The organism is Dickeya sp. ws52 (genome assembly GCF_007210685.1).
GTDB classification, from domain to species: domain Bacteria; phylum Pseudomonadota; class Gammaproteobacteria; order Enterobacterales; family Enterobacteriaceae; genus Dickeya; species Dickeya chrysanthemi.
In genome coordinates, this window is the sequence record NZ_SZVX01000015.1 from 1 (window position 1) to 57671 (window position 57671).

The following is a 57671-nucleotide window of genomic DNA, read 5'->3' on the forward strand; positions in this document are numbered from 1 at the left end:
CGTGCGTGCGATGAAATAGCAGAGGAACCACACCGTTTATCCCGCACGAAACCATTCACTGAATAGGCAGACTTCACTGTTCACAAGACAACCCGGCTGTTTGTCAACAGCCTCAGGGAGACATTATCGTCTCCCTTGTCATATCAGGCGGTGATGCGGAATGTCCCAGCCCTGTGCGTCACATCCTGTGATTCACGCGCGTCCTGCCATCCTTTGCGCCATTCCCCATCACCCTTTTCGGCTAACTTACTCGGCGGTTTCACCACGCAGGCGCTTCGCCGCCTGCACCATGTTCGCCAGTGACTGACGCGTTTCCGGCCAGCCGCGGGTTTTCAGGCCGCAGTCCGGGTTCACCCACAGGCGTTCCGCCGGAATACGCTGGGCCGCTTTGCGCAGCAGCGCTTCAATCCATTCGACGCTCGGTACGTTCGGCGAGTGAATGTCGTACACGCCTGGGCCGATTTCATTCGGGTACTCGAACTCTTCGAACGATTCCAGCAGTTCCATGTCGGAACGCGAGGTTTCGATGGTGATTACGTCCGCATCCAGCGCTGCGATGGAATCCATGATGTCGTTGAATTCGCAGTAGCACATGTGAGTGTGGATCTGGGTGTCGTCTTTCGCGACCGCTGCATTCAGGCGGAACGCATCGACCGCCCACTCCAGATACGCCGCCCAGTCGGAGCGATGCAACGGCAACCCTTCACGCAGCGCCGGTTCGTCAATCTGGATGATACCGATGCCGGCCTGCTCCAGGTCCGCCACTTCGTCGCGCAGCGCCAGCGCAATCTGCCTGGCGATGGTTTCGCGGCTGACGTCTTCACGCGGGAAGGACCAGCACAGAATAGTGACCGGACCGGTCAGCATACCTTTCACCGGCTTGCTGGTCAGCGACTGGGCATACTTCGCCCACTCGACGGTGATCGGTTCCGGACGGCTGATGTCGCCAATCACTACCGGCGGTTTCACGCAGCGGGAACCGTAACTCTGCACCCAGCCGTTCTGGGTGAACACGAAGCCATCCAGATGCTCGCCGAAGTACTCCACCATGTCGTTACGTTCGGCTTCACCGTGCACCAGTACGTCCAGTTCCAGGCGTTCCTGTTCCACAATCGCTTGTTTGATGTGCTCGCCGATGCCGATACGGTAGTTCTGGCCGTCCAGACGCCCTTGTTTGAAATCCAGACGCAGACCGCGGATTTCGGTGGTCTGCGGGAACGAACCGATGGTGGTGGTCGGCCAGTCCGGCAGGTTGAAACGTGCACGTTGTGCTTGCGCACGTACCGGGTATGGATTCTGACGCAGACTATCCTGTGCGGTGATCGCCGCCAGACGCGTCGCCACCTCGGGGTTGTTCACCCGGGTAGACGTCCGACGGGCGCGGATCGGCGCGCTGTATGCCACCAGTTCATCGCCGTTGCCGCTATTGAGCGCTCGGGTCAGCAACGCCAGTTCCTGACACTTCTGAATGGCGAAGGCGAACCAGCTCTTCACTTCTTCATCCAGACGGGTTTCGACGCTGAGATCAATCGGGCTATGCAGCAAAGAACAGGAGCTACCCAACCACAGCGTACGTTTACCCAGCAACGGTTGCAGACGCTCGAACCAGCTCGCCAGATCGGCGCGCCATACGTTACGACCGTTGACAACACCCAGCGACAGCACCCAGTCGGCCGGCAACTGTGCATTCAGCGTGGCGGCGTCGTCTTTGCCGTGCACCAAATCGACATGCAGACCCTGTACCGGCAGCGCTTTGATAACGTCCAGATTCTGGCCGATACTGTCGAAATAGGTGGTCAACAGCAGTTTCACCTGCCCTTGCAGCGCGTCGTAAGCCGGTTTAAACGCCGCTTGCCATTCGGCGTCCAGCTCCAGGGCCAGCAGCGGCTCGTCAATCTGCACCCATTCGATGCCGCGTTTAGCCAGCTCAGCCAGCACCTGCCGGTACACCGGCAGTACCGCGTTCAGCAGATCCAGACGGTTGAAGGCTTCCCCTTTGACTTTACCCAGCCACAGGTAGGTTACCGGCCCCAGCAATACCGGTTTCACCTTGTGACCCAGCGCCAATGCTTCATCGACTTCATCCAGCAGTTGGGTCCAGGTCAGTGTGAACTGTTGGCCTTGGGTAAATTCCGGCACCATGTAGTGATAGTTGGTGTTAAACCATTTGGTCATTTCAGCGGCGGCGGCCGGCTCACCGGTCGGTGCGCGGCCACGGCCGATACGGAACAGGGTATCCAGATCGACGGAGCCATCCGCGTTCTGGTGACGGGCAGGTACATTCCCCAGCAGCAGGCTGGTGGTCAGCACATGGTCGTACCAGGCAAAATCGCCCACCGGCAGCAGTTCCACGCCAGCGTCTTTCTGCTGTTGCCAGTGACGGGCGCGCAACTCACGGCCCACGGTCAGCAGCTCTTCCTGAGTGCTGTTCCCTGCCCAATAGCTTTCCTGTGCTTTTTTCAGTTCACGACGCAGACCGACGCGCGGAAAACCAAGAGTGTGATTTAAAATTGCCATGCTTAAATTCCCATTTAGCCGTCCAGATGTTTACACATCCATAATCCGCAGGTAGTGTAGTAAGTACAAGCGCAATTTATTCACTGTCACTGTGAAGGACTCTCATGATCGAACTTAAACACTTACGGACGCTGCAGGCGCTGCGCAACACGGGATCGTTAGCCGCCGCCGCCGCACAGCTCCATCAGACGCAATCCGCCCTGTCGCATCAATTCAGCGATCTGGAACAACGGCTGGGATTCCGCTTGTTCGTCCGTAAGAGCCAGCCGCTTCGCTTTACGCCGCAGGGGGAAATTCTGCTGCAACTGGCCGAACAGATCCTGCCGCAGATTCAGCAAGCGCTGCAGGCGTGCAACGAGCCGCATCAAACGACGCTACGGCTGGCGATCGAATGTCACAGCTGCATTCAGTGGCTGACGCCGGCGTTGGAGAACTTCCACCAGAGCTGGCCGCAGGTGGTGATGGATTTCAAATCCGGCGTCACTTTCGACCCACAACCCGCTCTACAGCAGGGCGAGCTCGATCTGGTGATGACGTCCGACATTCTGCCGCGCAGCGGCCTGCACTATTCGCCGATGTTTGACTTTGAGGTACGACTGGTACTGTCGCCGGATCATCCGCTAGCCGCCAAGGCCGTAATTACGCCTGACGATCTGGCGCAGGAAACGCTGATGATCTACCCGGTTCAGCGCCAGCGGCTGGATGTATGGCGCCACTTTTTACAGCCGGCCGGGGTCAGCCCGTCGCTAAAAAGCGTAGACAATACTCTGTTGCTGATTCAAATGGTGGCGGCGCGCATGGGCATCGCCGCGCTGCCGCACTGGGTGGTAGAGAGTTTTGAACGCCAGGGTCTGGTGGTCACCAAAACCCTGGGCGAGGGTTTGTGGAGCCGGCTGTACGCTGCCGTGCGCGATGGCGAACAGCGTCAACCGGTTATCGAAGCGTTTATTCGTTCCGCGCGCCAACATGCCTGCGAGCATCTGCCGTTTGTGCGGGATGCTTCACGACCCAACGCTGGTGTACCCATAAAGCCACAGCAATAATCGCAGAACCGATGAAAAAGCTGGTCCAGTTCGGCGTTTTCTGCCAGAAAGCGAAATTGACCAGCAGCCCGGCCGGGACGTGAAAGTTGTTCATAATACTCAACGTACCGGCATCCACCTGAGTGGCGCCGTAATTCCACATGAAATAGCCCAGGCCCGACACCACGATGCCAAGAAACGCCAGCACGCCCCATTGCACCGGCGCAGTAGGCAGCTTCGCGACATTGCCAAACAGCGCCCAGGCCAGCAGCGTCACCAGCGCCGCACCCAGGTAGAACCAGGAAAACGCGCTGTGCTGCGGCATCGGATAGACTTCCATCAGCCGTTTATAACCCACCTGGCCCACGGCAAAACAGATATTCGCCGCCTGCACCAGCAGCAGCCCCCACCAGAAATGCTCGCTCACGCCGTGATAGTGGATCACCGCCGCCCCCAAAACAGCAAGCAGAGCGCTGAGCGCATAGCCCCAACGCAGGCGGTGCCCGCTCAGCAGGTCGTAAATCAGCGTCACGTACAGCGGCGTCATCACCGAAAACAGCAGGATCGTCGGTACATTCAGGTAAAGATAACTGCGGAACAGGAACAGGTACATAACGCCAAGCTGGAAAACCCCCACCAGCAAATACAACCCCAACACTTTGGGAGAATAGCCGCGCCAGCGCAGGAAAGGCAGGAACACCAATGCCGCCAACACCAGCCGAAACATGGCGGAGAACCAGCTATCAACCTGGCCCGCCAGGTATTCACCAATCAGGCTGAAGGAAAACGACCAGAGAATAGTAGTGATGATCAATAACGGCACGGCGTGGCTCACTCCATAGTGCGAAGCAGGTGATATAGTGCGAAACAGGTGATGCATTGTAATCGAGTTATGCGGCTGAATTTTCCTCAATATGGTTTACATCAGAGCAAAACATGTCCGTTCGGTTAATCAGAATTGCCAGCGCAACCAGGCAAAAAACACGTTGCCGTTGTTATAGGTGCCGGGAATATAGGTGGCTTGAAAAGACAGACGCTGATAGCTGAGCGATGCCATCGGCAGCAGCACCGGGAGCGGGATATAGTTCCAGTTATCCCGCAGGGTTACGCCGGCGGTAAACCCCAGACCTAACTGGAAATCCTGGTCTTCCAGCGGTCGCCAGCGTTTCTCATACCCATAACCGCCGATCGGCTCCCACTTATTGAAGGAGTCTTTAAATGCCATCACGTACAGACTGTGCCAGTCACCGTCGCAGTCCAGCCGGGATACGCCATAACCCGCGCCCCAGGGGCGCTCATTGTAGCGGTCCGTTTTCTCCTTATCGTAAGTCCAGCGGTTATGCCAGGTCATGACCGGCACATACAGATCCTGAGACTGCCAGTGATGCCAGGTATCCGACAGATTATCACCGGCGCGCTGCCAGAAGCTCGGGGCCGTATTGGCTGGCGCAGCCTGCGCGGATAACACGTCAAACGTCGAAATGAACAACAGGGAAGACAACACAAAAAGGCGGCTGCGTGATGTCAGTGTTAATCGCATAAATCGTATTCCCAAAAATAAAATCGCCAACAACCGGCAAGTCGGGTTACCTGATACTTATTTCCATGATGTTTTATGGTCCGACCACTGATATACAACGATTCTTACAGGATTAAATACAGCTAATGCTGAATTGCCGGGCTAACCGGTATTTTTGAGAGACTTCCTAGCTAAAGCATAGGGTAAACAGCCGGATCTACCGAAATGGAGAGGTCAAAATACAAGCAAAGGGATACGCTGGCACTCCCTGGAATAATAGCGCCGGCTTCGAGTCAGGCAGGAAAACAAAAAACCGCAGAGTGCGGATGAAAGAACCGTGTTATCCGGCTTGCCGCGCAGGCAGGCCGGAAAAATATCAAATACCGTCGCCGTCTTCAAAACCGCGCAGTGAGCCGTTGAAATACTGGTCCATATCCAGCGAGGGCTTATCGGTTTCCGGGCGGCCAACAATGCGTGCCGGCACACCGGCGGCGGTGGTATGCGGCGGCACCGGTTGCAACACCACCGACCCCGCACCAATCTTGGCGCCGCACCCCACCTCGATATTGCCCAGAATCTTGGCGCCCGCGCCTATCATCACGCCTTCACGAATTTTGGGGTGGCGATCGCCGTTGGTCTTGCCGGTCCCGCCCAGCGTGACCGATTGCAGAATAGACACATCGTTTTCTACCACGGCGGTTTCACCGATCACGATACCGGTGGCGTGGTCCAGCATGATGCCGCAACCAATACGCGCCGCCGGGTGGATATCCACCCCAAACGACACTGAAATCTGGTTCTGCAGATAAATGGCCAGCGCCTGACGTTTCTCCCGCCACAACCAGTGACCGATGCGATAAGCCTGCAACGCATGAAATCCTTTCAGGTAGAGCAACGGCGTCGAATATTTATCTACCGCCGGATCACGCAGACGCACCGCCAGAATATCGCGGGCAGCAGACGCAATCATCTGCGGGTCGGCACGATAGGCTTCTTCCACCACTTCGCGAATAGCAATGGCCGGCATAATGGCATTAGCCAGCTTATTCGCCAGCATATAGCTCAACGCACTGCCCAAATTCTCATGCTTTAGCAGCGTCGCGTGAAAAAAGCTGGCCAACATCGGTTCACACTCCGCCAGACTGCGCGCTTCTTCCTTAATGTGTTGCCAAACCAGTTCCAGCTCATCATTCGACATCGCGACACCTCTTTGAAAAACGGCTTACCCACCACTTCAACGCTAATGACTTATTACTGCCTGCTGATTTACCGACGACGGCACGACTCACCATCAGAATAAAACAATAACGGGCCTCCCGTGGGAAGGCCCGGTCAATGAATTGCCGTCACAGGCTGGCGCTTTCGTCTTTGCGCGCCCGGCCTAACAGGCTCAACGCGGCTTCGCGCGCGTCTTTACCGCAATACAGCACTTGCCAGAGTTGCTCGGTAATCGGCATCTCTACGCCGTAGCGCTGCGCCAGCGCCATCACTTCCTTGGTATTGCGATACCCTTCCACCACCTGACCGATCTGGTTCTGGGCGCTGACCACATCCATTCCTTGCCCCAGCATCATGCCGAAACGGCGGTTGCGTGACTGGTTATCGGTACACGTCAGCACCAGATCGCCCAAGCCCGCCATGCCCATGAAGGTGGTCGGGTCGGCACCCAGCGCCACGCCCAGCCGCGTCATCTCAGCCAGACCGCGGGTGATCAGCGCAGTACGCGCATTGGCGCCGAATCCCATACCGTCAGACATGCCGGCACCAATGGCAATCACATTCTTCACGGCGCCTCCCAGCTGTACGCCGATAAAATCGGGGTTGCTGTAGACGCGAAAACTTTTGCCGCAGTGCAGCAGATGTTGCAAATCGTCGGAAAACGGCTGATCGGTCGATGCCAACGCAATCGCCGTAGGCAACCCGGCCGCCAGCTCTTTGGCAAACGTCGGCCCGGAGAGTACCGCCAGCGGGATGGTATTGCCCAGCGCTTCGCGGGCGACATCCTGCAACAGACGACCGGTTTCCGCTTCCAGCCCCTTGGTCGCCCACACCAGACGCGCATCCGCCCGTAAGTGAGGCTTTAACTGGCGCAGTACATCGCCAAACACATGGCTCGGCACCACCACCAAAATATTGCGGCTGGCCGCCAGCGCCTGCGACAGGTCCGCTTCCGGTTGCAATGTATCCGGAAACGGCACATCAGGCAGAAATGCCTGATTGCAACGCGCATCCTGTAACGCCTGAACATGTGCGGGGTCATGACCCCACAGCACCACACGATGGCCGTTTCGGGCCACCGTGATCGCCAGTGCAGTGCCGTAGGAACCGGCACCGATCACCGTCATTGCAGCGTCAGACGGGCTCATCAGGCATTCAGCGTCTGAGCGGCGCCGTCCTGGCCGGCCTGCTGTTCCAGGTAGTTCATGAACAGGGCGTCAAAGTTAACCGGCGCCAGGTTCAATTGCGGGAAGGTGCCGCGGGAAACCAGGCTGGTGATGCACTCACGCGCATACGGGAACAGCACGTTCGGGCAGTAAGCGCCGAGGCAGTGAGCCAGTTGCGTCCCTTCGATGCCGGCAACGGTGAAGATGCCCGCCTGCTGTACTTCGCACAGGAATGCGGTTTCTTCGCCGAGCGTGGATGTTACCGTCACGCGCAGCACCACTTCGTACACATCGTCAGCCAACTGAGTGGATGCGGTATCCAGGTCCAGTTTGACTTCCGGGTTCCATTCCTGCTGAAACACCTGAGGCGCGTTCGGCGCTTCAAAAGAAATATCCTTGGTGTAGATACGCTGGATTTGGAAAGTCATTTCGACGTTGTTTTGTTCAGACATGTTGAATAATACCCTTTCGTTAGATTTCCTTGCGCGCTTCCCTTCGCCAGGAAGGACACGCCATAACATAAACAGACTCCCCTTCGCAGGGGCGTCGCATTACTTACCGCGCACCAGCGGGAGGTTTTCACCACTCCAGCCGGCCAGTCCGTCTTTCAGGATCATGACGCGCTCAAACCCTGCTTTGAACAGGTTTTCCGCCGATTCACGAGATGCCATGCCGTTAGCGCACACCACAATCACCGGTTGCGCTTTGTGTTTTTCCAGCTCGCTCAGGCTGCCGTTCTTGATATCGTTCGGCAACACGTTGATGGCGCCGGCGATGTGACCACGGCGGTAATCATCACGATTACGGGTGTCTACCACCACCGCATCTTCTTTATTAATCAGTTGGATCGCTTCACCACGAGCCACTTCTTTTACCTTGGACAGTTTACTCTTCACCGTAAGCACAATGACAGCGACCAGCAGGGCAATCCAGGCCACGCTCAGAATCGGGTGTCGGCTGATGAATGGCATAATCTCTTGCATGGGGTGTAACGACTCCGAAATCAGTTAAGCAATTCAAATACAGGGTGTCTGAGTATACCTGTGCGATACCGCAATTACAGCCTGTAAGCCAACATCGCATCATGATTCTGCGCGGCGGCTTGCATTTATCCGTGTGATTCCTGGATGTCGGCGTGCGGGCCGCTGTCATGGATGGAAATAGAAATCCCTGCCCAGACAACTGGTAAGGCGCTGTTCATCGTGGAATAATCTTTCGCCATGAACAAAAAAGCGTTCTCTGTACCGTTCCCAACGGGTCGTGACAAACTGCTAATCCGGTGCGCCAGTGTGCTTTGTGTCGGCGTGCTGCTGTTGCCATGCCCCGGCTGGAGCGACGACAGTCAGCAGCAGTTGAAATCACTGCAACAAGATATCGCAGAGAAGGAAAAAAGCGTTCAGGAACAGCAGCATCGTCGCAGCGCTCTGCTTGAGCAACTGAAAAAGCAGGAACAGTCGATTGCCTTGTCCACCCGCCAGTTGCGCGACACCCGTACCACCCTTGGCCGCCTTAATCAGGATATCAGCGGCCTGAACACTTCTATCGCCAAATTGCAAACCCAGCAGAGAACGCAGGAAACCCTGCTGGCGAAACAACTGGATGCCGCGTTCCGTCAGGGCCAGCACGGCGCCTTGCAACTGATCCTCAGCGGTGAAGAGAGCCAGCGCCGCGAACGCATCCTGGCCTATTTCAACTACCTGAACAAAGCGCGCGAAAAATCCATCACCGAGTTACAGCAAACCCGTACGCAGCTTGCCGGCCAAAAGCAGCAACTGGAACAAAAACAGACGCAGCAAAAACGCCTGCTCGGCGATCAACAGCAACAGCAAAACGCGTTGGAACAAGCGCAGAACGAACGCCAGAAAACGCTGGGTGCACTGGAGAACGCGCTGGAAAAAGACCAGCAACAGTTGACGGAACTACGGCAGAACGAAACCCGTTTGCGCGACCAGATTGCGCGGGCGGAACGAGAAGCCAAAGCGCGAGCCGAGCGTGAAGCCCGTGAAGCCGCCCGGTTGCGCGAAAAAGAAGAGCAGGCCAAACGCAGCGGTTCCAGTTATAAACCCAACGAGCAGGAGCGCTCGTTAATGGCGCGTACCGGCGGTCTGGGCCAGCCGGCCGGCCAATACGTGTGGCCGGTACGCGGCCGCACGCTACACCGCTTCGGCGAGCCGTTGCAGGGCGAACTGCGCTGGAAAGGGCTGGTGATCGGCGCATCCGAAGGCACCGAAGTCCACGCCATTGCCGACGGTACGGTGCTGATGGCCGACTGGCTACAAGGCTACGGCCAAGTCGTCGTGCTCGAGCACGGCAAAGGCGACATGAGCCTGTATGGCTATAATCAGAGCGCACTGGTGTCGGTAGGTGCGCAGGTGAAAGCCGGTCAGCCGATCGCCTTAGTCGGCAACAGCGGCGGGCAGAATCAGCCCGCTCTCTATTTTGAAATTCGGCGTCAGGGACAGGCGGTCAACCCCTTACCCTGGCTAGGAAGGTAGGTGTGCATCCATTACTCTCCCGCTCGCTGGCTCTCACCGGCGCACTGCTGGCCCTTCCCGTCTGGGCAGGCAAACTGGCGTTGGTGATCGATGATTTCGGCTACCGCCCGCATAACGAAAATCAAGTGCTGGCGATGCCTGCCGCCATTTCCGTGGCCGTGTTGCCCAATGCGCCGTACGCCCGCGACATGGCGACGAAAGCCCATGCCCAGGGCCGGGAAGTGCTGATTCACCTGCCGATGGCGCCCATGAGCAAACAACCGCTGGAGCGCGATACGCTGCGCCCCGACATGAGCAGCGAAGAGATTGCGCGCATCCTGCGTGATGCCGTCAACAAGGTGCCTTACGCCGTAGGGCTAAACAACCACATGGGCAGCGCGATGACCGCCAGCTTGCCGGGGATGCAAAAGGTGATGCAGGCGATGACCACCTACCGGCTCTATTTTCTCGACAGTATGACCATCGGCAGCAGCCAGGCCAGCCGGGCGGCGGCGGGCACCGGTATCAAGGTGCTCAAACGCAAAGTCTTTCTGGATGACACCCAGAATGTCGCCGATATCCGGCGACAGTTCAGCCGGGCCGTGGACATCGCGCAGCGCAGCGGGTACGCCATCGCCATCGGCCATCCGCACCCGGCCACGATTCAGGTATTGCAACAGATGTTGCCGACGCTACCGGCCGATATCGTGTTGGTTCGCCCCAGCCAGTTGCTGAACGAACCGGAGCCACACTACCAACCGGTGCCGACATACCTGGCCTCGCAACCGGTCGCCCCGGCACCGAAGCGCCTGCGCCCTATTCAGGTCTGCGCCGTCAAACAGCCTCTGCCGGCAATCTCTCAGCCTGATCTGTGGCGACAACTTGGACATAATCTGGCGACCAGCCCCGCCGTCAGCTACCTGAAACAGCACTGGCAGACCTGGCTGGGATAACAAAACGCGCCGCTGTCTCACTTGGCGGACGGCGCTTTACTCCCAGCTCAATATCACTTTGCCGGACTGGCCGGAGCGCATCACATCAAAGCCTTGTTGAAAATCGGCAATCGCATAGCGGTGGGTGATGATGGGCGACAGGTCCAAACCTGATTGGATCAACGCCGCCATTTTGTACCAGGTTTCGAACATTTCACGGCCATAGATGCCTTTAATCACCAACCCTTTGAAAATGATATCGCTCCAGTCTACCGCCACCGCTTCCGGTTGAATCCCCAGCATGGCGATACGGCCGCCGTGGTTCATCACCGATAGCAACGAGCGGAAGGCGACCGGCGAACCGGACATCTCCAGCCCGACGTCAAACCCTTCGGTCATCCCCAGCTCTCGCATCACATCGGTTAATGATTCCCGCGATACATTCACCGCACGGGTTACCCCCATCCGTTTCGCCAGCGCCAGCCGGTAATCGTTAACATCGGTAATGACTACGTGTCGGGCGCCGACATGACGGCACACCGCCGCCGCCATCACGCCGATGGGCCCGGCGCCGCTCACCAACACATCCTCCCCGACCAGATCAAATGCCAGCGCGGTATGCACCGCATTGCCGAATGGATCGAAGATGGCGGCAATCTCATCCGGTATCGCCGCCGGAAGGCGGAAAGCGTTATACGCCGGGATCACCAGATATTCGGCGAACGCCCCCGGCCGGTTCACGCCGACGCCGGAGGTATTGCGGCACAGGTGGCGACGCCCGGCACGACAGTTACGGCAATAACCGCAGGTAATATGCCCTTCCCCCGACACCCGGTCACCGATCCTGAACCCTTCCACTTCCTGCCCAATCGCGACGATTTCACCGACATACTCATGCCCGACCACCATCGGCACCGGAATGGTTTTCTGCGACCACGCATCCCAGTTGTAAATATGCACATCGGTGCCGCAAATCGCAGTCTTGTGAATCTTGATCATCACATCATTGTGACCCGGCTCCGGTACTGGTACGTCGGTCAGCCAGATGCCCGGCTCCGGGCGCAGTTTCGCCAATGCTTTCATCATCCGGTCCTCACTTCACCACGTTCAGGCGGCGGCCCACACGCACAAACGCCGCCACGGCCTGTTCAATCTGCGCCGTCGTATGCGCCGCCGACATCTGGGTACGAATGCGTGCCTGCCCATGCGGCACCACCGGGTAAAAGAAACCGGTGACATAAATCCCCTCTTGCCGTAACTCAGCCGCAAATGCCTGCGCCAGTCGGGCATCACCCAGCATCACCGGAATAATGGCGTGATCCGCACCGGCGAGCGTAAAGCCCGCTTCGGTCATCCGCCGGCGAAACAGGGCGGCGTTCTGCCACAAGCGCCGACGTAAATCCTGGCCGTCGCTCAGCAGGTCCAATACCTTGAGGGATGCGCTGACAATCGACGGCGCCAACGAATTGGAAAACAGATACGGCCGCGAACGCTGGCGCAGCCACGCCACGACGTCACGCCGTGCGGCGATATAACCGCCGGAAGCACCGCCCAGCGCCTTACCCAGCGTGCCGGTAATAATGTCGACGCGTCCCATCACCTGGCAGTATTCGTGAGTACCGCGACCATTCTCACCGACAACCCCCACGGCATGGGAATCGTCCACCATGACCAGCGCGTCGTAGCGCTCGGCTAAATCGCAAATACCTTGCAGATCGGCAATCACGCCATCCATCGAAAACACGCCGTCGGTGGCGATCATCAGATTGCGCGCACCCTCCGCCCGGGCTTGCTTCAGCCTGGCTTCCAACTGACGTATATCATTATTGCCGTAACGATAACGACGCGCCTTCGACAGGCGAATACCGTCGATGATCGACGCATGATTGAGCGCATCCGATATAATCGCGTCCTCTTCTCCCATCAGCGTTTCAAACAGCCCGCCGTTGGCATCGAAACAGGAGGAGTAAAGAATGGCGTCCTCTGTGCCGAGAAACGTCGCCAACTGACGTTCCAGCGCCTGGTGAATATCCTGCGTACCGCAGATAAAGCGCACCGACGCCATGCCAAAACCGTGGCTATCCAACCCGGCTTTGGCCGCCTCAATCAATGCCGGATGATTGGCCAGCCCCAGATAATTGTTGGCGCAGAAATTGAGCAGTTCACCGTCGCCTTCAACGCGAATTTGCGCTTGCTGCGCCGTGGTGATCGGCCGCTCGTTTTTAAACAGCCCGTCGTCATGTAGTGAAGCAAGCTGAGCAGTCAGTTGTTGATAGAACACCTCAGGCATGGTGCGGATCTCCTTTTTGTCCGTCACAGGCATTGCCACCGGGTGGCGGCAGGTCTTATTGGGGTAACGCTCATGCAGCTAAAGGTAGTGGAGAAATGCGGGCAGGACTGGCGGATTAACCACAAAATACACAACAGTCACGCCGGAAATGCGAAGCGGTTGGCAAGAAAACGGTGGGAAAAGCAGCGCGGGATGTCGGTGATGCGCCGAAATGCTATTATAGCGCTCATCAGGTGTGGGGCACGGTGCCCCACCAGCACGTTTAGCAAGGTAACTCCCATGATTATCGTAACTGGCGGCGCCGGCTTCATCGGCAGCAACATCGTAAAGGCGCTGAATGATGACGGATACCGGGATATTCTGGTGGTCGACAACCTGAAGGATGGCACCAAGTTCGTCAATCTGGTCGATCTGGACATCGCCGACTACATGGATAAGGAAGATTTCATCGCCAGTATCGTAGCCGGTGACGACCTGGGCGATATCGATGCTATTTTCCATGAAGGCGCTTGCTCATCCACCACCGAGTGGGATGGCAAGTACATGATGGATAACAACTATCAGTACTCCAAAGAGGTACTGCACTACTGTCTGGAACGCGGCATCCCGTTCCTGTATGCCTCTTCCGCCGCCACCTACGGCGGGCGCACCGATAACTTTGTGGAAGACCGCCGCTACGAGCAGCCGCTGAACGTCTATGGTTACTCCAAATTCCTGTTTGACCAGTATGTACGCGAGATCCTGCCGCAAGCCGACTCCCAGATTTGCGGCTTCCGCTACTTTAACGTCTACGGGCCGCGCGAAAGCCACAAAGGCAGCATGGCAAGCGTCGCGTTCCACCTGAACAATCAGATCAATCAGGGTGAAAACCCGAAATTGTTCGCCGGCAGCGAAAATTTCAAACGCGACTTCATTTATGTCGGTGATGTGGCCGCCGTCAATCTGTGGTTCTGGCAGCATAATGTTTCCGGCATCTTCAACTGCGGCACCGGCCGTGCCGAATCCTTCCAGGCGGTGGCCGATGCGGTGCTGGCCTGGCACCACAAAGACAGCGTGGAATACATCCCTTTCCCGGAAAAACTGAAAGGTCGTTATCAGGCCTACACGCAGGCAGACCTGACCAATCTGCGCGCCGCCGGTTACGACAAACCGTTCAAAACCGTAGCTGAAGGGGTGGCCGACTATCTGGCCTGGCTGAACCGCAAAGCCTGATTTGCTTTACCCTAAGGAAACTCGAACGGTATGAAAATTCTGGCTATCGGTCCTTCCTGGGTGGGCGATATGATGATGTCGCACAGCCTTTACCGCACCCTGAAGGCCGAACACCCGGACGCCATCATTGACGTGATGGCGCCGGCCTGGTGTCGTCCGTTGCTGGCACGTATGCCCGAAGTGCGTCAGGCATTGCCCATGCCGCTCGGCCACGGCATGTTGGCGCTCGGCGAACGGCGGCGACTGGGCGTATCACTGCGTGAGCAGCAATACGATCGCGCTTATGTGCTGCCCAACTCCTTCAAATCGGCATTGGTCCCCTTCTTTGCCAACATACCGCACCGCACCGGCTGGCGCGGTGAAATGCGTTACGGTTTGCTGAATGACCTCCGCGTGCTGGACAAACCGGCGTTCCCGTTGATGGTGCAGCGTTATGTGGCGCTGGCGTATGACCAACAACGTATCCGGACTTCGGCTGATTTACCCCAGCCGTTACTGTGGCCGCAGCTTACGGTACAGGACGCGGAAATCGCCGATATCGCCGCCGCGTTTAATCTCACCGATACCCGGTCGATTATCGGTTTCTGCCCCGGCGCCGAGTTTGGCCCGGCTAAACGCTGGCCGCATTACCACTACGGCGCACTGGCGCAATCGCTGGTTGAACAAGGCTATCAGGTGGTGTTGTTCGGCTCGAAAAACGACCATCAGGCAGGGGAAGATATACGACAGACCTTGAGCGATGAAGCGAAAGAGCATTGTCTCAACCTGGCCGGGCAAACCACGCTGGATCAGGCCGTCGTGTTGATAGCCGCGTGTCAGGCGGTTGTCAGTAACGACTCCGGGTTGATGCATGTGGCGGCGGCGCTCAATCGCCCGTTGGTCGCGCTCTACGGCCCCAGCAGCCCGGACTTTACCCCGCCGCTGACTCAGCAGGCCGAAGTCATCCGGCTTATCACCGGCTATCACCGGGTACGCAAGGGCGATGCCGAGCAAGGGTATCACCAGAGCCTTATCGATATTCAGCCGCAACAGGTGCTGGACGCCCTATCACGCTATTTGCCCGCCAAAGGGGAACCCGCATGAGGGTGTTGATTGTCAAAACGTCGTCGATGGGCGATGTGCTGCACACCTTGCCCGCCTTGACCGACGCCATGCAGGTGATTCACGGCATCCAGTTTGATTGGGTAGTGGAAGAAGGGTTTGCCCAGATCCCCAGTTGGCATCCGGCGGTTGACCGCGTCATACCGGTGGCTATTCGTCGCTGGCGCAAAAGCTGGTTCAGCCGTGAAACCCGTGCAGAGCGGGCGGCGTTTAAAAAGCAGCTGCGGGAAAAACGCTATGACGCGGTTATCGACGCGCAAGGGCTGCTGAAAAGCGCGGTGCTGGTGACACGTCTGGCATTAGGCAACAAGCACGGCCTGGACTGGAAAAGCGCCCGCGAACCCTTGGCCAGTTGGTTTTACCAGTATCGCCACCCGGTCGCCAGACAACAACACGCGGTAGAGCGTATACGGGAGCTGTTCTCCGTCAGCCTGAACTACCGTAAACCGGCGGAACAAGGCGATTATGCGATAGCAGCCCGTTTTTCGTCGGCACAACCTGCCGACAGTCAGCCGTATCTGGTCTTTCTCCATGCCACCACGCGAGATGAAAAACACTGGCCGGAGGCGCACTGGCGCGAGTTGATCGCACTGGCTGAACCTCGTGGCCTGCGCATCAAACTCCCCTGGGGTGCAGAACACGAGCACCAACGAGCGCAGCGGCTGGCAGCCGGTTTTTCTCATGTGGATGTACTGCCCAGGCTTACCCTGGAACAGGTCGCGGGCGTGCTGGCCGGCGCTCACGCCGTGGTCTCGGTGGATACCGGGCTCAGCCACCTTGCCGCCGCACTGGACCGTCCCAACATTACGCTCTATGGCCCAACCGATCCGGGGTTGATTGGCGGCTATGGCCAAAATCAGCAGGTCTGCCGTCCGGCAGGCAGCCGCAATTTGGCCGACCTCCATGCCGCCGATGTGTGGCAGCACTGTGCTTCTCTATTGACTGAATAAGGCGGTTTACTGTGACCTCACCGCGCAAGGTTGAACTCCGGCGAATTCTGATAACCAAGTTCCGCCATCATGGCGACGTATTGTTGACGTCGCCGCTGTTTTCCATTCTGCGCCAGCGTTACCCGGACGCCCAAATCGACGCACTGGTGTTTGCCGATACGGCGGAAATGCTGTCGTTGCACCCCGCGATTGACCATCTTTATACCGTCGACAAGAAATGGAAAAAACTCGGGGTGTTCGGCCATCTGGCAAAAGAGTGGGCATTGCTGAAGACGCTGCGGGCACAACGCTATGACGCCATCATTCATCTCACCGAGAGTATGCGCGGTTTATGGATCGCGCGTCTTGCGGGTATCCCGCTCGGCGTGACCTTTCGCAACAGCGCACGCGATAAACTGTCATTCTGGAAAAAAACCTTTCAGTATCGCGTACCGCGTATCCCACGCCGCCATACCGTAGAATCCCATCTGGATACCCTGCGGGCGTTAGGGATCCAGCCGGAGTTGGAAGAACGCCGGTTGCAACTGGTCGCCGGTGATGACGCCGATCAGGCGGTAGACCAGAAACTGCGGGCCCAGCAATGGCAAGGGCAACCCTTTATCGTGGTACATCCAACATCACGCTGGCTGTTCAAATGTTGGAAAAGCAGCGCCATGGCTCAAGCCATCAATACCCTGAGCGAACGCGGTTACACCATCGTACTGAGCGCCTCACCGGCGGAAAGCGAGATGGCGATGATTGCCGACATCAAATCGCAACTGACCCACCCCGTGCTGGATCTGGCCGGCCAGTTGACGCTGAAACAACTGTCGAGCCTGATCGGTAAAGCACAACTGTTGCTGGGGGTAGATTCGGTGCCGATGCATATCGCCTCTGCGATGCAAACGCCCGTGGTGGCGTTATTCGGCCCTAGCGGAGAGACCGAATGGTCGCCGTGGATGACCGTCAACCGGGTTATCGTCTCTGACCGTCACCCCTGCCGGCCCTGCGGTAAAGACGGTTGCGGCGGCAGTAAAATCAGCGACTGCCTGCAGCAAATCAGCGTCCAGCAGGTCTTACTGGCCGTCGACTCCGCACTGCTGGAGGCGCAGGGATGAAACTGGCGATCGTGCGGCAAAAATACCGTCCTGACGGTGGCGCGGAGCGCTTTGTGTCCAGGGCGCTGGATGCGCTCAGCAATCACCGTTCGCTGGATGTCAGCGTCATCACCCGTAGCTGGGAAGGCGCTGAGCAGGCCGACCGTAATGTTATTATCTGTAATCCTCGCATTACCGGCCGTATCCAGCGTGAAAGCGCTTTTGCTCAGGCCGCTCAACGACACTTCGGTGGTTTCGACCTGGTACAAAGCCACGAACGAATCCCGGGCTGCCATATTTATCGCGCCGGCGATGGGGTTCATCAGGCGTGGCTGACCCAACGCTCACGGGTTCTCAACCCGTTGCAACGGCGGCTGTTATGGTGGTCCGGTTTTCATCGTTACGTCATGGCACAGGAACAGGCGATGTACCGGCATCCCTCGCTGAAAGCCGTTATCTGCAACTCGCAAATGGTCGCTGATGAAATTCGCCACTACTTTGGCGTGCCCGCCGATAAAATTCATCTGATTTACAACGGGGTCAATACCAGTACATTTACCCCCGACCTGCGTACGGCTCATCGTTACGCCCTGCGTCAACAGTTGGGGCTGGCAAATGATACGCCAGTCATGCTGTTCGTCGGCTCCGGCTTCGAGCGCAAAGGGTTAGCAGGCGCTATCCACGCCATCAGCGGCGTTCCCCAACATCCGCACCTGATCGTGGTGGGGAAAGATAAACACAGCCGTCGTTACCAGCGATTGGCCCGGCGGCTTGGCATCGCCGATCGGGTGCATTTCGTCGGTATGCAGCCGGACACCCGTCCTTATTATGGCGCAGCGGACATGCTGTTGCTGCCGACGCTGTATGATCCGTTCCCCAACGTGGTGCTGGAAGCCATGGCCAGCGGGCTGGGTGTGATTACCTCGCAGCAGTGCGGCGGCAAAGAGTTTATCCAGTCAGGCGTGAACGGGTTTGTCTGCGATTCGCTGGATTACGAGGGGTTGCGTCAGTCGGTCAGGCAGGCCTGCGAAACGGGATTCGCCGGATTTGGCGAGCAAGCCAGGGCAAAAGTAGAACGCTACGACCTGCGCTTTTTGAGTGACAACATGCTCAGTCTCTATGAGCAGTTGATTTAACGCGATGATTTGATTGCTCCGCTGTGCATTGTTAAAACCGGGTTATGGGCGGATGCGGCTCATAACCCGGTTGCCGGAGCTAGATAAAGCGCTGACGATCGTAACGATATTGGCTGAGCCACAACGCAAAACAGAGCATACTCAGGTTGGCATGTTCGTGATGGAATGTGGTATTAACCAACCCGACCACCAGCGTCACCACCAGTGCGGAACACGCCGCCCCCCACGATAACCAGGAAACCGGCAACGCATGTTTCTTAGGTAAATAGCGTATCAGCGTCACACCCATCGCGCCAAACAGGCCAAACACCCAGAATGCTCCCCAAATGCCATTTTCCGTCAGCACGTTGATAAATATATTATGGGCGTGAGAAACGTGTGTGAATAACGGCTTGTCTTGCCATTTGTTGATATCGATTTTCTCGAAATTCTCTTTACCGACACCGAATAGCGGATGTTGTTTCACAACATCAAAAGCTGAAAGCCAAATAGTGTCGCGGTAGCTCAGCACATTATTATCTGAAGCATTTTGCTCCTGCTTTACCACCACTCGCGCATTACTGAGAACAGCGACCGCAATTAACCCGGCGATAAAAAATGCCGGCAGCAGCAGGAATTTTTTGCTTTTTCTGGCAAAGCCGACGCCCAGAACCAGCATCACCACCAGAATCGCGCCGAAGGTCGCGCGGCTCTCGCCAAACGCGACATAAACCAGAGACAACGCCAGCATGGCAATCCACATCAACCGGCTAGCGACACTCAAAAGCGACCAGTAGCTGAAGAGAACCGCGAGCGCCATCCCGCAAATAATCGCATTGTAGATGGCGGCGTGATTCACATGCCCCACCGAGTTGAGCGTCCAGTACGTCTCTCTACCGAGATAAAAGTGCTCCCACGCGCCATAAACCAGGCCGACAAACGTCCCAAACGTAGCCCAAAACACCAAGCCGATTTTCTGCTTTTCACTGAAACCGGCGCGATAGACAACCCAGCCGAACAAGGTATAACGAGCCACATCCGTCAGTGCACTTAAATCGGTGTGATAGGCGGAAAACGGCAACCCGACTAAAAACGAAAGCATGTAAAGGGCGAAAAACAGATCCCATCCTGACCACTGACGCGCTTTTTTATTCATGACCGCCTGAACGATCACACACAGCAACAACAGCGCCATAGCGATATTCTTGGGTGCTTCAGCCAGAGGATTAACGAAAATAGCCAGCGCACTAAAAAAATACAGGCCATGATTATCGGTATGTCTGGTACTAAACGATAATTGCGTTGTCATTAAATCTTTCTCAACAAATGGATAAAAGCCGACTGAATTTCAGGAAGGGTAATGTGCCGCATACACGCTGACTGTCCATCACAAAACTGCAGACAGCGGGTCTCAGTCCGATTGCACCGTTCAAGCCAGGCAAGCTCGCGCCCAAACAACGTGTGCTGATCACGACAGGAGATCGGGTGAAAACCGATATTGATAATCGGATTATTTTGCCAGAAACGGCCGGGACCAAACGCAACGGGGTTACCGGGACCATACAGCGTCATCGTCGGGGTATTTACCCATTTCGCCAAATGCGCCACGCCGGTATCAGCGCAGATGAGCGCTTTCGCCCCCGCCAACAGCGCCAGCAATTGGGATAACGACAACTCACCGGCAAAGCTGCGATAGCGCCGTTGCGGATCGATAGCATCAACGATATGGCGCTCGTTGCCGCCGCCGCTCCAGACTGGAGTATAGCCCTGCGTCGTCAACCAGTCTGCCAGCGCCAGCCACTGCTCCGGCGGCCAGAAACGCACCGGGTTGCTGGCGCCGACATGCAGCACGACAAAAGGCGATGCCAGCGGCGTGAAATCGCAGGCCGGCACAGACCAACGCAAAGGCTCAGGCAACTCGCCGTGCGTTAACGTCGCCATGGCATCGCCCCACGCCATCGGTTCAGCGGGATAGTCATGATATTCATTGACCGGCCAGCTTTTGGCGTTATGCAACGCGGGGCGATGCGCAATAATCCAACGGCTGCCTGCAGCCAGCGCCAGCCAGCTGTAGCGATTGTCGCCTGGAATCAGCGCCAGATCATAAGGCCCGCTGCTCACGATAGCCGAGACCGACGCCGCCGACGACGGCTGATAAGGCATCGGCACCACGCCATACGGATTGAGGCGATAGACCTCGACAAACGCCGGCTTGCACAGCAGCACAATCTCTGCACGTGGATAATTGCGACGCAGTTTAGCCAACAACGGCGTCAACATTACGGTATCGCCCAACAACAGATTGTGGGCGACCAGAATACGGTCGACCTCCGCCGGCGCACGGCGCCAGGGCTTTTTCAGCAACTGCAACAAGCCGCGGGGGAAAATCTGCAACCGGGCAGCAAATTTGCTCATGAACGGGTAGACCGCAGGCTGTTGCGGAAAATCGTCGTCATTTTATCGAGCATGATATCCGCGCCGAACTGTTCGGAGGCCCGCTTCAGCGCCGCCTCGCTAAACCGGGCGCGCAATACATCATCACCCATCAATTGCCGCAGTTTTTGTTCCAGCAACGCGGTGTTTTTCGGCTCGATCAAGTACCCGGTCAGCTCGTTCACCACCGCTTCGTCAATCGCGCCAACGTTGGTCGATACCACCGGCAAGCCGCAAGCCATCGCCTGCATGATGCTTTGCGGTACGCCTTCGTTGCCATAGGACGGCAGAACAAACAGATCCATACTGTTCAGGCAGTCCGGAACGTCGTCACGGTTGCCCAGAAAAATCACGCCATCCGCCAGCCCCATCGCCGCGACCTGTTGTTCCAGTGCCTGACGCTGCGGCCCATCGCCGACCATCAGCAACTGCCAGTCGGGAAAATCCTTCGTCAATGTCTGCCAGGCTTCCAGCAGGTAGGTATGCCCTTTCCAGGAACGCATGGTCGCCAGAATCCCCAGCGTCGGTCGGCTCGGAATACCGATGGTTTGTCGGGCCGTCTGCCGCGCAGACTGACGATAAAAACTCAAGTCGATACCGGTCGGCACCGAGGTCATGTGCGACAACGGGTAACGGTTATCCCGGTGCAGTTGCTGACGCAGCCGTTCACCGGTGGTGGCGATGTGACGGGTAGCCGTCATATATAGCCAGCGAGTGGTCAACGATCGGTTAATATCGGTGGAAACATGGCGAGTACGCACCATCGGCGGTACGCGTTTTCCCAACATCACGCCGGCGACCGCCACCAGCCAGGCATCGGTGGAACTGTGCGTATTGACGACATCGAACGCGCAACCGTGCTGACGCAACCACCCCATCAGCGCCATCAGCGACGACAACCGTTTTTTCTCAATCGGCAGCCCCACAACGGCAATGCCGCGCGCCTGTGCTTCACGATAAATAGTCGAGTGAGGACAACACAGAATAGTGACCTTGTGGCCACGCTTCATCATTCCCTGAGATTCCGTAAGAATACGAATTTCCTGCCCGCCCCAACCACAAGAGGACTCGGTATGTAATATATTTAAAGATGTGTCTAACATCTTTTATACCTATATCAGATAAGCCTTAAATCATAAACCGCCTATAATACATGAAGGATGACGAAGAATCCTGTACAAAATGCGTTCTTCATACGTTAAAGAGAAGATTGATTTAAGGTGGGGATCGTAAAACGGAATGTCGCCAGGCTGTTCAACTTTCTGCCATTTTTCACGAACTGTGTATCCCGCCATCCGCGAGGAAAAACATATTCTGAAATAAATTATCATACCGATAGTTATTATTTTATATTTCACACTAGAGACTAAAAAATATATTTACCCCTGAATATTAAAACCGAAAAAAATATTTATTTTTATTGTTTTAATATTTTAATTTTCACCCTATTTACTCTCTACACAGCGTCTCGACTGGTAAATAATCCTTTTTACCATCAAGCATTAATCCAACTCGTAGCGATACAAATTTCAGCGCTAATTCCCTGTTTCTCCGGCAGAAATAAGCGTACCGGCCATACCCGGTTAAAATGATAGATTTAGCGGCTATAAATATATAGAATTCGCTATCGCCGACTCTAATACCGATGATTATGTTACAAACGCTGTATACCTTTCTGTTTTACATGATCCAGCCGCTTATCTGGCTGCGTCTATGGCTCCGGGGTCGAAAAATCCCCGCTTACCGCAAACGCTGGGGAGAGCGCTACGGCTTCTACCGGAATCAGGTAAAACCCGAAGGCATACTGCTGCATTCCGTCTCCGTTGGAGAGACGCTGGCCGCAGTGCCGCTGGTTCGTGCATTGCGTCATCGTTATCCGTCTTTACCCATTACCGTCACCACTATGACGCCGACGGGTTCCGAGCGAGCGTTATCCGCATTCGGCAAAGACGTTTACCACGTCTATCTGCCCTACGATCTGCCCGGCGCCATGACGCGCTTTCTCGATCATGTGCAACCGCGTTTGGTGATCATCATGGAAACCGAGTTATGGCCGAACCTGATCACCGCTTTGCATCAACGCAACATCCCGCTCATCATCGCCAATGCGCGTTTGTCCGAGCGCTCGGCTAACGGCTACCGCAAACTCGGCCGCTTTATGCGCACGTTGCTGCGCCGCATCACCCTCATCGCGGTACAAAATGAGGAAGACGGCGAGCGCTTTATCAATCTGGGGCTGAAACGTTCGCAGTTGAATGTGACCGGCAGCCTGAAATTCGATATCTCCGTCACGCCGGAGCTGGCTGCCCGCGCCGTTACGCTACGTCGTCAGTGGGCACCGCAGCGACCGGTGTGGATCGCCGCCAGTACCCACGACGGCGAAGAAAAGATCATCGTCGACGCCCATACCGAATTACTGAAAACCTTTCCGACCCTGCTGCTGATTCTGGTGCCGCGCCACCCTGACCGCTTTGACGACGCCAAAGCCATCGTGCGCAAAGCCGGACTGGAATACACACTGCGCAGCGCAGGTACGGTTCCTCCCGCCTCATCGCATGTGGTGATTGGCGATACCATGGGTGAACTGATGCTGCTGTACGGCATCGCCGATCTGGCGTTTGTCGGCGGCAGCCTGATTGAACGGGGCGGGCATAATCCGCTGGAGCCGGCCGCGCACGCCATACCGGTGCTGATGGGGCCGCATACCTTCAACTTCAAGGATATCTGCGCCCGATTACAGGAATCCGACGGGTTGATCACCGTGCGGGATACCGCCTCACTGGTGGGACAGATCACCACACTCTTGTCGGACGATGATTATCGCCGTTATCACGGCCATCACGCCGTGGACGTACTGCATAAAAACCAGGGTGCGCTGCAAAGCCTGCTGACCTTGCTGGAGCCCTATCTGCCGCCACGGAGCCAGTAATGAGCCGAAAACGCTTGTCCGTCGTTCTCATCAGTCATAACGCGGCCGAGCTGCTGCCCGACTGTCTGGCGTCGGTCAGTTGGGCCGATGAAATCATCGTGCTGGACTCCGGCAGCAGCGACGGCACGCTCGATATCGCCCGTCGCTACGGCGCGCAAGTCTACCAGAACACCGACTGGCCCGGTTTTGGCAAACAGCGTCAACTGGCGCAACAGTACGCCAGCGGCGATTACATCTTTATGATCGACACCGACGAACGTGTCACACCGACGCTGCGACAATCGATTGAAGCGGCGCTCGAATCCCCACAGAGCGATGTCGTCTACCGCTGCGCTCGCCGCAATCTGTTTCTGGGGCGGTTCATGCGCCACAGCGGCTGGTATCCCGACCAGGTGATTCGCCTTTATCCCGGCCGCTACCGTTACAACGATAACGCCGTACACGAATCGCTCGATTATGGCGCGGCCAAAGTGGTGTCACTGAATGGGGACCTGAAACATCTTACTTGTCGGGACTTGTTCAGCTTCCAGAAAAAACAGCTCGCTTACGCAGAAAGCTGGGCCAAAGAGCGTTTTTTGCAGGGCAAACGCTGCGGTTTCAGCGCTATCGTGCTGCACACTCTGGGCGCATTCGTCAAAACCTGGCTATTGCGTGCCGGCTTTCTCGACGGTAAACAGGGATTATTGCTGGCTATCGTGAATGCGCAGTACACGTTTAACAAATATACTGGACTATGGGCCCTGAATAACCGGCGGGACACTCGCCAGGAACACCAGCACCATGAAGACTAGAGCTATCTACCCCGGCACCTTTGACCCGCTGACCAACGGCCATCTGGATCTGCTGACGCGGGCGACACGCATGTTTGACCATCTGATTCTGGCTATTGCCGCCAGCCCTGGCAAAAACACGCTGTTTACGCTGGAAGAGCGGGTCGCACTGGCGAAAGAAGCCACACGGCATCTGCCGAACGTCGAAGTGGTGGGTTTTACCGAGCTGATGGCGACATTCGCCCGGCAGCAGCAGGCAACGATTCTGGTGCGCGGACTACGCGCCGTCTCTGATTTCGAATACGAGCTGCAACTGGCTAAAATGAATCACCATCTGATGCCGACGCTGGAAAGCGTCTTCCTGATGCCATCCGAACAGTGGTCCTTCATTTCCTCATCGCTGGTGAAAGAAGTCGCTCGCCACGGCGGCGATGTGTCGCACTTCTTGCCGCCGCCCATTTCCGCCGCTCTGCAGAAAAAACTGACCTGAAACTGCGCTCGCATTGTTCCAGCGTTGAAACCTTGGGATGAAGGTCGCTAACGCTGGCAGCGCTTGCAGAAGAAGGTACTGCGCTGCCCCTGCTTGATGCTGTCGATCAGCGTGCCGCAGTGGTGACAAGGCTGGCCGCCGCGGCCATAGACCTGCAACTCCTGCGCGAAATAACCCGGTTTTCCATCAGACTGTAGGAAATCCCGCAACGTGGTGCCGCCCTGCTCAATGGAACGCTGTAATACCTGTTTGATGGAATGCGCCAACTGGTCCGCTTCCGCTTGCGACAGTGAGCCGGCCAATCGTTCCGGCAGAATACCGGCATTAAACAATGACTCGCTGGCATAAATATTACCGACGCCCACCACCAGCTTGTTATCCATAATCCACAACTTGACCGGCGTCTTACGGCCGCGAGATTGCTTAAACAGATAATCACCGGAAAAATCGTCGCTCAGCGGCTCCGGCCCCAGATGCGCCAACACTGAACTGGTCGCCGGGTCATCACACCATAACCAGGCACCGAAACGACGCGGATCGGTATAGCGCAGCACTTTACCGCTATCCATGATCAAATCGACATGGTCATGTTTCTCCGGTTCACAGTATTCCGGCAACACCCGCAGACTACCGGACATCCCCAGATGGACGATTATCCAGCCGGTCGGCAGCTCAATCAGCAGGTATTTGGCGCGCCGCTGCACACTCAGCACCGGCGCATCGCTCAGCGACAGAATTTCAGGGGAGACAGGCCAGCGCAGACGCGCATTGCGTACCTCAGCATACGAAATGGTATGACCGACCAGCCAGGGCGAAATACCGCGGCGACTGGTTTCCACTTCCGGTAATTCGGGCATACATCCTCCTGAGCACTATCTTGCTGAAGTCATGGGTAACTTGAGTTTTATTGAAGCGATAAAAAAACCCGGCCGAAGCCGGGTTTTTCAGATCCACTAAAATTACTTGATTTTAGCTTCTTTGTAGAGAACGTGCTGACGGACAACTGGATCGAACTTTTTCAGTTCCAGTTTTTCCGGCTTAGTACGCTTGTTCTTCGTAGTGGTATAGTAGTGACCAGTACCAGCAGAAGAAACCAGCTTGATCTTCTCGCGAACACCTTTAGCCATGATTCAGTTCCTTAATACTTTTCACCACGGGCACGCAGATCGGCCAGAACCGCTTCGATACCCTTTTTATCGATAACACGCATACCTTTAGCAGATACGCGCAGCGTTACAAAACGCTTCTCACCTTCAACCCAAAAACGATGGGAATGCAGGTTTGGCAGAAAACGGCGTTTAGTCGCATTCATTGCGTGGGAACGGTTATTACCGGTCACCGGACGCTTGCCAGTAACTTGGCAGACTCGGGACATGTCTATTCTCCAAAAATCAAATCAGCTCGAGCTTCGTAGAAGGTGTTGGCCGCCTCGTCAGGCTCTAGAGCCCATCTCAGCAACTTCACTGAAAAGACTCTGTCATCAGGATAAACCTGCTGAGATAGGCTCTTAACGCCACACCCAAGATTCTCAAAGGTGGCGTAGTATACGCTCTGAAGCGTATGCGCTCAAGTCCCGAACAACTAAAGATCCCCCAGGATCGCGGAAATATCTCTTAAATCCACCCTCGCTCGGCAAAAGAAACGTACTCGCCACGCCCAATGACCAGGTGGTCGAGCACCCGAATATCCAGCAACTGACAGGCTTGCACGATTTTTCCGGTGATGGAACGGTCAGCCTTGCTGGGCTCGGCCCGTCCGGATGGATGGTTATGCGCCAAAATCAGCGCAGCGGCGTTAGCTCTGAGCGCTTCTCGTACAATTTCGCGCGGATGCACCTCCACGCTACTGATCGTACCGGCAAACATCTCCTGATGACGAATCACCCGATGCTGGTTATCCAGAAACATCACCAGAAAAACTTCTCTCTCATGATGCGCCAGCAACAATTGCAGATACTGCTGCGTCACCTCGGAATTCAACATGGCATCTTCCCGCGCCAGATGGGAAGAAAACAACCGCCGGGCAAGTTCCGCCACCGCCTGCAACTGGGTATATTTGGAGATACCAACCCCCCGGACGCCATTAAACGCCGCCCAGTCGGCCGTCATCAATTGGTATAACGAGCCGAACTGCTGCAACAGATTTTGCGCCAGTTCCATCACATGAATGCCTTCCACTCCTGTGCGCAGAAAGATCGCCAACAGTTCGGCATCGCTGAGCGCCTCTACGCCAAGGGACATCAATTTTTCACGCGGTGCGCAACCGTTATTCCATTCCATATGATAGCCGTTCCATATGATAGCCATTCCCTGTAAATAGCCGCTCGCAGTGCTCTACACAGCCGGAGTAAGCGCTATCATCACATAGCAGAGATGCGGCATCGACAGACGCATTCACAACGTGCGAAACCGCTCGCAATGATCACTGCAACAGGAAAGAAAACTCCCTGCCGGCCTTCCTACACTGCCGGTAACACCGCCTGCACGCTACACTCACCATCATCAGTATGGCGCCGACCGGATGGTGATGAAAAACGTACCATCAGGGCCGACTTCCCCTACTTATGATAAAATGCCGACTCTTTTGGGCTGACAAACGGACATAACGATGACAGATTCTTCCAGTCTGCACGGGCTTTCCGGCACATCGCTTGCGGGAAAACATATCGTACTGGGCATCAGCGGCGGCATCGCCGCCTACAAATGCCCGGAACTGGTGCGGCGCCTGCGCGACAGGGGCGCTGAAGTCCGCGTGGTCATGACGCCGGCGGCCAGCGCATTTATCACGCCGTTGACGTTGCAGGCGGTATCCGGCCATCCGGTATCGAACGATCTGCTCGATCCCGCCGCCGAGGCGGCGATGGGCCATATCGAGCTGGGAAAATGGGCGGACCTGGTGATTCTGGCGCCGGCCTCGGCGGATTTAATCGCCCGGCTGGCGGCCGGCATGGCCAACGACTTGCTGACTACCGTCTGTCTGGCGACGCCTTCCCCTATCGCCATCGCCCCGGCCATGAATCAACAGATGTACCGTGCGGCGGCAACACAGCACAATCTGGGCGTGCTCGCGGCTCGCGGCGCATTGATCTGGGGCCCGGACAGCGGTAGCCAGGCTTGCGGCGATATCGGCCCCGGCCGGATGATTGATCCGCTGGCGATTGTCGCGCACGCCGACGCGCACTTTTCCCATGTCAATGATCTGCAACACCTGAATATTATGATCACGGCAGGGCCGACGCGCGAAGCACTGGACCCGGTGCGGTTTATCAGCAATCACAGTTCGGGGAAAATGGGGTTTGCCATTGCCGCCGCCGCCGCCGCGCGCGGCGCGCGTGTGACGTTGATAGCCGGTCCGGTACATTTGCCGACGCCGGATCATGTCAACCGTATCGACGTCATCAGCGCGCTGGATATGCATCAGGCGGTCATGTCGTGCGCTGCACGGCAGCATATCGTGATCGGCTGCGCCGCCGTGGCGGACTACCGGGCGCACGTTATCGCCGACGAAAAAATCAAAAAACAGGGTGATGAAATCAGTGTCGCTCTGGTCAAAAATCCGGATATCATCGCCGATGTGGCAGCCATGATCGAAAACAGGCCTTATGTCGTCGGGTTTGCCGCCGAAACCAGTAATGTGGAAGAATACGCGCGCCAAAAGCTGGCCCGCAAACAGCTGGACCTGATTTGCGCGAACGATGTATCCCTTTCTGATCAGGGATTTAACGCGGAAAATAATGCACTACACCTTTTCTGGCCGGGTGGAGACAAGCGTCTGCCGCACGGCAGTAAACACCTGTTGGGCCAACAGTTAATTGACGAGATTGTCAGCCGCTATGATGAAAAAAATCGACGTAAAAATTCTTGATGCACGTATCGGGCAGCAGTTCCCTCTGCCGACCTATGCAACGCCGGGCTCCGCCGGGCTGGATTTACGCGCCTGTCTGGACAACGCAATCGTGCTGGCCGCGGGAGAAACCACACTGGTGCCGACCGGTCTGGCTATCCACATTGCCGACCCGTCGCTGGCGGCGGTGATCCTGCCCCGCTCGGGTCTCGGTCACAAACACGGCGTGGTGCTCGGTAATCTGGTGGGATTGATCGATTCCGACTACCAGGGACAGTTGATGGTGTCCGTCTGGAACCGCGGCAACCAGCCGTTTACCATTGAACCCGGTGAGCGCATCGCCCAGATGGTGTTCGTGCCGGTGGTGCAGGCCGAATTCAATCTGGTTAACGATTTCGTCGACAGCGAGCGGGGAGAAGGTGGTTTCGGCCATTCCGGCCGCCACTGATACACGATATCCCAGCACCAAGGAAAACTATAAAGCCACAGCGTGAATGCGACTGTGGCGCTATCGGGTGTTTGTCCGTCACATTTTTATCAAGGGTCTTTTCCGACATGGCAGAGAAAGAAAATACGAAAAGGAACCGCCGCGAGGAAATTCTGCAGGCACTGGCGCAAATGCTGGAATCCAGCGACGGCAGTCAACGTATCACCACCGCCAAACTGGCCGCCACCGTCGGTGTTTCAGAAGCCGCGCTTTACCGGCATTTTCCCAGCAAAACGCGGATGTTTGACAGCCTGATCGAATTTATTGAAGACAGCCTGACCACCCGCATCAACCTGATCCTGCAGGATGAAAAAGACACCTTTAATCGGCTACGGCTGATTTTATTGCTGATTCTCGGCTTTGCGGAGAAAAACCCCGGTTTGACGCGTATTCTCACCGGTCATGCGCTGATGTTCGAACAAGACCGACTGCAAGGGCGCATCAACCAGTTGTTTGACCGCATTGAATCTCAGTTGCGCCAGGTACTGCGCGAACATAAGCTGCGCAGCGGCGAAGGGTTCCGCCATGATGAAACGCTGCTGGCCAGCCAGTTGCTGGCATTCTGCGAAGGTCTGCTCTCGCGCTTTACCCGCTCCGAGTTCCGCTCCCTGCCGACGCAGGATTTCGAGACGCGTTGGCCGCTGCTGGCGGCCCAGCTTCAGTAAACGCACTGCGTGGCGCATCGCCACGCCGCTTATTTTAGGCCCGCTATTTATACGCCGTACTGCGCACGATAGGCGTTTACTGCTTCCAGATGTGCGGCCATTTCCGGTTTTTCCGTCAGCCAGCTAATCAGATCCCCCAGCGTAATGATCGACGTGACGTTGCACTGGTAATCGCGTTCGACTTCCTGGATCGCGGATAACTCGCCGCGTCCGCGCTCCTGACGGTCCAACGCAATCAACACCCCCGCAAGCGAGGCGCCCTGCGCAGCGATGATCTCCATAGATTCGCGGATAGCGGTGCCGGCGGTAATCACATCGTCCACCAGCATAATACGGCCTTTCAGCGGGCTACCGACCAGATTGCCGCCTTCGCCATGATCCTTGGCTTCTTTACGGTTGAAACAGTAAGGCACATCACGGTCATGGTGTTCCGCCAGCGCCACCGCCGTCGTGGTCGCAATCGGAATGCCTTTGTAGGCAGGCCCGAACAGGACGTCGAACGCCACGTTGGCATCCACCAACGCCTCGGCATAGAAACGCCCCAACAACGCCAGATCGCGCCCGGTATTAAACAGCCCGGCATTAAAGAAATAGGGGCTGATGCGCCCGGATTTCAGGGTAAATTCGCCGAACTTCAGAACCTGCTTGCTCAGTGCGAATTCGATAAACTGACGCTGATAGGCTTTCATGACTCCCTCTCCTGTCACGGTGGTGGAATATTGCATAAAAAACGATGGCATAAAAAAGCGACCACCGGGGTCGCTTTAAAAAATTTAATCGGCCAGTGCGGCCTTCTGCGCTCGAACAATGTCTTCAATGCCCTGACGCGCCAGCGCCAGCAACGACAGCAGCTCGTCGTGGCTGAACGGCTCGCCCTCGGCGGTGCCCTGCACCTCAATCATACGGCCGTCTTCGGTCATCACCACGTTCATGTCGGTTTCCGCCGCGGAGTCTTCCACGTATTCCAGGTCGCACACCGCTTCGCCCTTGACGATCCCGACCGATACCGCCGCCACCATGCCTTTCAGCGGGCTGGCTTTCAGCTTGCCGCCGGCCACCAAGCCGTTGAGCGCATCGGCCAGCGCCACGCAGGCACCGGTAATGGAGGCGGTACGGGTGCCGCCGTCAGCCTGCAACACATCGCAATCCAGCGTAATGGTGTATTCACCCAGTTTGTTCAAATCTACGGCGGCGCGCAGCGAACGGGCGATCAAGCGCTGGATTTCCAGCGTACGGCCGCCTTGTTTACCTTTCGCGGCTTCACGGGCATTACGGCTGTGGGTAGAACGCGGCAGCATACCGTATTCCGCCGTGATCCAACCTTGTCCCTGACCTTTCAGGAAACGCGGAACCCCTTCTTCCACCGTGGCGTTGCACAGCACTTTGGTATCGCCGAACTCCACCAGCACCGATCCTTCGGCGTGTTTGGTGTAGTGGCGGGTGAATGTAAGAGGGCGAATTTGCTGGGCACTTCGGCCTGTTGGGCGCATGGGCTCGTCTCCGGGCAGGTTCATTAAACTGGCGCGCATTATACGGTCTTCCCCCTGCGCTGCCTACCGCCAGGTGCGATTAAAATTTCATCAACTTTCACGGCGTCATTTACGCTGTCGGCTGGAGGGTCCCCTCTCAGCCATGTAGAATACGGTGATTATTTCTGTGCAGGTTGTTGATGTTCATGAATGAGCCAACCGCTTCACCGAGGTCGTCCGGCAAGAAAATTCCCTGGCAGCAGCAGGGCTCAACGCCGGATTATCGCTTTTCGCTGGCCAACGAGCGCACTTTCCTGGCCTGGATTCGCACCGCGCTGGCTTTTCTGGCGGGAGCCATCGCCATTGACCAGTTCGCGCCCACGCTGGCGCCCCCTGTCGTTCGCTCCGGTATTGCTGCGTTTCTGGCGCTGGCGGCGGCGCTGTTGGCCTGGATGGCTTACCGGCGCTGGGCCGACAACGAACGGGCGATGCGCACCGGGCAAGCGCTGCCTTATACCCGTCTGTTGATTGTCATCGCCAGCAGCGTGAGCGCTATTTCCGTTGCGCTGGCGCTGGTTATCCTGTTGTTGTAGGCCGCCATGACCGCCCCTGCCGCTCCCCCGCCGCGCGATCCGGGCCTGCAACCGGAACGCACGCGGCTTGCCTGGTCGCGTACCGCCTTCGTGTTATTGATCAACAGCGTATTGCTGCTGAAAGCCGGCTCGATGAAAAGCCAGCCGCTGATGCTGGCAACCGGGCTGTTGCTGCTCATGATGACCTTGATCACCTACCTCTGGTCGCGCCTGCGGTTGCGCGCGCTGCGGCACAGCGGCTATCCCTGTACCCCGCAATCGATGTGGATGATGCGGCTGCTGATGTTAACGGTGATAGTGACCGCATTAAGCTTGCTGGTGGGTTTCATCAACGGTTAAACGCGATCGCTGCGCGTGCTTGCCGTCAATGCAGAAGATTTTGATCTGCCTGCCCCGGCATAACCCACAGGCATACCCGCAGGCATTTAAAAAACAAAATACTTAAATAACAATTAGTTATTTATTTACACCCTATAACACAAGGTTATACCCCACCTATAAACAAGCATTCGTCAGAAAAAAAGCATCGTGGAATAGTCTTAAACATCTTCTTTTTCTTTTATGCCATCACTACGCAACCACGGATAAGACATCATGCTGATTCCACAACCTTACCTGCTTTTTCTTGGCGACGTGACCGACCCACTGGCGGTGAAAACGGCACGCGGCATTCACACCTGGCGCCCCGAACAGTGCGTAGGTCAGCTACGCCTGGCGGGCAGCACGGTGTCGCTGGGGCTCGATGATCTGGATATCCCGGCCGCCGTGGCGCGCGGCGCCAAAACGCTGGTGCTGGGCACCGCCAACGCCGGCGGTTTCCTGCCGCCGCACTGGCTGGACACCGTGCGCGCCGCCATCGAAGCCGGCATGAACGTCGCCAACGGTCTGCATCAGCGCCTGACAGACGTTCCCGGTTTGCAGGCACTGGCGGAACGGCATCAGGTAGAGCTGTTCGATATCCGCCACATGCGCCCGGAACTGAGCGTCGGCAGCGGCAAGAAACGTAGCGGCAAACGCGTACTGACCGTCGGCACCGACTGTTCGGTCGGCAAAATGTACACCTCGCTGGCGCTGGAAGCCGCCATGCGCGCACAAGGTATGAAAGCGGATTTTCGCGCCACCGGCCAAACCGGGGTGCTGGTTGCCGGCGACGGTATCGCCATTGACGCGGTAATCGCCGATTTTATCGCCGGCGCCGCCGAAGCGCTGTCACCCGCCAATGACGACGATCATTGGGATATCGTCGAAGGTCAGGGCTCGCTGTTTCACCCGTCTTATGCCGGGGTCACCACCGGTCTTATCCACGGCGCTCAGCCGCACTGGCTGGTGATGTGCCACGAAATGGGTCGCCCGCACATGCGCCACCTGCCCCATCAACCGATGGTGGAATTAGACGACTGCGTGGACGCCTGCCTGCGCGCCGCCCGTGTAACCAACCCGGATGTGCAACTGGCGGGCTTCGCCATCAACACCTCCAACTATGGCGAACAGGAAGCGCGTGAGTACTGCCGTGGCCTGAACGAACGCTTCGGCGTGCCCGCCACCGACCCGATCCGCTTCGGTATCGATGACATTGCGACGCTGCTGAAAACCCGGGGATAACCCTATGCGACAGATGCAAATTGAAACCGTGGAGCTGCCGCTGGCCCGTCCGTTCGCCATTTCCCGCGGCACGCGTACCGCCGTCACCGTGGTGCGGGTAACGCTGGAAGAGCGCGGCTTTATCGGCCGGGGGGAATGCACCCCGACTGCGCACTATCAGGAAACCGCCGACAGCGTAGCCCGTCAGTTGGAAACCGTGCGTCGGGTGGTGGAGAACGGCGTCGGTCTGGACGCGTTGCAGCGGTTGCTGCCGCCCGGTTCGGCCCGCAACGCGCTGGACTGCGCCCTGTGGCGGCTGAACGCCGCGCTCGCCCGACAAACGCTGTGGCAGCACCTCGCCATCGTGCCGCCGCAGTCGATCGTCACCGCTGAAACCCTGAGCCTCGACAGCGTGGAAAACATGGCGAACGCCGCCAAAGACGCGGTTTCCCGCGGTGCGCTGCTGCTGAAAATCAAGCTCGACCGAAACCAGATTCTGGAAAAAGTGGCGGCGATTCGTCAGTCCGCGCCCAACGTGACGCTGATTGTCGATGCCAACGAAGCCTGGAGCGGGCTGGAGCTGGAACCGCTACTGCGCCAATTGGCCGCGCATCGCATCGCGATGGTGGAACAGCCGCTGCCCGCCGGGCAGGACGGCGAACTGGCGACGTTTGAACACGCCATTGCGGTGTGCGCCGACGAAAGCTGTCATCACCGTGGCGACATCGCCGCCCTGAGTGACCGTTACGAGATGATCAACATCAAGCTGGACAAGTGCGGCGGGCTGACCGAAGCGCTGGCGATGGTGGCACAAGCACGCCAGTACGGCCTGCGCATCATGGTGGGCTGTATGCTGGGTTCCTCGCTGGCGATGGAAGCGGCCATGCCGGCGGCGCTGGCGGCCGAACATGTGGATCTGGACGGCCCGATCTGGCTGGCCGCCGACAGCTCGCCGTACCTGACGTATAACCTTGGCCGCATCTGGCTGTGACAGAACCTACCGGAGTGACGATGACGGATACCCTCTCAACCGCAATCCCTGCTGCGATAGCGTCCGCCCCGGCGCCGCAACCGGTGCTGGAGATCGATGACCTGAGCGTTAGCTTCAGCGGCCGCTCCGGTACGCATTTGGCGCTCAAAGGCGTCTCTTTCAGCCTTAATAAAGGGGAAGTGGTCGCCGTGGTCGGAGAGAGTGGTTCCGGCAAGTCGGTCACGTCTCTCACCGTGATGGGGCTGTTGGCCGCATCCGCCCGCATTGAGCGCGGCGGTATCCGCTTTACCGATAGCGCCGGCCGCCGCCACGACCTGCTGGCGATGAAAGACGATGCTCGCCGCCGGCTACGCGGCCGCGACATGGCGATGATCTTTCAGGAGCCGATGACCTCGCTCAACCCGGTGCTGAAAGTGGGCGACCAGCTCACCGAAGCGCTGCTGGACCACCAGATGTGCGACGCCGCCGGCGCCGACCGCAAGGCGCGCGAGTTGCTGCGCAAGGTACGCATCGCCGACATCGACCGGGTAATGAACAGCTATCCGCATTCGTTATCCGGCGGTATGCGCCAACGGGTGATGATAGCCCAGGCGCTGGCGTGCGACCCACAGTTGCTGATCGCCGACGAACCCACCACCGCGCTGGATGTGACGGTACAGGCGCGCATTCTGCAAATCCTGCGCGACCTGCAACGCCAGAGCAACATGTCGGTGTTGTTCATTACCCACGATATGGGCGTGGTGGCGGAAATCGCCGACCGCGTGGTGGTGATGTACCGCGGCGAGGTGGTGGAGCAAGGCACGGTCGAGGATATTTTCAACCGCCCACAGCACGACTACACCAAAGCGCTGCTGGCGGCGGTGCCGCGCCTGGGCGACATGCGCGACAGCGCCTGGCCTAAGCGCTTCCCGCTGCTCGGGCAGCAAAGCACAACCGCGGAACCGCACCAGATGACCGCGCGTTACGATGCGCCGCCGCTGCTCGATATCCGTGGCCTGAAAGTCTATTACCCGATACGCAGCGGTATTTTCTCTTCCGTTACCCATCGGGTCCATGCGGTAGAGCAGATAGACTTTGCCGTGTGGCCGGGGGAAACGCTGGCGATTGTCGGCGAATCCGGTTGCGGCAAATCCACCACCGGGCGGGCATTGCTGCGCCTGGTAGAAAGCCAAAGCGACAGCCTGCTGTTCGACGGGCAAGAGATAGCCGGCCTGCGCGACCGCGACTTCCAGCCGTTGCGCCGCAAAATGCAGATGGTGTTTCAGGACCCGTACGCCTCGCTCAACCCGCGTCTGACCGTCGGTTTCACCATCGCCGAGCCGCTGTTGCTGCACGGGCTGGTGAAATCTCTGGAAGACGCCACGCCACAGGTGCAGGCGCTGCTGAAAAACGTCGGCCTGCAACCGGAGCACGCGCAACGCTACCCGCACGAATTTTCCGGCGGCCAGCGCCAACGTATCGCCATCGCCCGTGCTATGGCGTTGCAACCGCAGGTGATCATCGCCGACGAAGCGGTGTCGGCGCTCGATGTGTCGATTCAGGCGCAGGTGGTCAACCTGATGATGGATTTACAGCAGAAAACCGGCGTGTCGTGGATTTTTATCTCCCACGATATGGCGGTGGTGGAACGCATCGCCAACCGCGTGGCGGTGATGTACCTCGGGCAGATTGTAGAAATCGGCCCGCGCCAGTCGGTGTTCAACAACCCCCAACATCCGTATACCCGACGCCTGCTGGCCTCGGTGCCGATAGCCGATCCAAGCCGCCGCTACGCACGCGAGCTGGACGACAGCGAAATCCCCTCGCCGCTGCGCAAGGCGAACGAGGTGGTGGAAAAAGCCCGTTACCGCGAAGTCGCTCCGCACCATTGGGTGAGCGAAGCCGGGCTTGAGCCATCCATCAGCAGCAGTAAACCGTCGTCAGTCGTGAACCGTACTCAGTAGTGAACTGTAGCCAGTAGTGAACCGTAGTCAGTAGTAAACCGTAGCATCGTCCAACACCAGGGGACACCTCACGTCACCGTGAGCGATAACAAGCCGCCCGACACGGGCGGATAACATAAAAAAAATAAAAACAAAGAGTTAATACAAAGCAGCAACACAACCAGCAACACACACCATTTACAGGAGACACCATGAAACCGTTACTATCCGCAGTAACTTCACGCCGTTCCGCCGTCGCTCTTGGGCTGTCATTGTGTCTGGCCGCTGCGGCTCAGGCGCAGGATCTGCGCATTTCCATCTATGCCGATATCACCGGGCTGGACCCGCACGACACCTCGGATACCCTGAGCTACTCCATCCAGAGCGGGATCTTCGAGCGGCTGTTCCAGTTCGACAACCAGATGAAACTGGTGCCGCGGCTGGCTACCGGCTACACCGGCAACGCCGACGCCACCGAGTTCACCATCACGCTGCGCGAAGGCATCACCTTTCAGGACGGCACGCCGTTCAACGCCGAGGCGGTAAAAGCCAACCTTGACCGTCTGGCCGACCAGACCAAAGGGCTCAAGCGCAACAGCCTGTTCAATATGATCAAGAACGTGACGGTGGTGTCGCCGACGCAGGTCAAAATCGAGCTGAATAAATCGTTCGGCGCTTTTGTCAACACGCTGGCGCACCCGTCGGCGGTGATGCACAGCCCGACGGCGCTGAAACAGTACCCGGACGAAACCCAACTGCGCGTGCATCCGGTCGGCACCGGTCCGTTCAAGTTCACCGAATGGCAGCAGGGTAAAGACGTCAAGCTGGTGAAATACGACAACTACTGGCAGAAAGGCTGGCCGAAAGTCGACAGCGTAACCTTCTACCCGTCGCCGGAAGACGCCACCCGCGTCGCGGCGCTGAAATCCGGCCAGTCCGACGCTATCTACCCGCTGCCGTCCGATCTGATCAAAACCGTTGAAGACGACGCCAAGCTGGCTATCCAGCGCGACCCGAGCATCTATCTGTTTTATATGGCCATCAATACCCAGCACGGCCCGCTGAGCGATGTGCGGGTACGTCAGGCGCTGAACTACGCCATCAACCGCACCATCTGGCTGAAAGTCGGCTTCGCCGGCATGGGCCTGCCTGCCGCGTCGGTCATGGCGCCGCGCGTGCAGTTCTTCGCCAGCCAGAGCGAACCGAACTACAGCTACAGCCCGGCCAAAGCGAAAGAGTTGTTGAAAGAAGCCGGTTATGAGAACGGGCTGGAGCTGAAACTGTGGACCACCAACCGCACGGACTATATCCGCAGCGCCCAGTTCTTCAAGCAGCAGTTGGAGCAGGTCGGCATCAAAGTCACCGTCACCCCGATGGACTCCGGCGCACGCAACGAAAAACTGTTCGGCGTGAAAGACCCGAAACAGGCCGAGTTCGACCTGTACTACGGCGGCTGGTCGCCATCCACCGGTGATGCCGACTGGGCATTACGCCCGCTGTTCGCCACCGAATCCTGGGTGCCGAAAGCCTACAACGTCTCTTACTACAGCAACCCGGATGTGGACAAAGCCATCATGGCCGGCCTGGCGACCCCAGATAGCGACAAACGCGCCGCCGCGTACGCCGATGCTCAGAAACTGATCTGGAAAGACGCGCCGATGGTGTTCCTGGGCGTGCCGGACAACCTGGTGGGCAAAGTGAAGAATCTGTCCGGCGTTTATATGCTGGCGGACGGTTCGCTGATCTTCGATCAGGCTGAGTTCAAGTAATCGTACAGGGGATCGCCATGTTTGCTTATATCGTCCGACGTTTGCTGGAAATGATCCCGGTTTTGCTGGTGATCTCCCTGTTGGTGTTCGGTTTTATCAAGCTGTTACCGGGTGACCCGGCGCGGATCTACGCCGGCCCCGACGCCCCCATCGAGGCGGTGGAAGCCGCCCGTGAGCGTTTGGGGTTGAACGATCCGCTGCCGCAGCAGTACCTCAACTGGCTGGATGGGCTGGTGCACGGTGATCTCGGCATCACCTACCGTACCCAGCAGCCGGTGCTGACCGTCATCCAAAAAAGTTTTCTGCCGACGTTATGGCTGGCGCTGGCCGGTTTCGCCTGGTCGGTGATCCTCGGGTTGCTGATCGGCGTGTTTGCCGCGCTCAAACGCGGCAAATGGCAGGACTGGTCGCTAATGAGCCTGGCGGTAGGCGGCATTTCGATGCCGCCGTTTTGGCTCGGCCTGCTGTTGATCCAGTTCGTCGCCATGCCGTTCGGCGTGTTCTCGGTCAGCGGCTACAACAAACCGACCGACATCATTCTGCCGGCGCTGACGCTGGGTGCCTCGGTGGCCGCCGTGATGGCGCGCTTCACCCGTTCGGCGTTTCTGGAAGTGATGCAGGAAGATTATGTGCGCACCGCCCGCGCCAAAGGGCTACGCCAGCGGCTGATCGTCTGGAAGCATGTGATGCGCAACGCGCTGATACCGGTGATCACCATGCTCGGGTTGCAGTTCGGTTTTCTGCTCGGCGGTTCGATTGTGGTGGAAAGCGTATTCAACTGGCCGGGGCTCGGCTGGTTGTTGATAGAGTCCATCAAAACGCAGGATCAGCCGGTGATTCAGGCGCTGGTGATGCTGTTCGTGTTTGAATTTATCCTGATCAATCTGCTGGTCGACCTGCTGTACGCGGTAGTGAACCCGGCCATTCGTCTGCGTTAGGAGCTGCGATGAACACTTCTCAAGAGCCGACCGCGGCGACCTCTTCCGCCCTGAACGACAACGCGATTCGTTCGCCGTGGCGCGATTTTCTACATGCGTTCATCCGCAACCCGATGGCGCTGGTCTCCGGCGGTTTTGTCCTGCTGCTGGTGTTGATTGCGGCGCTCGCCCCTTGGCTGGCGCCCTGGAACCCGATGGAGCCGGACTGGATGGCGCTCGGCGCAGCGCCTTCCGCCGACCACTGGATGGGCGCCGACGATCTGGGCCGCGACGTGATGAGCCGCATTATTTACGGCGCGCGTATTTCACTCTACATCGGCATCGTTTCGGTCACGCTGGGTATGCTGGCAGGCATCGCCCTCGGCTTACTGGCGGGCTATTATGGCCGCAGCATCGATATGCTGATCATGCGCGGCTGCGACGTCTTGTTCGCTTTCCCCGGCATGTTGCTGGCGATCGCGGTCGTCGCGATCCTCGGCCCAGGCCTGAATAACGTGATTATCGCGGTAGCGGTGTTCAGCGTGCCGGTGTTCGCCCGTATCGTGCGCGCCTCCACGCTGTCGCTCAAGCAGGCGGCCTACGTCGAGGCAGTCCGCTGCGCCGGTGCGCCGGACCGGGTGATCCTGCTGCGCCATATTCTGCCGGGCACCCTGTCGAACGTGATTGTCTATTTCACCATGCGCATCGGCACCAGTATCCTGACCGCCGCCGGCCTGAGTTTCATCGGTCTGGGGCCGGAACCGGACGTGCCGGAATGGGGCAACATTCTGGCGATGAGCCGCAGCATGATGATGGCAGGGCAATGGCACGTCAGCGTGTTCCCCGGTCTGGCTATCTTCTGCACCGTGCTGGCGTTCAACCTGCTGGGTGATGCGCTGCGCGACACGCTGGACCCGAAACTGAAAAGCTAAGCGAAGAGACCATGACACCTTATCAACAGGCACGGCTGGCGCCGCTGCTGCAACGCTGGCGCACTGAACGGCAGCTCGGCACGCCGCGGCTGCCTTGCGGCCCGCATAATCGCCTGAGCGACGTACCCGGCGTGCGGGTCGGCCACCATACGCTGGCGCACGGCGAAATTCAGACCGGCGTCACCGCCATCGTGCCGAACAGCGACAACCTGTTCACACAACCGTTGCCCTGTGGCGCAGCGGTGCTCAACGGCTTCGCCAAACCGGTGGGGCTGGTGCAAATTGAAGAGCTGGGGCGATTGCAGACGCCGATTCTGCTCAGCAATACCCTGTCGGTCGGCACACTGTTTACTACGCTGGTGCGCGATGCTATCAACCGCAATCCGGAGCTGGGCCGCCGTTTGCCGACCGTCAATCCGCTGGCGCTGGAGTGCAACGACGGCTGGCTCAATGATATTCAGGCGCTGGCGGTGACCGAAGCGATGGCGCGCGTGGCATTGGATAACGCCACGGCGGATTTCGCCCGCGGCAGCGTCGGTGCCGGGCGCGGCATGAGCTGCTTCGCGCTCAAAGGCGGCATCGGCACCGCCTCCCGGCGGATTGGGGAACTGAACGCCACCCTCGGCGTACTGGTGCTGGCTAATTTCGGCACGTTGCCGGCCCTGACGCTGGACGGCGTGCAAGTCGGCGAAGCCATCGCTCCCCTGCTGCCGGAACTGACGCCCCAGCAGGATGCCGGTTCCATCATTATTATTATGGCCACCGACGCCGCGCTCGACGCCCGCCAGTTGACCCGCATCGCCCGCCGCGCCGGTGCCGGACTCGGGCGGCTCGGGAGTTATTGGGGACACGGCTCCGGCGATATCGCGGTAGCGTTCTCCACCCAACCCACGCCGCAACCACCGGAAGACGCACAACTGGAACCGCTGCTCAACGCGGCGGCCGACGCCACCGAACACGCGGTGCTGGATGCATTATTGCAGGCCGAGGCCGTCACCGGTTTTCGCGGCCACCATCGCCCGGCCCTGACGCAGGTGCTGGACCGTCTGGCACAAGATTTCGCATAACCGCCTGATAACGGGCGATAAGGACGCTGACATGAAAGTATTTATTTCTGCGGATATCGAAGGCATCGCGGGCGTGATGCGCCCGGAACAATGCAGCCCCGGCACGCCGGAATACCAAATCGCCCGCGGGCTGATGGAGCAGGAAGTGAACGCCGCTATCGAAGGCGCATTCGCCGGCGGCGCCAGTGAGGTGGTGGTCGCCGACAGCCATGCCGCCATGACTAACCTGCGTGCTGAAAATATCGACCCGCGCGCCCGGCTGGTGCAAGGCAAACCACGCGGCCTGTCGATGGTGGAGGGCTTGCAACAGCAACAGTTCGATGGCCTGATGTTCATCGGTTACCACAGCGCCGCCGGCGAACACGGCGTGCTGGCGCACACCATCAACGGCCGGGCGTTCTACCGGGTGCGCATCAACGGCGAAGTGATGGGTGAAAGCGATATCTACGCCGCCGCCGGTGCCGAACTGAACACCCCGCTGTGGCTGGTGAGCGGCGACGACACGCTGCAAAGCTGGATCAACCGCTACTACCCGGCCGCCGACTACGCCTGCGTGAAACGCGCCATTTCCCAGACCGCGGCAGAGTCGCTGAGCCCGGAAGCGGCGCGCAACGCCATCCGGCTGGCGGCGACCCAGGCGGTACAAAAGGCGCATAAAGAAACCACCAGCCGTTTGCAGCCGCCGTATGAACTGGAACTGATGGTCGCCAAACCGGTACTGGCCGACTTGTTCTGCCTGATCCCCGGCGTTGTTCGCAAAGACGCGATCACCGTGGGTTATCAGTCTCCGACCATCGCGCCGATCGTCAGCCTGCTGGGTGCCTTTTCCTATCTGGCGACCACGCAGAACTAACCGCCCCGAACAGAAGGAAGCACATCCAAGATGAAACCGGTCATTGTGATTCATGGCGGCGCAGGCGCGCTGAGCCGCACCGCGATGGACAGTGAAAAAGAACAGCGCTATCGCGCCGCGTTACAAGAGATTGTCGCTCGCGGGCAGGCAATCCTGGCGGCCAACGGCAGCGCGCTGGATGCGGTTACCGAGGCGGTGCGCCTGCTGGAAGAGTGCCCGCTATTCAATGCAGGTAAAGGGGCGGTGTTTACCCATCTCGGCACCCACGAACTGGACGCCAGCATCATGGACGGCCGTTCGCTGGAAGCCGGCGCCATCGCCGGGGTGAATCACATCCGCAACCCGATTCTGGCGGCCCGCGCGGTACTGGAGCGCAGCCCGCACGTGATGTTCACCGCCGACGGCGCCGAAGCGTTCGCCCGCGAACAGGGTCTGGAGATGGTCGAACCGGATTTTTTCTCCACCGACGAGCGCTACCAGCAGTTGCTGAAAGCACAGGCGGGCGACGGCAAGATCCTGCTGGATCACGACGGCGAGCGCCAGACGCAAGGCGGTGATCCGCTCGATCCGGATCGCAAATTCGGCACCGTCGGCGCGGTCGCGCTGGATGCCGCCGGTAATCTGGCGGCGGCGACCTCCACCGGCGGCATGACCAACAAACGTGCCGGACGTGTGGGCGACTCGCCAATCATCGGCGCAGGCTGTTACGCCAACAACCGCACCGTCGCCGTCTCCTGCACCGGCACCGGCGAAGTATTCATGCGCACCGTCGCGGCCTACGACGTCTCAGCGCGGATGGAATACGGTAACCTGCCGCTGTCGCAAGCCGCCGATACCGTCGTGATGGAAAAAGTGCTGACGCTGGGCGGCAGCGGCGGGCTGATCGCCGTTGACCATCAGGGTAATATTGCCTTGCCGTTTAACAGCGAAGGCATGTACCGCGGCTACGGTTACGTCGGCGAGGAAGCCGTGGTGGGGATTTATCGGGATTAACGCGATCAGTGACCGGTTGCGATAATTATCCACATATTCTGGTAACCGGTCGATTACGCCATCGATGTAGGCGGCGGTTCAACTGCGTAGACATCTTGAACGCTCACAATTAATGACTAACACACACTATTACCAAGTACATTATTAGTATACAATTCATACAACTACGTTACTGCAAGAAAGTAAAGGTCAGGCATGACTCGTATTGTTTTTCATCATATTGATAAATGTGCAGGCACATCGCTGCTAAAGTATCTGCAAAACTTTTTTCCGTCCGATGAGTGTATTTATTTAGAAGAACACGCCGATTGGATGGGCGCCGGTGATATAGAGCTTGACCCAAATCAGCTGGCACGGGCGCGTTTTATTCATGAACCATTCGGTAGCCGAATTTGGCCAAATCACATATCGAATGCCGCAACATTGTGCTTTCTACGCAATCCGCTGGACAGACTGGTCTCTAATTGGTGGATGGTACACCGCTGGACAGACGAAGAAGCAACCCATTTCCCCGATGGCATACTGATCCGTGATCTGGCACAAAATAACCCGGCATTATTCTTTTCTTCCAACCACCCACAATGCCAATACCTTAACTGGAACCGGATCAGTCGCCATCTGGCCTGCGCCCCCAGAGAGTACTTGGAAGCCTGGCGAACAGATTCCCTCGATAGTAAGGATTTTCGAGCCTTCATCCGAAAACGTGCCGAAGAAACGCTACGTTCCTTGTCTTTTATCGGCTTTCAGGAAGATTTTGAGCGCTCGTTATCTGCACTACAATTGTGGCTGTCGCTCCCTCCAGACCAACCGCAGCCGCTAAATATCCACGCCAGTAAACAGCAAAAGCCGAAATTAAGCGAAGAAGCGGTGGCCGCGGCTAACCAGCGAATTGATCTCGACCAGGAAATCGTTGCTATTGCTCGTGAACTTTACGACGAGCAAATGGCACGATTCCAGGCGACCTATGGCATGGATTTTGCGAACGCAGCTGAAGACAACTATCACAAGGCGTTGATTCGCCCGGCAGGCTGGGCGGTTGTGGACATGTCACAACCATTAAACGGCACAGGGTGGCACTGCCGTGAACGGAATGAACGCAAGTTCAGCCGCTGGATTGGCCCGACTCCAACGGCAACCATCGATATTCCATTCAGGAAAGACCGGGATATTCTGGTACGGTTTAGAGTTACCAACATACTGTCGACACGCCAGGTTGATGAGCTCACCTTGAAAGTTGATGATTACGCAGCCCCCTTGCATCGATGGTCAGAAAGCACGTTCGTTGTGGTATTTGACGCCGTCATACCACAGCAGGAACTCAACCACGCTAACGACATTCTACGGCTGACGATTGACTGTGCCGAAACGATTACCATGACCACCCCAGGCGATGCTCGCCAGCTCGGTCTTGAGATCTGTGAGATTGAAGTCGGTCCATCGGATGCTTTCATACTCCAGGCACCAGGTACACCTACCGCCTCACTCGGTCTGAGGGGTATCGCCTCCAGCAGAAATGATTGATGTAACGCCATTGCCACACCCACAGGGCATTCCCCCATGCTACCGCATGGCTTTCACGCCTGTTCTGCCAATGAACAGGCTATCTCGTTTTTCAACGCCATATCGCACTTTTGTTCACGGAAGGCCCTCCAGGTCGTCGCCAATAGAGCGATACTACACAGAAGATGATTCTGGTAATGTAGTACTCCTCGAAATACGGTGCATGCAAAAACCGACGTCTATAACTGGCCGCTGATAGGTGATGTTCAGTTCAAAACTCGCCTGACTCATCACCTCAAGGGCAAACACACAACATGACTCACAAGACATATCTACAATAATGAAAAGACAATATAGTTTAGACTTAGCCCGCCTGATGGCCGCCTATTTCGTGCTATTTGGCCATTTTGTGCTGAGCGGTACATTTAATGATACATCTCGAATTTGGGTTGAAAGTACAGAAGCACTCCCTCTGTTAGATAAATCTAGCCAGTCACTATGGATGTTCGACATATATCTGCTGGAGCACGGGAGAACAGCAACGGCAATTTGGGGAGTTGCATTATTTTTTCTGATTAGTGGATGGGTTGTCCCACCAATGTTATCCAGGTATTCGCGAAAGCAATTTCTCATCAATCGTTTTTTTCGTATTTTCCCAATGCTTATTGTTGCCGTGATAGTCGCCGCAGTTATTCAATACCAATTTGGCGAACGCTCTTCACTGAATATCAGTAATGTTCTATCAACAATGATGCTAACTAATCAGTTTATAAATCATCCCCTGACATTAGGGGTTGTCTGGACGTTGTTAATTGAGTTCAAATTCTACCTATTAATCACATTTATGGGGCGGCTTAACTGCACAAAAATTTTATGTGCCTCAGCGGTAATGCTTGTGCTATTAGCATTGCAAGCTGGGTTGGTGAAGGACGGAATCTATACTACCTCACCGCAAGCTATGGTAGTAACGAATGCAATAATTCATGACTTTTGTTTTATGATTTTTATGTTATGCGGCTCGGCATTATGGATAATAATCAATCATTCAGAAAGGCGTCTGGTGAGTGCAGTAACACTACTTTTAACGCTCATCGTTTATAATATCTATCGGTATTTATGTATTAATAAACTGGGAATTCATCTTTCTCAAGACATTAATATGCTAACACAATTAATCGTTTTTTTATTTTTTGGGCTATGTCTTCTTTCTCAAAAATATTTCCCCCATGAAAATATGGTAACCCGCATGGTATGTGTCTTGTCTAACGTTACCTATTCGCTCTACTTATTGCATGTAAGTTTGGGTTTCTTCTTAATATCGAAACTACGTCATGTGTTCGAAAATCCATATTTATTGCTGGTGGTAGTCACTGTGATTGTTACCTTAATGTCAGCGGTAACATATCGGTTTATTGAAGTACCAGGCAATGGATTCGGAAAAAGGTTACTGAGCATCTCTACCCTAAATAGCCCGAAACGGATATGCAGGTGATTATGTAACCTGTGGACATTGCTTTAATGTGCTAATCATTAGCCTGACAGTGGAAGAGATATCTCTTTTGCTGTCAGGCATCAATCCACACTTTGCAGATAAGGTGGGTCGTCGCAAGTAGGCGCCTTGATAGCCAAAATCAACCGGAGCCACCTCACACTCACTCACGCAGATACCGCACTACCCGGCTGCGATTCAGTAACAATGTCAGGTAGCCGTCTTGTATCAACAGCGAGAAGCGTTTTTCCCACGGCCCGTCTTGCACGGTAGCAACCGCGCGGCCATTGCCGAGCGGTTGCAGAGAACCGGCGATCGCCGCCGGGCCGAGGCCCATCACGATACGATCGCCGTCAATCACCAGTTCGCTGCGGGTGTCCGGCCAGTGCCAGCGGCCTTGCAGCCGCGCCACGCTATCGTCGGCTTCCACCGGCAGAAAGCGGCATGGCGCGTAGCCGACTTCCCCTTCGATAGTCATACCATTCTGCCTAAGCGTCATCGGCAGATGGCTGGACAACGACACCGCCACGCCCGGTTCCTCGCCGTAGTACAGGGTTTCGGTCGCGCCCAGCCAGCAGGCGCCCGGCCCTTTCACCTCCAGCCAGTGGCCGCCCTGCTCCGCCGCGTACAGCCCCGGCGTCAGATCATGCCCGCGCGCCGGCAGCGGCTGGTCCAGCAAGGCGGACATCACCCGCAGCGCGCTGTCGTAAGTGGCGACATCTTCCCGGTTGGCGACCAGCGCCACCCCCGCTTGTGATACCGGGTCGAGCAGGAAATAGCTCTTATAACCCGCATGAGAGCCGCCGTGCCCCACCAGCAGCGCATCGCCGAGGCGGCTGTGCGCCACGCCCAGCCCATAACCGGTGGCGCGGCCGTCACACAGGTAACGCGGCTGGGACAAGCGCGCCAACACGCCTTCGCCCGGCCCCTGATTCATCAGCAGCGCTTGCAGCCAGACGGTCAGGTCATGCACGCTGCCGGTGACGCAGCCGGAGGTAGACAGATGCAGCCCGGCGCAGGATAACTGCCAGCCCTGCGGCGATGGCCAATAGCCCGGCACCAATCCGGGGACGATATCAAACCAGGTTTCCGGCGCGCTGAGGGCAATCCCCAGCGGCTGGTTGATATGCCGGTACAGCAGGTCGGCAAAGTAAATGCCTTTGGCTTTCAGCGCTTCTTCCACCAGCCGGTAACCGGTGTTGGTATAGGAGATCTCGCTGCCCGCCGGGTAGTTCAGCTCGCCGTTGTCCGCCAGAAACGCCAGCAGGCTGTCGGCCGAGGTGGCGTTGTACACCGACAACCCCAGCAGCGACAGACTTTCGCGCACATCCGGCAGGCCGGAGGTCATGTCCAGCGCCTGCCCGACCGTCACCTTGCCGTTTTCGCCGGTCAGTTGCGGCAGATGTTGCTCGAGACGGTCGGTCAACGCCAGCGCCTGACCGGCGACTCCCGTCACCAGCGAGGCGAACAAATGCTTGGTGACCGAAGCGAACCGCACCACACTCTGGGGGGTGAATGGGGTATTCTGCGCCAAATCCGCCAGCCCGCCGCAACAGGCGGCGCGGATCTGCTCGCCGTCAAACAGCGTAATGGCGCCGCCCGGTTCGCCGGGTTGATGCCAGGATTGCGCGATCGCACGCGCCTCATCAATGGCGCGTTGCCAGTGTAACGTCATGCCGGTTCCTCCAGCGTCATGCTTAAATCGTACAGTTCCGCGGTGTGAGGGTGATGCAGGTTGCGCACCCGCAAATCCTCCACGCTGAGCTGTTCCACCATTTCACCCTGCTGCATCACGCCGACGCGCCGGCATAGATGCGACACCACCGCCAGATTATGGCTGACCATGATATAGGTGAGCCGACGCGCCTGGCGTAGGTCCGTCAGCAGGTTGAGAATTTCCGCCTGCACCGACACATCCAGCGCCGAGGTCGGTTCATCCAGCAGCAGCACTTCCGGTTCGGCGATCAGCGCACGGGCAATCGCCACCCGCTGGCGCTGGCCGCCGGAAAGCTGATGGGGAAAGCGAAAGCGCGCCGCAGCGGGCAGGCCGACTTCCTCCAGCGCTCGGGTAATGCGCTGTTCGGCACGATCGAAGCGGTGCACCAACAGCGGCTCATGCAAAATGCGATCGATGGTCTGGCGCGGGTGCAGCGATCCGTATGGGTCCTGAAATACCATCTGCACCTGGCGGAAAAAGCTGCGATCCCGCCGCGCCAGCTGTGCCATGCCGCCAAACTCGATGCGCCCCTGCCACTGAGTATTTAACCCGGCCAGCGCACGCAAAATGGTGGACTTACCGGAACCGCTTTCGCCCACCATGCCGAAACTGTCGCCGCTCTCCAGCGCGAAGGACACCCCTTTCACCACCTCGACGCCGCCAAAGGCGATGCGCAGGTTTTCTACCTTAATCATGCATCTCTCCCATCATGTGTTCCTCCACGCCGGGTCGCGTTGCAGCACCGGCAGCCGATCGCGCGGGTGTTTGAGCGACGGCAGGCAAGCCAGCAGCCCCTGCGTATAGGGATGCTGCGCCTGTAGCAGCTCGCTGGCCTGTAGCATTTCGACGATCCGCCCGGCGTACATCACCGCCACGCGATCGCAAAAGTGCGACACCAGCGGTAGATCGTGACTGATCAGGATCAGCCCCATGCCGCGCTGCGATACCAGATCGTCGATCAGGCACAGGATCTCCGCCTGCACGGTGGCGTCCAGCGCCGAGGTCGGTTCATCGGCAATCAGCAACTCCGGGTCGGGCGCCAGCATCATGGCGATCATCACCCGTTGCCCCATGCCGCCCGACACCTCATGCGGATAACATTTCGCCACCCGCTGCGGGTCGCGAATGCGTACCTGATTGAGCAAGTCAATGGCGGCGTCCATCGCGGCGCGGCGGCTACCGCCTTTGTGCTCGCGCCAGGCTTCCGCCACCTGTTGGCCGATAGTCATCACCGGATTCAGCGAATACTTCGGGTCTTGCAGAATAAAACCGACCCGCTTGCCGCGAATCTGCCGCAGCGTTTTCTCGCTGGCGCCGCGCAGGTCGATGCCGTCAAAACTCAGTTTGTCGGCCTGAACGCGGGCGCTACCCGGTAGCAACTGCATCAGGCTACGGGCAGTCAGCGACTTGCCTGAACCGCTTTCACCAACGATGGCAAACTTCTCTTTGCCGACGTTGAAGCTAACGCCGCGTACCGCCTCAACCGTTTCCGTTCGGCTGGCGAACGCGATACGAAGGTTCTCGATTTCCACCAGCATTTAGCGCTCCTTCGGGTCTAGCACATCGCGCAGGCCGTCGCCCAGAAAGTTGAAGGCCAGCGAGGTAAGAAAAATGGCGATACAGGGCACCAGCGGCACCCACCAGGCGTTGAACAGGAAACGACGCGCGGTCGCTATCATCGTGCCCCACTCCGGCGACGGCGGCTGTGCGCCCATGCCGAGAAACCCGAGGCTGGCGGCGGTGATAATGATGGAGCTCATATCCAGCGTTACCCGCACAATCAGGCTCGGCACGCACAGCGGCATAATGTGGCGCAGAATAATGCGCAGCGGCGCGGCGCCGGTCAGGCGGCAGGCGGCGATAAAATCGGTATGGCGGAATTGCAGCGTTTCCGCCCGCGCCAGCCGCGCATACGGCGGCCAGGCGGTCAGCGCGATCGCCAAAATGGCGCTTTCCACCCCCGGTTTCAGCGCCGCGACAAACGCCAGTGCCAGCACCAGCCGCGGGAACGCCAGAAAGATGTCGGTCAACCGCATCAGGATTTTATCCAGCCAACCGCCGGCATAACCGGCGATACAGCCGACCAGCAGGCCGATGGGCGCGGTCAGCGCCACCACCGCAAGCACCATACCCAGCGTGGTGCGCCCGCCGTAGACGATACGGCTGAACACATCGCGCCCCAGTTCATCGGTGCCCAACAAGTGCGCCGCAGACGGCGCGGCCAGCCGATTGGACAGATTCTGAAAGCCAGGGTCGTAGGGCGCCAGCCAGGGTGCCGCCAGCGACAGCAGCATCACGACGGCGATGATGATCAACCCTAACACCGCCAGCGGATTGGCGCGAAACCCCAGCCACAGGCGGTAATGCTGCCCCCACACCGCCTGACGGCGCGTGGCGGGCGTTTCGTCGAGCAACCAGGCTCGTGAGACCAAAAAACTCATGTTACGCGGGGATCCAAAAGTCGATAGAAAATGTCAGCCAGCAGGTTTAGCAGCACGTAGACCGCACCGACCAGCAACGTAGCGCCCACCACCGGGTTCATGTCTGCATTGAGCAGCGCGGTGGTGAGATATTGGCCCAACCCCGGCCAGGAGAAGACGTTTTCCGTCACCACCGCGCCTTCCAGCAACCCGGCGTAGGTCAACGCCAGTACGGTAACCAGCTGTACCGCCACCGTGGGGAACGCGTGCCGCCAGACCACCCGGCGGGACGATAACCCCTTGGCGCGGGCGGTGATCACGAACTCGCCGCTGAGCGCGTTAAGCATGAAGGTACGGGTCATACGGGTGATGTAGGCCATACTGAAATACGCCAGAATCAGCACCGGCTGCACCATGTGCGCCAGCGCATCGCGTAGCGCGTCATAGTCGCCGGCCAGCAGCGAGTCCACCGTCAGCAACCCGGTAACGTGCGGCACCATATCCTGAAAGAGGATGTCCTGCCGCCCCGGCCCCGGCGCAATGCCCAGCACCGCATAGAACACCAGCAGGCTGAGCAGCGCCAGCACAAACACCGGCAGCGAATGGCCCGCCAGGCAGATGACGCGAATCACCTGATCGACCCAGCGCCCCTGCCGTACCGCCGCCCACACCCCGAGCGGAATGCCGACCAGCGCCGCGACGATGATCGCGGCGGTCGCCAGTTCCAACGTAGCGGGAAAATAACGGGCAATATCGCTGGTGACCGGGTTAGACGTCAGCACCGAGCGCCCCAAGTCGCCGTGCAGCAATTGGTTCAGGTAGTGGCCGTACTGTATCCACAGGGGCTGATCCAGCCCCATTTCCTGACGCACCCGTTCCACCACCGCCTGGGGCGCATTGTCCCCGACGGCGGCAAGCACCGGGTCGGTCGGCATAATTCGACCGATGAAGAAGGTCAGTACCGAGAGTCCCAACAGGGTCAACAACAGGCTGCCGAGCGTACTGCAAAAACGAATCAGTATCTGCATCAAGCTTTCTTCACCTGCTGATAAGGCACCTTGCTCAACACCGTCATGGTGACGCCGCTGAGATTCTTGCGGCAAGCCAGCGTTTTCTCATCCTGCATCATCAGCGTGAATGGGCTCTGCTCGCGGTGGTTGCGTTGCAGAGTTTCATACAGTGCGATGCGTTTGGCCGGGTCCTGCTCATGCAGCGCCTGTTCGGTCAACTGATTGAATTTTTCATCCGACCAGTTGCAGCGCCACGCCAGCGTGCGGTTACGGGCGCCGTCGCTGTTGTCGGTGTTGATGCAAAACGCTTCGGCGTTGGAGTTCGGGTCAAAATAGTCAGCGCCCCACGCGGTCAGCGCCAGTTGCTGCTGGCGGGCGCGCATTTTGGTCAGTACCTGACGGTTTTCCGCCGCAATCAGTTTTACCCGGATGCCGATGGCGCCCAATTGGGTCTGGACTGCCTGCGCGATATCCGGGTACGGCTGGGCGGAGTAGTGATCCAGCGTAATGTCGAAACCATCCGGATAACCGGCGTCTTTCAGCAACGCTTTGGCTTTGGCGACATCCAGATGAAACGGGGTGTCGTCCAGCGCCGCCGGGAAGCCGCCCGGCAGGAAACTCTGATGGACTTTGTGCGTGAGCGGCAGAATATTTTTCTGAATGCCGTCATAGTCCAGCGCCCATTTAATGGCCTGCCACACCTGCGGCTTTTTCAGGAACTCGTTGGCGGTGTTGCACGACAACAGCATCACGCTGGCGATGCTCTGGCGCACCAGATGGTAGTTGCCGTCGTTCACCAGCGGGCGAATTTGCTCGGTGGTCAGGTTGCGGGCGATATCTACGTCCCCTTTTTGCAGCATCAGCAACTGGGCGGACGGGTCGACAATGTGCTTGAGCAGCACGCGCTTAAAGGCGTTATCCGCCGGGAAGTGATCGTTTTTCTGCAGGATAATACTTTCGCTGGCTTTCCAGCTCACCAGCGAGAACGGGCCGGAACCGGCGCTATTCTGCTTCAGCCACTGGTTACCCAGATCGTTATTTTGCTGGTTAGCCAGCGCGGCTTTTTTCTGTACGATGCTGCCCACCGGGGCCGACAGGCAATACAGCAGGAAGGTTTCCGCCGCCGGTTTGTCGAGGCTTATCACCAGCGTTTTTTCATCCGGCGCGGTAATGCGCTGCTCCACGTTGTCTTTGGTAAAACCGAACTGGTTGATGATGAACGCCGGGCTTTTATCCAGCTTAACCGCACGTTGTAACGAGAAGGCGGCGTCGTCGGCGGTCACCGGTGTGCCGTCGGCGAATTTGGCTTGCGGATTGAGATGGAAAGTGAAGGTTTTGCTGTCGTTGCCGACTTCCCAACTGGCGGCCAGATCGCCGATCACCTCTTGCGGATTGGCCGGGTTCGGCATCACCAAACGTTGGTACAGGTTACCGATGATTTCGGTTCCCACCGCCTCAAACCCTTCCTGCGGGTCGAGACTGGTCATGTTATCAAGCTGCATCGCCATCACCAGCATCGATGGCGGCGTATCGGCGAACGCGGTGTTCAAATTAAGCCAGGACAAGACAGGCACGGTAGCACAACCGGCAAGAAAGCGTCTTCTGGTAACCATTAATCCCCCAAGTGTCTGATTTTAAAATAGAATAGAAGATATTTTTTTCTTTCTGCGGCTTGACAGACATCGCGGGCGCTGGCTTAAATGGTGATGCGGTGAACAAAATTTCTCCGCCTGAATATCTGCACCAGTAAGGTGCAAGTCAGGTTCCATCTCAGAAAATCATTTTCTTTCAATCCAGTATCGGTACTTCATCCATGTCAGATTCGCCTGTGTCAGACAAGCCGCTTGAACATCACGCCGCGCTCCCTGTCTTTGATGGTCACAACGACGTGCTATCACGCCTGTGGCGGCTTCATCGCGATAATCCGACCGATGCCTTCCTCAATGGTCCGTCGCAAGGTCATATTGACCTGCCCCGGATCCGGCAGGGCGGATTCGCCGGCGGCCTGTTCGCCACCTACGTTCCCTCACCCAGAAACGATGCAACATCCATACCAGATAGCAACGTTTCATTAACCACACCGACCCTGGCGCAAGCGCGCGACATCAGCTTCTGGATGCTGGCCACCCTGTTGCGTCTTGAAGCGGAGTCTGCCGGGCAACTGCGGGTATGCCGCACGGTAGCGGAGATTCGCCGCTGTATGGCGGAAGGTGTGGTGGCGGCGGTAATGCACATTGAAGGCGCCGAGATGCTGGATGCCGAACTGGACCTGCTGGATATTCTTTACGCCGCCGGGCTGCGCAGCCTGGGGCCGTTGTGGAGCCGACCAAATCTTTTCGGTCAGGGGGTGCCCTTCCGCTTTCCTTCTTCGCCGGACACCGGCGACGGCCTGACCGAAGCCGGGCTACGGCTGGTACGCGCCTGCAACGCCAAACGCATTCTGGTAGACCTCTCCCACATGGATGAAAAAGGATTCTGGCAAACGGCGACGGTTTCCGACGCGCCGCTGGTGGCCAGCCACTCCAACGCGCACGCGCTGTGCGCCCAATCGCGCAACCTGACCGACAGCCAGTTGGCGGCGATCCGCGAGCGCAACGGGTTTGTCGGCGTCAATTTCGGCACCGCCTTCCTGCGCGCCGACGGCCAAAAAGACCCATCCGCCACGGTGCAGGAGATCGTACGTCATGTGGAGTATCTGCTGGAAAAATTGGGGGAAAACGGCGTCGGTTTCGGTTCCGATCTGGACGGCACCACCCTCCCCGCCGACCTGAAAGACGTGGCGGGTTTCCCCATTTTGGTGCAGGCGTTGGCCGAACGCGGCTACTCGCGCACTCTGTTGGAGAAAATCTGTTACGGCAACTGGTTGCGGGTACTGGAAGCTACTTGGGGAGAATAGCCGGCGGGCGCGGGTTTGCCGCTATCCGGCGGTATTTTCAACAATATGGCGTAGATCTTGCTTATTTATACGTTGGATCGCGCTCAACGGAGCCGGTCGGGAACACACCACACAACAGGACTCAGGTTATGCGTTTACGCCACATCGAAGTCTTTCAGGCGATCGTTCAGGCCGGCACCATCAGCGGCGCAGCACGGCTACTCAACGTTTCCCAGCCCAACGTCAGCCGGGTGTTGAATCATGCCGAACAGCAACTGGGGTTCGCCCTGTTCGAGCGGCGTTCGCAAGGGTTGGTGCCCACGGTGGAAGGGCAACGGCTGATGCCGGAGATAGACCAGCTTTACCGCCAGTTGCAGGCGATTTCCCGCCTGACCGAGAACATTCGCCAGGGTCAGTGCGAAACCATGCGGCTCGGTGCCGCCCACGCCTTCGGCCAGATGATCGTCGCCCCGGCGATGGTGGAGTTTCAGCAGCAGGTGCCGCTCATGAACATCGAGCTGGTGACTGAGCACTTCAGCACGCTATGCCAGAACATTCAGCAGCAGCAGCTCGACCTGGCGCTGGTGTTCGGCCAGCAGGTGCCGCCGGATTTGCTGGCCGAACCGCTGTGCCAGTCGCGCATGGTGGCGATTCTACCGAAGGATAGCCCGCAACAGGGGCCGGTATCGCTGGAATGGTTGTGCCGCAACAACCTGCTGATGATGCAGCAGCAAGACCCGTTAGGCCAGGTGGTGCACCGTGCGCTGCGCGACCGTCGCCTCACACCGGCGGCGTCGCTGTACATTAAGACTTATTCGGTGATCGCCGATATGGTGTTGGCAGGCGGCGGTACCGGCATCGTCGACTTGTTTACCGCCCGCCGTTACGCCGATCAGCTCAAAATCGTGCCCATCAGCCAGCCGTTGCCGTTCGAGGTGATGCTGATAAGCCGCCGCGATATCCCGCAATCCCGCGAGATCCTGCAACTCAAGCAGGTATTGAAAAGCAAATGCCGCGAGCTTGCCAGCCAGTGCCAGCCGCTGCTGGAAGCGGCGTAAATACCGTCACCCGATTTCCGGCCGCCGCACAGCTCGGCCGGAAGCCGTGATTTGTCAATCCGTTACCGCTGTCGCTTTTGGCAAACCGCCCGTTATAATTACCCCATCACTTCTTAACAGGTATGCACCGATGATTCGTAGCATGACCGCTTACGCCCGGCGAGAAATCAAGGGTGAATGGGGCAGCGCCGCCTGGGAGCTGCGCTCCGTAAACCAGCGTTATCTGGAAACCTACATCCGTTTACCCGAACAATTCCGAAGCTTAGAGCCGGTAATCCGCGAACGCATCCGCAACCGCCTGACTCGCGGCAAAATCGAATGCGGCCTGCGTTTTGAGCTGGACCCGCGTGCACAGGGGCAACTCATCCTCAACGAACAACTGGCTAAACAGCTGGTAGCGGCGGCGAACTGGGTGAAACTGCAAAGCGACGAAGGCGAAGTCAACCCGCTCGACATCCTGCGCTGGCCGGGGGTGATGTCGGCACAAGAGCAGGATCTGGACGTCATCAGCGCTGAACTGATGCAGGCGCTGGAAGCCGCGCTGGACGACTTCATCCTCGCCCGCGAAAGCGAAGGCAACGCGCTCAAAGCGCTGATTGAACAGCGCCTGGTCGGCGTCAGCGCCGAGGTCGCCAAAGTCCGCGCTCACATGCCGAACATTCTGCAATGGCAGCGGGAAAAACTGCAAAGCAAGCTGGAAGAGGCGCAAGTGCAGCTCGACGGCAACCGGCTGGAACAAGAGCTGGTGTTGATGGCGCAACGCATCGACGTCGCCGAAGAACTCGACCGGCTCGAAGCCCACGTGCGGGAAACCTACAAAATCCTCAACAAGCAGGAAGCCGTCGGCCGCCGTCTGGACTTCATGATGCAAGAATTCAACCGCGAGTCGAACACGCTGGGTTCCAAATCCATCAACGCCGACGTCACCGCCTCCGCCATCGAATTGAAAGTACTGATCGAGCAAATGCGGGAACAGATTCAGAATATTGAGTAATTACCCCTTGCAGCCTTTCCTTTTATCACAACACCCTGACTTATCGGGGTGTTTACATTCCATACAGAATGTTTCATCTTGGCTCAACCAAGTGGTGAGCAATATATCGCTGTACATGCATCAAATGGTAAGTATTTTGAGGTTATGTAAGCGCAAGCAAATGACACTAGGCAAGCCCACAGATATGACCTTGGCCGATGCAAGGCCGGAAGTGGAGTTTTCAAGCGGGAATTGAGACAGGTTATATACCCAAAATAATTCGAGTTGCAGGAAGACGGCGACGCAGCGAATCCCCGGGAGCTTACTCAAGTAAGTGACTGGGGTGAGCGAGGAAAGCCAACGCACCTGCAACTTGAAGTATGACGGGTATAGATCCACTAATTGCAAAACAGCGCCCAAAATGGACAGGTATCATATCGAACGACGATTTTTTTGAGGAGTGGTACAAAATTACATTTGCATCGTAGAGGTTCCCATATAGCTATTTAGCATCAAGATTGATGTATGTGTCAGAATATGGTTATCATAGTGCTATTTTTTGATACTGAGATTGTGGGCTGTGGAAAAAGAACTTGAAAATTATATAGAGGATGTACTGAAAGTTTGCAGCTCTCGGGCAGCTTTTGTTATAAATCATATCGTTGAGTATGGTTCCATAAACTCTGAGCAAATTAGAAATGCGGGTTTTGTCCATGGGGCTCGAGCTGTTGGTGATGTTCGGGACAATGGAGTTCCATTAGTTACTCGCAATATTAAGAGTTCTGATAATAGAACAATAGCTGAATATATATTTGGTCCTGCATCAGATATTAAAAAGCACAAATTTGGAGGTAGAGTAAACTTTCCAATCTCTTTAAAAGGCAAGCTTATAGAACGTGATGGCCTATTTTGTGCGATATCGAAACAACCTCTTCCTGCTGATGAGTTACAAATCGACCATAGAGTTCCATATTATATCTCCGGAGATATTGCTGGAGAGCGTGACCCAGAAGATTTTATGCTTCTGTCAAAATCATTGCAGAGATCTAAGTCTTGGGATTGTGAACATTGTGAAAATCTAAAAGTTCATTTTGACCTAAAAATTTGCAGAAACTGTTACTGGGCATCTCCTGACAATTATACACATGTTGCGATGCGCGCTCAGCGAAGCATAAATGTAACCTGGGAAGGAAAAGAAGTTAAAGAGTTTGATAAACTAAATGAGGAGAGTATTGGTGTTGGATTCTCTCCTCAAGAAATGATAAAGGCTATAATCCGCAAACGTTATAATGGTTAGGCGAACATTTTAAGTTGGATGCTTCCCCTAGCGCTG

56 protein-coding genes (1 of these 56 running past the window's edge) are annotated in these 57671 nt (G+C 57.4%); 31 read left to right on the top strand and 25 right to left on the bottom strand.

Going from position 1 to position 57671, the window contains the following annotated elements:
* Window positions 1–246: 246 nt before the first annotated feature.
* Window positions 247–2517 (bottom strand): 5-methyltetrahydropteroyltriglutamate--homocysteine S-methyltransferase, encoded by a 2271-nt coding sequence (gene metE / locus FDP13_RS14810; RefSeq protein WP_143839786.1) that lies wholly within the window; start codon window positions 2515–2517, stop codon window positions 247–249.
* 104 nt (window positions 2518–2621) lie between these two features.
* On the opposite strand from metE, the gene metR reads away from it, so the two are divergent.
* Entirely contained in the window at window positions 2622–3560 is a 939-nt protein-coding gene (metR, locus tag FDP13_RS14815) for an HTH-type transcriptional regulator MetR (RefSeq protein WP_015848233.1), read from the top strand.
* Here metR and FDP13_RS14820 read toward each other — a convergent pair.
* The 6 genes from FDP13_RS14820 to FDP13_RS14845 form a co-directional block, all read right to left on the bottom strand.
* A complete protein-coding gene (locus FDP13_RS14820) occupies window positions 3463–4362 on the bottom strand; it encodes a carboxylate/amino acid/amine transporter (RefSeq protein WP_033576488.1) in 900 nt (299 codons plus the stop codon). The genes metR and FDP13_RS14820 overlap by 98 nt on opposite strands.
* 129 nt (window positions 4363–4491) lie before the next feature.
* Window positions 4492–5079, bottom strand: a complete 588-nt coding sequence (gene pagP, locus FDP13_RS14825) for a lipid IV(A) palmitoyltransferase PagP (RefSeq protein ID WP_033576489.1) — start codon at window positions 5077–5079, stop codon at window positions 4492–4494.
* A gap of 355 nt (window positions 5080–5434) precedes the next feature.
* Window positions 5435–6256, bottom strand: coding sequence for a serine O-acetyltransferase (gene cysE, locus FDP13_RS14830; RefSeq protein WP_015848236.1), 822 nt, complete (start codon window positions 6254–6256; stop codon window positions 5435–5437).
* 148 nt (window positions 6257–6404) lie between these two features.
* Window positions 6405–7424: an NAD(P)H-dependent glycerol-3-phosphate dehydrogenase gene (gene gpsA, locus FDP13_RS14835; protein ID WP_015848237.1), complete on the bottom strand. Its 1020-nt coding sequence runs from the start codon at window positions 7422–7424 to the stop codon at window positions 6405–6407.
* Window positions 7424–7894 carry a protein-export chaperone SecB gene (gene secB, locus FDP13_RS14840; protein WP_027713455.1) on the bottom strand — a complete coding sequence of 157 codons (471 nt, stop codon included), beginning with the start codon at window positions 7892–7894 and terminating at the stop codon, window positions 7424–7426. The genes gpsA and secB overlap by 1 nt, the downstream gene beginning before the upstream one ends.
* A 99-nt stretch (window positions 7895–7993) precedes the next feature.
* Window positions 7994–8425, bottom strand: coding sequence for a rhodanese-like domain-containing protein (locus tag FDP13_RS14845; protein ID WP_033576491.1), 432 nt, complete (start codon window positions 8423–8425; stop codon window positions 7994–7996).
* 237 nt (window positions 8426–8662) lie between these two features.
* Between FDP13_RS14845 and envC the strand changes: the two genes are divergently transcribed.
* Complete coding sequence (envC, locus tag FDP13_RS14850; protein ID WP_143839787.1) at window positions 8663–9937, top strand: murein hydrolase activator EnvC; 1275 nt, start codon at window positions 8663–8665, stop codon at window positions 9935–9937.
* Window positions 9938–9939: 2 nt separating this feature from the next.
* Window positions 9940–10869, top strand: a complete 930-nt coding sequence (locus tag FDP13_RS14855) for a divergent polysaccharide deacetylase family protein (protein WP_143839788.1) — start codon at window positions 9940–9942, stop codon at window positions 10867–10869.
* A gap of 36 nt (window positions 10870–10905) precedes the next feature.
* Here FDP13_RS14855 and tdh read toward each other — a convergent pair whose 3' ends face one another.
* On the bottom strand, window positions 10906–11931 hold the full coding sequence (gene tdh / locus FDP13_RS14860; protein ID WP_033576493.1) for an L-threonine 3-dehydrogenase: 1026 nt from the start codon (window positions 11929–11931) through the stop codon (window positions 10906–10908).
* 10 nt (window positions 11932–11941) lie between these two features.
* Window positions 11942–13138 carry a glycine C-acetyltransferase gene (locus FDP13_RS14865; RefSeq protein ID WP_143839840.1) on the bottom strand — a complete coding sequence of 399 codons (1197 nt, stop codon included), beginning with the start codon at window positions 13136–13138 and terminating at the stop codon, window positions 11942–11944.
* A gap of 279 nt (window positions 13139–13417) precedes the next feature.
* Here FDP13_RS14865 and rfaD point away from each other — a divergent pair, with 279 nt between their 5' ends.
* From rfaD to FDP13_RS14890, 5 genes are read left to right on the top strand one after another with little or no spacing between them, the layout of a single operon-like run.
* On the top strand, window positions 13418–14350 hold the full coding sequence (gene rfaD, locus FDP13_RS14870) for an ADP-glyceromanno-heptose 6-epimerase (protein ID WP_015848244.1): 933 nt from the start codon (window positions 13418–13420) through the stop codon (window positions 14348–14350).
* 30 nt (window positions 14351–14380) lie between these two features.
* Window positions 14381–15433: an ADP-heptose--LPS heptosyltransferase RfaF gene (gene rfaF, locus FDP13_RS14875; protein ID WP_143839789.1), complete on the top strand. Its 1053-nt coding sequence runs from the start codon at window positions 14381–14383 to the stop codon at window positions 15431–15433.
* The gene (gene rfaC / locus FDP13_RS14880; RefSeq protein WP_015848246.1) at window positions 15430–16401 is read left to right on the top strand and encodes a lipopolysaccharide heptosyltransferase RfaC; all 972 of its coding nucleotides are present in this window, start codon (window positions 15430–15432) and stop codon (window positions 16399–16401) included. Before rfaF ends, rfaC begins: the two co-directional genes overlap by 4 nt.
* A gap of 11 nt (window positions 16402–16412) precedes the next feature.
* A complete protein-coding gene (gene rfaQ / locus FDP13_RS14885) occupies window positions 16413–17498 on the top strand; it encodes a putative lipopolysaccharide heptosyltransferase III (protein ID WP_015848247.1) in 1086 nt (361 codons plus the stop codon).
* Window positions 17495–18613, top strand: coding sequence for a glycosyltransferase family 4 protein (locus FDP13_RS14890; protein WP_143839790.1), 1119 nt, complete (start codon window positions 17495–17497; stop codon window positions 18611–18613). The genes rfaQ and FDP13_RS14890 overlap by 4 nt, the downstream gene beginning before the upstream one ends.
* A 79-nt stretch (window positions 18614–18692) precedes the next feature.
* Here the strand turns inward: FDP13_RS14890 and FDP13_RS14895 are convergent, their stop codons facing one another.
* From FDP13_RS14895 to FDP13_RS14905, 3 genes are read right to left on the bottom strand one after another with little or no spacing between them, the layout of a single operon-like run.
* The gene (locus tag FDP13_RS14895) at window positions 18693–19901 is read right to left on the bottom strand and encodes an O-antigen ligase (RefSeq protein ID WP_015848249.1); all 1209 of its coding nucleotides are present in this window, start codon (window positions 19899–19901) and stop codon (window positions 18693–18695) included.
* Window positions 19901–21007 (bottom strand): glycosyltransferase family 9 protein, encoded by a 1107-nt coding sequence (locus FDP13_RS14900; RefSeq protein WP_143839791.1) that lies wholly within the window; start codon window positions 21005–21007, stop codon window positions 19901–19903. Before FDP13_RS14900 ends, FDP13_RS14895 begins: the two co-directional genes overlap by 1 nt.
* Window positions 21004–22128 (bottom strand): glycosyltransferase family 4 protein, encoded by a 1125-nt coding sequence (locus tag FDP13_RS14905; RefSeq protein ID WP_033576498.1) that lies wholly within the window; start codon window positions 22126–22128, stop codon window positions 21004–21006. The genes FDP13_RS14900 and FDP13_RS14905 overlap by 4 nt, the downstream gene beginning before the upstream one ends.
* A 548-nt stretch (window positions 22129–22676) precedes the next feature.
* On the opposite strand from FDP13_RS14905, the gene waaA reads away from it, so the two are divergent.
* Genes waaA through coaD form a run of 3 tightly spaced genes read left to right on the top strand, consistent with a single transcriptional unit; the run spans window position 22677 to window position 25214 of the window.
* Complete coding sequence (gene waaA / locus FDP13_RS14910) at window positions 22677–23954, top strand: lipid IV(A) 3-deoxy-D-manno-octulosonic acid transferase (protein WP_033576499.1); 1278 nt, start codon at window positions 22677–22679, stop codon at window positions 23952–23954.
* Entirely contained in the window at window positions 23954–24745 is a 792-nt protein-coding gene (locus FDP13_RS14915; RefSeq protein ID WP_143839792.1) for a glycosyltransferase family 2 protein, read from the top strand. The genes waaA and FDP13_RS14915 overlap by 1 nt, the downstream gene beginning before the upstream one ends.
* Window positions 24735–25214, top strand: coding sequence for a pantetheine-phosphate adenylyltransferase (gene coaD / locus FDP13_RS14920; protein WP_015848254.1), 480 nt, complete (start codon window positions 24735–24737; stop codon window positions 25212–25214). Before FDP13_RS14915 ends, coaD begins: the two co-directional genes overlap by 11 nt.
* Before the next feature lie 47 nt (window positions 25215–25261).
* On the opposite strand, the gene mutM is transcribed toward coaD, so the two are convergent.
* From mutM to radC, 4 genes are all read right to left on the bottom strand, one after another.
* Window positions 25262–26071: a bifunctional DNA-formamidopyrimidine glycosylase/DNA-(apurinic or apyrimidinic site) lyase gene (gene mutM, locus FDP13_RS14925; protein ID WP_033576501.1), complete on the bottom strand. Its 810-nt coding sequence runs from the start codon at window positions 26069–26071 to the stop codon at window positions 25262–25264.
* A gap of 102 nt (window positions 26072–26173) precedes the next feature.
* Window positions 26174–26341: a 50S ribosomal protein L33 gene (gene rpmG, locus FDP13_RS14930; RefSeq protein ID WP_012882902.1), complete on the bottom strand. Its 168-nt coding sequence runs from the start codon at window positions 26339–26341 to the stop codon at window positions 26174–26176.
* Between the two features lie 11 nt (window positions 26342–26352).
* Window positions 26353–26589: a 50S ribosomal protein L28 gene (gene rpmB / locus FDP13_RS14935; protein WP_012763801.1), complete on the bottom strand. Its 237-nt coding sequence runs from the start codon at window positions 26587–26589 to the stop codon at window positions 26353–26355.
* A gap of 238 nt (window positions 26590–26827) precedes the next feature.
* Window positions 26828–27493: a DNA repair protein RadC gene (gene radC, locus FDP13_RS14940; RefSeq protein ID WP_015848256.1), complete on the bottom strand. Its 666-nt coding sequence runs from the start codon at window positions 27491–27493 to the stop codon at window positions 26828–26830.
* A gap of 328 nt (window positions 27494–27821) precedes the next feature.
* On the opposite strand from radC, the gene coaBC reads away from it, so the two are divergent.
* The 3 genes from coaBC (at window position 27822) to slmA (ending at window position 30209) form a co-directional block, all read left to right on the top strand.
* Complete coding sequence (gene coaBC, locus FDP13_RS14945; RefSeq protein ID WP_050516120.1) at window positions 27822–29078, top strand: bifunctional phosphopantothenoylcysteine decarboxylase/phosphopantothenate--cysteine ligase CoaBC; 1257 nt, start codon at window positions 27822–27824, stop codon at window positions 29076–29078.
* Window positions 29047–29505: a dUTP diphosphatase gene (dut, locus tag FDP13_RS14950; RefSeq protein ID WP_015848258.1), complete on the top strand. Its 459-nt coding sequence runs from the start codon at window positions 29047–29049 to the stop codon at window positions 29503–29505. The genes coaBC and dut overlap by 32 nt, the downstream gene beginning before the upstream one ends.
* A 107-nt stretch (window positions 29506–29612) precedes the next feature.
* On the top strand, window positions 29613–30209 hold the full coding sequence (gene slmA, locus FDP13_RS14955; protein WP_015848259.1) for a nucleoid occlusion factor SlmA: 597 nt from the start codon (window positions 29613–29615) through the stop codon (window positions 30207–30209).
* A 47-nt stretch (window positions 30210–30256) separates the two neighbouring features.
* Here slmA and pyrE read toward each other — a convergent pair whose 3' ends face one another.
* Window positions 30257–30898: an orotate phosphoribosyltransferase gene (gene pyrE, locus FDP13_RS14960; protein WP_015848260.1), complete on the bottom strand. Its 642-nt coding sequence runs from the start codon at window positions 30896–30898 to the stop codon at window positions 30257–30259.
* Between the two features lie 84 nt (window positions 30899–30982).
* Window positions 30983–31699, bottom strand: coding sequence for a ribonuclease PH (gene rph / locus FDP13_RS14965; RefSeq protein ID WP_015848261.1), 717 nt, complete (start codon window positions 31697–31699; stop codon window positions 30983–30985).
* A 179-nt stretch (window positions 31700–31878) separates the two neighbouring features.
* Here rph and FDP13_RS14970 point away from each other — a divergent pair, with 179 nt between their 5' ends.
* The 13 genes from FDP13_RS14970 to FDP13_RS15030 all read left to right on the top strand — a co-directional run bounded on the left by FDP13_RS14970 (window position 31879) and on the right by FDP13_RS15030 (window position 46288).
* Window positions 31879–32271 (top strand): YidH family protein, encoded by a 393-nt coding sequence (locus FDP13_RS14970; protein ID WP_015848262.1) that lies wholly within the window; start codon window positions 31879–31881, stop codon window positions 32269–32271.
* 6 nt (window positions 32272–32277) lie between these two features.
* Complete coding sequence (locus FDP13_RS14975; RefSeq protein WP_027713476.1) at window positions 32278–32610, top strand: DUF202 domain-containing protein; 333 nt, start codon at window positions 32278–32280, stop codon at window positions 32608–32610.
* Window positions 32611–32865: 255 nt separating this feature from the next.
* Window positions 32866–33873, top strand: coding sequence for an N-acetyltransferase DgcN (gene dgcN / locus FDP13_RS14980; protein ID WP_015848264.1), 1008 nt, complete (start codon window positions 32866–32868; stop codon window positions 33871–33873).
* A 4-nt stretch (window positions 33874–33877) separates the two neighbouring features.
* The gene (dgcA, locus tag FDP13_RS14985) at window positions 33878–34843 is read left to right on the top strand and encodes an N-acetyl-D-Glu racemase DgcA (protein WP_143839793.1); all 966 of its coding nucleotides are present in this window, start codon (window positions 33878–33880) and stop codon (window positions 34841–34843) included.
* A 20-nt stretch (window positions 34844–34863) separates the two neighbouring features.
* Complete coding sequence (locus tag FDP13_RS14990; RefSeq protein ID WP_143839794.1) at window positions 34864–36786, top strand: ABC transporter ATP-binding protein; 1923 nt, start codon at window positions 34864–34866, stop codon at window positions 36784–36786.
* Window positions 36787–36977: 191 nt separating this feature from the next.
* Complete coding sequence (locus FDP13_RS14995; RefSeq protein ID WP_015848267.1) at window positions 36978–38534, top strand: glutathione ABC transporter substrate-binding protein; 1557 nt, start codon at window positions 36978–36980, stop codon at window positions 38532–38534.
* 17 nt (window positions 38535–38551) lie between these two features.
* The gene (locus tag FDP13_RS15000; RefSeq protein WP_015848268.1) at window positions 38552–39472 is read left to right on the top strand and encodes an ABC transporter permease; all 921 of its coding nucleotides are present in this window, start codon (window positions 38552–38554) and stop codon (window positions 39470–39472) included.
* A gap of 8 nt (window positions 39473–39480) precedes the next feature.
* Window positions 39481–40383, top strand: coding sequence for an ABC transporter permease subunit (locus FDP13_RS15005; protein WP_143839795.1), 903 nt, complete (start codon window positions 39481–39483; stop codon window positions 40381–40383).
* Window positions 40384–40394: 11 nt separating this feature from the next.
* A complete protein-coding gene (locus tag FDP13_RS15010; protein ID WP_143839796.1) occupies window positions 40395–41450 on the top strand; it encodes a P1 family peptidase in 1056 nt (351 codons plus the stop codon).
* A 31-nt stretch (window positions 41451–41481) separates the two neighbouring features.
* Window positions 41482–42303, top strand: a complete 822-nt coding sequence (locus FDP13_RS15015) for a M55 family metallopeptidase (RefSeq protein ID WP_015848271.1) — start codon at window positions 41482–41484, stop codon at window positions 42301–42303.
* 30 nt (window positions 42304–42333) lie between these two features.
* Entirely contained in the window at window positions 42334–43296 is a 963-nt protein-coding gene (locus tag FDP13_RS15020; protein WP_143839797.1) for an isoaspartyl peptidase/L-asparaginase family protein, read from the top strand.
* Between the two features lie 195 nt (window positions 43297–43491).
* Window positions 43492–44817, top strand: a complete 1326-nt coding sequence (locus FDP13_RS15025; RefSeq protein ID WP_143839798.1) for a sulfotransferase family 2 domain-containing protein — start codon at window positions 43492–43494, stop codon at window positions 44815–44817.
* 319 nt (window positions 44818–45136) lie between these two features.
* Window positions 45137–46288, top strand: a complete 1152-nt coding sequence (locus tag FDP13_RS15030; protein WP_143839799.1) for an acyltransferase — start codon at window positions 45137–45139, stop codon at window positions 46286–46288.
* Window positions 46289–46448: 160 nt separating this feature from the next.
* Here the strand turns inward: FDP13_RS15030 and FDP13_RS15035 are convergent, their stop codons facing one another.
* Genes FDP13_RS15035 through FDP13_RS15060 form a run of 6 tightly spaced genes read right to left on the bottom strand, consistent with a single transcriptional unit; the run spans window position 46449 to window position 53045 of the window.
* Window positions 46449–47960 (bottom strand): serine hydrolase, encoded by a 1512-nt coding sequence (locus tag FDP13_RS15035; protein WP_143839800.1) that lies wholly within the window; start codon window positions 47958–47960, stop codon window positions 46449–46451.
* Window positions 47957–48697 carry an ABC transporter ATP-binding protein gene (locus FDP13_RS15040; protein ID WP_027713483.1) on the bottom strand — a complete coding sequence of 247 codons (741 nt, stop codon included), beginning with the start codon at window positions 48695–48697 and terminating at the stop codon, window positions 47957–47959. Before FDP13_RS15040 ends, FDP13_RS15035 begins: the two co-directional genes overlap by 4 nt.
* A 12-nt stretch (window positions 48698–48709) precedes the next feature.
* Window positions 48710–49540 carry an ABC transporter ATP-binding protein gene (locus FDP13_RS15045; protein WP_143839801.1) on the bottom strand — a complete coding sequence of 277 codons (831 nt, stop codon included), beginning with the start codon at window positions 49538–49540 and terminating at the stop codon, window positions 48710–48712.
* On the bottom strand, window positions 49541–50443 hold the full coding sequence (locus tag FDP13_RS15050) for an ABC transporter permease (RefSeq protein ID WP_143839802.1): 903 nt from the start codon (window positions 50441–50443) through the stop codon (window positions 49541–49543).
* Entirely contained in the window at window positions 50440–51450 is a 1011-nt protein-coding gene (locus FDP13_RS15055) for an ABC transporter permease (RefSeq protein WP_143839803.1), read from the bottom strand. Before FDP13_RS15055 ends, FDP13_RS15050 begins: the two co-directional genes overlap by 4 nt.
* On the bottom strand, window positions 51450–53045 hold the full coding sequence (locus FDP13_RS15060) for an ABC transporter substrate-binding protein (protein ID WP_143839804.1): 1596 nt from the start codon (window positions 53043–53045) through the stop codon (window positions 51450–51452). The genes FDP13_RS15055 and FDP13_RS15060 overlap by 1 nt, the downstream gene beginning before the upstream one ends.
* Window positions 53046–53245: 200 nt before the next feature.
* Here FDP13_RS15060 and FDP13_RS15065 point away from each other — a divergent pair, with 200 nt between their 5' ends.
* The 4 genes from FDP13_RS15065 (at window position 53246) to FDP13_RS15085 (ending at window position 57635) form a co-directional block, all read left to right on the top strand.
* A complete protein-coding gene (locus FDP13_RS15065; RefSeq protein ID WP_143839805.1) occupies window positions 53246–54328 on the top strand; it encodes a dipeptidase in 1083 nt (360 codons plus the stop codon).
* A 128-nt stretch (window positions 54329–54456) separates the two neighbouring features.
* The gene (locus FDP13_RS15070; RefSeq protein ID WP_040002984.1) at window positions 54457–55365 is read left to right on the top strand and encodes a LysR family transcriptional regulator; all 909 of its coding nucleotides are present in this window, start codon (window positions 54457–54459) and stop codon (window positions 55363–55365) included.
* Window positions 55366–55495: 130 nt separating this feature from the next.
* Entirely contained in the window at window positions 55496–56359 is an 864-nt protein-coding gene (locus FDP13_RS15075; RefSeq protein WP_033576520.1) for a YicC/YloC family endoribonuclease, read from the top strand.
* Between the two features lie 559 nt (window positions 56360–56918).
* Window positions 56919–57635 carry an HNH endonuclease gene (locus tag FDP13_RS15085; RefSeq protein ID WP_143839806.1) on the top strand — a complete coding sequence of 239 codons (717 nt, stop codon included), beginning with the start codon at window positions 56919–56921 and terminating at the stop codon, window positions 57633–57635.
* Here FDP13_RS15085 and FDP13_RS15090 read toward each other — a convergent pair.
* Window positions 57632–57671, bottom strand: partial view of a DNA adenine methylase gene (locus tag FDP13_RS15090; protein ID WP_143839807.1) — the final stretch only. It continues 854 nt past the right edge of the window; only the last 40 of its 894 coding nucleotides appear in the window; its start codon lies beyond the right edge, outside the window; it ends in the stop codon at window positions 57632–57634. The genes FDP13_RS15085 and FDP13_RS15090 overlap by 4 nt on opposite strands.

Bases quoted from the DNA above. Each gene is read 5' to 3' on its own strand.
- metE (WP_143839786.1), bottom strand. From the start codon at position 2,517: ATGGCAATTTTAAATCACACTCTTGGTTTTCCGCGCGTCGGTCTGCGT.
- metR (WP_015848233.1), top strand. From the start codon at position 2,622: ATGATCGAACTTAAACACTTACGGACGCTGCAGGCGCTGCGCAACACG.
- pagP (WP_033576489.1), bottom strand. From the start codon at position 5,079: ATGCGATTAACACTGACATCACGCAGCCGCCTTTTTGTGTTGTCTTCC.
- cysE (WP_015848236.1), bottom strand. From the start codon at position 6,256: ATGTCGAATGATGAGCTGGAACTGGTTTGGCAACACATTAAGGAAGAA.
- gpsA (WP_015848237.1), bottom strand. From the start codon at position 7,424: ATGAGCCCGTCTGACGCTGCAATGACGGTGATCGGTGCCGGTTCCTAC.
- secB (WP_027713455.1), bottom strand. From the start codon at position 7,894: ATGTCTGAACAAAACAACGTCGAAATGACTTTCCAAATCCAGCGTATC.
- FDP13_RS14845 (WP_033576491.1), bottom strand. From the start codon at position 8,425: ATGCAAGAGATTATGCCATTCATCAGCCGACACCCGATTCTGAGCGTG.
- envC (WP_143839787.1), top strand. From the start codon at position 8,663: ATGAACAAAAAAGCGTTCTCTGTACCGTTCCCAACGGGTCGTGACAAA.
- tdh (WP_033576493.1), bottom strand. From the start codon at position 11,931: ATGAAAGCATTGGCGAAACTGCGCCCGGAGCCGGGCATCTGGCTGACC.
- FDP13_RS14865 (WP_143839840.1), bottom strand. From the start codon at position 13,138: ATGCCTGAGGTGTTCTATCAACAACTGACTGCTCAGCTTGCTTCACTA.
- rfaD (WP_015848244.1), top strand. From the start codon at position 13,418: ATGATTATCGTAACTGGCGGCGCCGGCTTCATCGGCAGCAACATCGTA.
- rfaF (WP_143839789.1), top strand. From the start codon at position 14,381: ATGAAAATTCTGGCTATCGGTCCTTCCTGGGTGGGCGATATGATGATG.
- rfaC (WP_015848246.1), top strand. From the start codon at position 15,430: ATGAGGGTGTTGATTGTCAAAACGTCGTCGATGGGCGATGTGCTGCAC.
- FDP13_RS14890 (WP_143839790.1), top strand. From the start codon at position 17,495: ATGAAACTGGCGATCGTGCGGCAAAAATACCGTCCTGACGGTGGCGCG.
- FDP13_RS14895 (WP_015848249.1), bottom strand. From the start codon at position 19,901: ATGACAACGCAATTATCGTTTAGTACCAGACATACCGATAATCATGGC.
- FDP13_RS14900 (WP_143839791.1), bottom strand. From the start codon at position 21,007: ATGAGCAAATTTGCTGCCCGGTTGCAGATTTTCCCCCGCGGCTTGTTG.
- FDP13_RS14905 (WP_033576498.1), bottom strand. From the start codon at position 22,128: ATGTTAGACACATCTTTAAATATATTACATACCGAGTCCTCTTGTGGT.
- waaA (WP_033576499.1), top strand. From the start codon at position 22,677: ATGTTACAAACGCTGTATACCTTTCTGTTTTACATGATCCAGCCGCTT.
- FDP13_RS14915 (WP_143839792.1), top strand. From the start codon at position 23,954: ATGAGCCGAAAACGCTTGTCCGTCGTTCTCATCAGTCATAACGCGGCC.
- coaD (WP_015848254.1), top strand. From the start codon at position 24,735: ATGAAGACTAGAGCTATCTACCCCGGCACCTTTGACCCGCTGACCAAC.
- mutM (WP_033576501.1), bottom strand. From the start codon at position 26,071: ATGCCCGAATTACCGGAAGTGGAAACCAGTCGCCGCGGTATTTCGCCC.
- rpmG (WP_012882902.1), bottom strand. From the start codon at position 26,341: ATGGCTAAAGGTGTTCGCGAGAAGATCAAGCTGGTTTCTTCTGCTGGT.
- rpmB (WP_012763801.1), bottom strand. From the start codon at position 26,589: ATGTCCCGAGTCTGCCAAGTTACTGGCAAGCGTCCGGTGACCGGTAAT.
- radC (WP_015848256.1), bottom strand. From the start codon at position 27,493: ATGGAATGGAATAACGGTTGCGCACCGCGTGAAAAATTGATGTCCCTT.
- coaBC (WP_050516120.1), top strand. From the start codon at position 27,822: ATGACAGATTCTTCCAGTCTGCACGGGCTTTCCGGCACATCGCTTGCG.
- dut (WP_015848258.1), top strand. From the start codon at position 29,047: ATGATGAAAAAAATCGACGTAAAAATTCTTGATGCACGTATCGGGCAG.
- slmA (WP_015848259.1), top strand. From the start codon at position 29,613: ATGGCAGAGAAAGAAAATACGAAAAGGAACCGCCGCGAGGAAATTCTG.
- pyrE (WP_015848260.1), bottom strand. From the start codon at position 30,898: ATGAAAGCCTATCAGCGTCAGTTTATCGAATTCGCACTGAGCAAGCAG.
- rph (WP_015848261.1), bottom strand. From the start codon at position 31,699: ATGCGCCCAACAGGCCGAAGTGCCCAGCAAATTCGCCCTCTTACATTC.
- FDP13_RS14970 (WP_015848262.1), top strand. From the start codon at position 31,879: ATGTTCATGAATGAGCCAACCGCTTCACCGAGGTCGTCCGGCAAGAAA.
- FDP13_RS14975 (WP_027713476.1), top strand. From the start codon at position 32,278: ATGACCGCCCCTGCCGCTCCCCCGCCGCGCGATCCGGGCCTGCAACCG.
- dgcN (WP_015848264.1), top strand. From the start codon at position 32,866: ATGCTGATTCCACAACCTTACCTGCTTTTTCTTGGCGACGTGACCGAC.
- dgcA (WP_143839793.1), top strand. From the start codon at position 33,878: ATGCGACAGATGCAAATTGAAACCGTGGAGCTGCCGCTGGCCCGTCCG.
- FDP13_RS14990 (WP_143839794.1), top strand. From the start codon at position 34,864: ATGACGGATACCCTCTCAACCGCAATCCCTGCTGCGATAGCGTCCGCC.
- FDP13_RS14995 (WP_015848267.1), top strand. From the start codon at position 36,978: ATGAAACCGTTACTATCCGCAGTAACTTCACGCCGTTCCGCCGTCGCT.
- FDP13_RS15000 (WP_015848268.1), top strand. From the start codon at position 38,552: ATGTTTGCTTATATCGTCCGACGTTTGCTGGAAATGATCCCGGTTTTG.
- FDP13_RS15005 (WP_143839795.1), top strand. From the start codon at position 39,481: ATGAACACTTCTCAAGAGCCGACCGCGGCGACCTCTTCCGCCCTGAAC.
- FDP13_RS15010 (WP_143839796.1), top strand. From the start codon at position 40,395: ATGACACCTTATCAACAGGCACGGCTGGCGCCGCTGCTGCAACGCTGG.
- FDP13_RS15015 (WP_015848271.1), top strand. From the start codon at position 41,482: ATGAAAGTATTTATTTCTGCGGATATCGAAGGCATCGCGGGCGTGATG.
- FDP13_RS15020 (WP_143839797.1), top strand. From the start codon at position 42,334: ATGAAACCGGTCATTGTGATTCATGGCGGCGCAGGCGCGCTGAGCCGC.
- FDP13_RS15025 (WP_143839798.1), top strand. From the start codon at position 43,492: ATGACTCGTATTGTTTTTCATCATATTGATAAATGTGCAGGCACATCG.
- FDP13_RS15030 (WP_143839799.1), top strand. From the start codon at position 45,137: ATGAAAAGACAATATAGTTTAGACTTAGCCCGCCTGATGGCCGCCTAT.
- FDP13_RS15035 (WP_143839800.1), bottom strand. From the start codon at position 47,960: ATGACGTTACACTGGCAACGCGCCATTGATGAGGCGCGTGCGATCGCG.
- FDP13_RS15040 (WP_027713483.1), bottom strand. From the start codon at position 48,697: ATGATTAAGGTAGAAAACCTGCGCATCGCCTTTGGCGGCGTCGAGGTG.
- FDP13_RS15045 (WP_143839801.1), bottom strand. From the start codon at position 49,540: ATGCTGGTGGAAATCGAGAACCTTCGTATCGCGTTCGCCAGCCGAACG.
- FDP13_RS15050 (WP_143839802.1), bottom strand. From the start codon at position 50,443: ATGAGTTTTTTGGTCTCACGAGCCTGGTTGCTCGACGAAACGCCCGCC.
- FDP13_RS15055 (WP_143839803.1), bottom strand. From the start codon at position 51,450: ATGCAGATACTGATTCGTTTTTGCAGTACGCTCGGCAGCCTGTTGTTG.
- FDP13_RS15060 (WP_143839804.1), bottom strand. From the start codon at position 53,045: ATGGTTACCAGAAGACGCTTTCTTGCCGGTTGTGCTACCGTGCCTGTC.
- FDP13_RS15065 (WP_143839805.1), top strand. From the start codon at position 53,246: ATGTCAGATTCGCCTGTGTCAGACAAGCCGCTTGAACATCACGCCGCG.
- FDP13_RS15070 (WP_040002984.1), top strand. From the start codon at position 54,457: ATGCGTTTACGCCACATCGAAGTCTTTCAGGCGATCGTTCAGGCCGGC.
- FDP13_RS15075 (WP_033576520.1), top strand. From the start codon at position 55,496: ATGATTCGTAGCATGACCGCTTACGCCCGGCGAGAAATCAAGGGTGAA.